This is a genomic window from Streptomyces sp. NPDC002057 (genome assembly GCF_040296665.1).
Taxonomy (GTDB): Bacteria; Actinomycetota; Actinomycetes; order Streptomycetales; family Streptomycetaceae; genus Streptomyces.
Map to the genome: position 1 here is coordinate 1 of NZ_JBEOXR010000031.1, position 57671 is coordinate 57671.

43 protein-coding genes, 1 tRNA gene, 3 pseudogenes and 2 riboswitches (1 of these 49 running past the window's edge) are annotated in these 57671 nt (G+C 71.6%); of the genes and pseudogenes, 24 read left to right on the forward strand and 23 right to left on the reverse strand.

The features are described from left to right. Positions 1–161: 161 nt before the first annotated feature. Positions 162–302, forward strand: a riboswitch (cobalamin riboswitch). 138 nt (positions 303–440) lie between these two features. Further along, positions 441–929, forward strand: coding sequence for a DUF4430 domain-containing protein (locus ABT129_RS23055; protein ID WP_351904596.1), 489 nt, complete (start codon positions 441–443; stop codon positions 927–929). A 62-nt stretch (positions 930–991) separates the two neighbouring features. On the opposite strand, the gene ABT129_RS23060 is transcribed toward ABT129_RS23055, so the two are convergent. Further along, positions 992–2404, reverse strand: a complete 1413-nt coding sequence (locus ABT129_RS23060; protein ID WP_351904599.1) for a prenyltransferase/squalene oxidase repeat-containing protein — start codon at positions 2402–2404, stop codon at positions 992–994. Positions 2405–2564: 160 nt separating this feature from the next. Next, positions 2565–2640, reverse strand: a riboswitch (cobalamin riboswitch). A gap of 363 nt (positions 2641–3003) precedes the next feature. On the opposite strand from ABT129_RS23060, the gene ABT129_RS23065 reads away from it, so the two are divergent. From ABT129_RS23065 to ABT129_RS23085, 5 genes are read left to right on the forward strand one after another with little or no spacing between them, the layout of a single operon-like run. Further along, a complete protein-coding gene (locus tag ABT129_RS23065) occupies positions 3004–5805 on the forward strand; it encodes a prenyltransferase/squalene oxidase repeat-containing protein (protein WP_351904602.1) in 2802 nt (933 codons plus the stop codon). Further along, the gene (locus ABT129_RS23070) at positions 5802–6764 is read left to right on the forward strand and encodes a hypothetical protein (protein ID WP_351904605.1); all 963 of its coding nucleotides are present in this window, start codon (positions 5802–5804) and stop codon (positions 6762–6764) included. The genes ABT129_RS23065 and ABT129_RS23070 overlap by 4 nt, the downstream gene beginning before the upstream one ends. Before the next feature lie 4 nt (positions 6765–6768). Continuing rightward, complete coding sequence (locus tag ABT129_RS23075; RefSeq protein ID WP_351904608.1) at positions 6769–7953, forward strand: energy-coupling factor transporter transmembrane component T; 1185 nt, start codon at positions 6769–6771, stop codon at positions 7951–7953. Further along, positions 7950–9605: an ABC transporter ATP-binding protein gene (locus tag ABT129_RS23080; protein ID WP_351904611.1), complete on the forward strand. Its 1656-nt coding sequence runs from the start codon at positions 7950–7952 to the stop codon at positions 9603–9605. The genes ABT129_RS23075 and ABT129_RS23080 overlap by 4 nt, the downstream gene beginning before the upstream one ends. Further along, a complete protein-coding gene (locus ABT129_RS23085) occupies positions 9602–10450 on the forward strand; it encodes an ECF transporter S component (RefSeq protein ID WP_351904614.1) in 849 nt (282 codons plus the stop codon). Before ABT129_RS23080 ends, ABT129_RS23085 begins: the two co-directional genes overlap by 4 nt. 4 nt (positions 10451–10454) lie before the next feature. Here the strand turns inward: ABT129_RS23085 and ABT129_RS23090 are convergent, their stop codons facing one another. Beyond that, positions 10455–12272 carry an ABC transporter ATP-binding protein gene (locus tag ABT129_RS23090; RefSeq protein ID WP_351904617.1) on the reverse strand — a complete coding sequence of 606 codons (1818 nt, stop codon included), beginning with the start codon at positions 12270–12272 and terminating at the stop codon, positions 10455–10457. A 502-nt stretch (positions 12273–12774) separates the two neighbouring features. Here ABT129_RS23090 and ABT129_RS23095 point away from each other — a divergent pair. The 8 genes from ABT129_RS23095 to ABT129_RS23130 all read left to right on the forward strand — a co-directional run bounded on the left by ABT129_RS23095 (position 12775) and on the right by ABT129_RS23130 (position 21901). Then, positions 12775–16134 carry a S8 family peptidase gene (locus tag ABT129_RS23095; protein WP_502981870.1) on the forward strand — a complete coding sequence of 1120 codons (3360 nt, stop codon included), beginning with the start codon at positions 12775–12777 and terminating at the stop codon, positions 16132–16134. A gap of 95 nt (positions 16135–16229) precedes the next feature. Beyond that, positions 16230–16805 carry a HutD/Ves family protein gene (locus tag ABT129_RS23100; RefSeq protein WP_351904620.1) on the forward strand — a complete coding sequence of 192 codons (576 nt, stop codon included), beginning with the start codon at positions 16230–16232 and terminating at the stop codon, positions 16803–16805. A 280-nt stretch (positions 16806–17085) separates the two neighbouring features. Next, positions 17086–17286: a hypothetical protein gene (locus ABT129_RS23105; protein WP_240449782.1), complete on the forward strand. Its 201-nt coding sequence runs from the start codon at positions 17086–17088 to the stop codon at positions 17284–17286. 154 nt (positions 17287–17440) lie between these two features. After that, positions 17441–17968 (forward strand): MauE/DoxX family redox-associated membrane protein, encoded by a 528-nt coding sequence (locus ABT129_RS23110; RefSeq protein WP_351904623.1) that lies wholly within the window; start codon positions 17441–17443, stop codon positions 17966–17968. A gap of 80 nt (positions 17969–18048) precedes the next feature. Next, positions 18049–18639, forward strand: coding sequence for a TlpA family protein disulfide reductase (locus ABT129_RS23115; protein ID WP_351904626.1), 591 nt, complete (start codon positions 18049–18051; stop codon positions 18637–18639). A gap of 8 nt (positions 18640–18647) precedes the next feature. Further along, entirely contained in the window at positions 18648–20543 is a 1896-nt protein-coding gene (locus tag ABT129_RS23120; protein ID WP_351904629.1) for an ABC transporter ATP-binding protein, read from the forward strand. Between the two features lie 27 nt (positions 20544–20570). Next, positions 20571–21032, forward strand: a complete 462-nt coding sequence (locus ABT129_RS23125; protein ID WP_351904632.1) for a S26 family signal peptidase — start codon at positions 20571–20573, stop codon at positions 21030–21032. Between the two features lie 236 nt (positions 21033–21268). Continuing rightward, positions 21269–21901 carry a class I SAM-dependent methyltransferase gene (locus ABT129_RS23130; protein WP_351904635.1) on the forward strand — a complete coding sequence of 211 codons (633 nt, stop codon included), beginning with the start codon at positions 21269–21271 and terminating at the stop codon, positions 21899–21901. A gap of 27 nt (positions 21902–21928) precedes the next feature. On the opposite strand, the gene ABT129_RS23135 is transcribed toward ABT129_RS23130, so the two are convergent. The 5 genes from ABT129_RS23135 to ABT129_RS23155 form a co-directional block, all read right to left on the reverse strand. After that, on the reverse strand, positions 21929–22672 hold the full coding sequence (locus ABT129_RS23135) for an amino acid ABC transporter ATP-binding protein (protein WP_351904638.1): 744 nt from the start codon (positions 22670–22672) through the stop codon (positions 21929–21931). Continuing rightward, complete coding sequence (locus tag ABT129_RS23140; protein ID WP_351904641.1) at positions 22669–23568, reverse strand: amino acid ABC transporter permease; 900 nt, start codon at positions 23566–23568, stop codon at positions 22669–22671. Before ABT129_RS23140 ends, ABT129_RS23135 begins: the two co-directional genes overlap by 4 nt. A 10-nt stretch (positions 23569–23578) precedes the next feature. Continuing rightward, complete coding sequence (locus ABT129_RS23145; protein ID WP_351904644.1) at positions 23579–24445, reverse strand: ABC transporter substrate-binding protein; 867 nt, start codon at positions 24443–24445, stop codon at positions 23579–23581. Between the two features lie 212 nt (positions 24446–24657). After that, complete coding sequence (locus tag ABT129_RS23150; protein WP_351904647.1) at positions 24658–25494, reverse strand: SAM hydroxide adenosyltransferase; 837 nt, start codon at positions 25492–25494, stop codon at positions 24658–24660. Between the two features lie 414 nt (positions 25495–25908). After that, positions 25909–27417 (reverse strand): DUF4246 domain-containing protein, encoded by a 1509-nt coding sequence (locus ABT129_RS23155; protein ID WP_351904650.1) that lies wholly within the window; start codon positions 27415–27417, stop codon positions 25909–25911. A gap of 280 nt (positions 27418–27697) precedes the next feature. Between ABT129_RS23155 and ABT129_RS23160 the strand changes: the two genes are divergently transcribed. Beyond that, positions 27698–28072: a DUF6193 family natural product biosynthesis protein gene (locus tag ABT129_RS23160; RefSeq protein WP_351904653.1), complete on the forward strand. Its 375-nt coding sequence runs from the start codon at positions 27698–27700 to the stop codon at positions 28070–28072. A 188-nt stretch (positions 28073–28260) separates the two neighbouring features. On the opposite strand, the gene ABT129_RS23165 is transcribed toward ABT129_RS23160, so the two are convergent. Both ABT129_RS23165 and ABT129_RS23170 read right to left on the reverse strand, forming a co-directional pair. Further along, a complete protein-coding gene (locus ABT129_RS23165; protein ID WP_351904655.1) occupies positions 28261–29268 on the reverse strand; it encodes a hypothetical protein in 1008 nt (335 codons plus the stop codon). A 30-nt stretch (positions 29269–29298) separates the two neighbouring features. Then, the gene (locus tag ABT129_RS23170; RefSeq protein ID WP_351904658.1) at positions 29299–34083 is read right to left on the reverse strand and encodes a DUF6531 domain-containing protein; all 4785 of its coding nucleotides are present in this window, start codon (positions 34081–34083) and stop codon (positions 29299–29301) included. A gap of 505 nt (positions 34084–34588) precedes the next feature. Between ABT129_RS23170 and ABT129_RS23175 the strand changes: the two genes are divergently transcribed. After that, positions 34589–35458 carry a hypothetical protein gene (locus tag ABT129_RS23175; RefSeq protein ID WP_351904661.1) on the forward strand — a complete coding sequence of 290 codons (870 nt, stop codon included), beginning with the start codon at positions 34589–34591 and terminating at the stop codon, positions 35456–35458. Between the two features lie 165 nt (positions 35459–35623). Here the strand turns inward: ABT129_RS23175 and ABT129_RS23180 are convergent, their stop codons facing one another. The 6 genes from ABT129_RS23180 to ABT129_RS23205 all read right to left on the reverse strand — a co-directional run bounded on the left by ABT129_RS23180 (position 35624) and on the right by ABT129_RS23205 (position 42607). Continuing rightward, complete coding sequence (locus ABT129_RS23180) at positions 35624–35827, reverse strand: hypothetical protein (protein WP_351904664.1); 204 nt, start codon at positions 35825–35827, stop codon at positions 35624–35626. Then, entirely contained in the window at positions 35824–36597 is a 774-nt protein-coding gene (locus ABT129_RS23185; RefSeq protein WP_351904667.1) for a hypothetical protein, read from the reverse strand. The genes ABT129_RS23180 and ABT129_RS23185 overlap by 4 nt, the downstream gene beginning before the upstream one ends. Next, positions 36594–38750: a hypothetical protein gene (locus ABT129_RS23190; RefSeq protein WP_351904670.1), complete on the reverse strand. Its 2157-nt coding sequence runs from the start codon at positions 38748–38750 to the stop codon at positions 36594–36596. Before ABT129_RS23190 ends, ABT129_RS23185 begins: the two co-directional genes overlap by 4 nt. A 7-nt stretch (positions 38751–38757) precedes the next feature. Beyond that, complete coding sequence (locus tag ABT129_RS23195; protein WP_351904673.1) at positions 38758–39186, reverse strand: hypothetical protein; 429 nt, start codon at positions 39184–39186, stop codon at positions 38758–38760. 1343 nt (positions 39187–40529) lie between these two features. Continuing rightward, complete coding sequence (locus tag ABT129_RS23200; protein ID WP_351904676.1) at positions 40530–40898, reverse strand: low affinity iron permease family protein; 369 nt, start codon at positions 40896–40898, stop codon at positions 40530–40532. 200 nt (positions 40899–41098) lie between these two features. Next, positions 41099–42607 (reverse strand): MFS transporter, encoded by a 1509-nt coding sequence (locus tag ABT129_RS23205; RefSeq protein ID WP_502981871.1) that lies wholly within the window; start codon positions 42605–42607, stop codon positions 41099–41101. Positions 42608–42737: 130 nt separating this feature from the next. Between ABT129_RS23205 and ABT129_RS23210 the strand changes: the two genes are divergently transcribed. Continuing rightward, entirely contained in the window at positions 42738–43349 is a 612-nt protein-coding gene (locus ABT129_RS23210) for a TetR/AcrR family transcriptional regulator (protein WP_351904682.1), read from the forward strand. 486 nt (positions 43350–43835) lie between these two features. Here ABT129_RS23210 and ABT129_RS23215 read toward each other — a convergent pair whose 3' ends face one another. From ABT129_RS23215 to ABT129_RS23225, 3 genes and pseudogenes are all read right to left on the reverse strand, one after another. Next, entirely contained in the window at positions 43836–45917 is a 2082-nt protein-coding gene (locus tag ABT129_RS23215; RefSeq protein WP_351904685.1) for an MMPL family transporter, read from the reverse strand. A 391-nt stretch (positions 45918–46308) separates the two neighbouring features. Then, positions 46309–46875: pseudogene (locus ABT129_RS23220) on the reverse strand (DedA family protein); the annotation flags it as partial. Then, a complete protein-coding gene (locus tag ABT129_RS23225) occupies positions 46776–47504 on the reverse strand; it encodes a class I SAM-dependent methyltransferase (protein WP_351904688.1) in 729 nt (242 codons plus the stop codon). The gene ABT129_RS23225 and the pseudogene ABT129_RS23220, both read right to left, overlap by 100 nt. A 132-nt stretch (positions 47505–47636) precedes the next feature. Between ABT129_RS23225 and ABT129_RS23230 the strand changes: the two genes are divergently transcribed. Then, entirely contained in the window at positions 47637–48785 is a 1149-nt protein-coding gene (locus ABT129_RS23230; protein WP_351904691.1) for a sensor histidine kinase, read from the forward strand. Further along, positions 48782–49432, forward strand: a complete 651-nt coding sequence (locus tag ABT129_RS23235; protein WP_351904694.1) for a response regulator — start codon at positions 48782–48784, stop codon at positions 49430–49432. The genes ABT129_RS23230 and ABT129_RS23235 overlap by 4 nt, the downstream gene beginning before the upstream one ends. A gap of 90 nt (positions 49433–49522) precedes the next feature. On the opposite strand, the pseudogene ABT129_RS23240 reads toward ABT129_RS23235, so the two are convergent. Then, positions 49523–49919: pseudogene (locus ABT129_RS23240) on the reverse strand (hypothetical protein); the annotation flags it as partial. Between ABT129_RS23240 and ABT129_RS23245 the strand changes: the two are divergent. Beyond that, a pseudogene (locus ABT129_RS23245) lies at positions 49906–50040 on the forward strand (site-specific integrase); the annotation flags it as partial. The pseudogenes ABT129_RS23240 and ABT129_RS23245 sit on opposite strands and share 14 nt — an antisense overlap. Positions 50041–50139: 99 nt before the next feature. On the opposite strand, the gene ABT129_RS23250 reads toward ABT129_RS23245, so the two are convergent. Next, positions 50140–50213, reverse strand: a tRNA-Pro gene (locus tag ABT129_RS23250). 53 nt (positions 50214–50266) lie between these two features. Further along, complete coding sequence (locus tag ABT129_RS23255; protein WP_351904697.1) at positions 50267–52972, reverse strand: ATP-binding protein; 2706 nt, start codon at positions 52970–52972, stop codon at positions 50267–50269. Positions 52973–53163: 191 nt separating this feature from the next. Here ABT129_RS23255 and ABT129_RS23260 point away from each other — a divergent pair, with 191 nt between their 5' ends. Next, positions 53164–53721, forward strand: a complete 558-nt coding sequence (locus tag ABT129_RS23260; protein WP_351904700.1) for a DUF309 domain-containing protein — start codon at positions 53164–53166, stop codon at positions 53719–53721. 18 nt (positions 53722–53739) lie between these two features. Here ABT129_RS23260 and ABT129_RS23265 read toward each other — a convergent pair whose 3' ends face one another. Further along, complete coding sequence (locus tag ABT129_RS23265) at positions 53740–54108, reverse strand: DUF488 domain-containing protein (protein WP_351904703.1); 369 nt, start codon at positions 54106–54108, stop codon at positions 53740–53742. Between the two features lie 29 nt (positions 54109–54137). Continuing rightward, complete coding sequence (locus tag ABT129_RS23270) at positions 54138–54740, reverse strand: TetR/AcrR family transcriptional regulator (RefSeq protein ID WP_351904706.1); 603 nt, start codon at positions 54738–54740, stop codon at positions 54138–54140. Between the two features lie 201 nt (positions 54741–54941). Between ABT129_RS23270 and ABT129_RS23275 the strand changes: the two genes are divergently transcribed. The 3 genes in view from ABT129_RS23275 to ABT129_RS23285 are tightly spaced (at most 52 nt apart) and all read left to right on the forward strand, a layout consistent with a single transcriptional unit that may run on beyond the window. Next, positions 54942–55757, forward strand: a complete 816-nt coding sequence (locus ABT129_RS23275; RefSeq protein ID WP_351904709.1) for a phosphatase PAP2 family protein — start codon at positions 54942–54944, stop codon at positions 55755–55757. Next, positions 55754–56851: a DMT family transporter gene (locus ABT129_RS23280; protein ID WP_351904712.1), complete on the forward strand. Its 1098-nt coding sequence runs from the start codon at positions 55754–55756 to the stop codon at positions 56849–56851. The genes ABT129_RS23275 and ABT129_RS23280 overlap by 4 nt, the downstream gene beginning before the upstream one ends. A 52-nt stretch (positions 56852–56903) precedes the next feature. Then, positions 56904–57671 carry the 5' portion of an SPFH domain-containing protein gene (locus tag ABT129_RS23285; protein WP_351904715.1) on the forward strand. 240 nt of this gene lie beyond the right edge of the window, so only the first 768 of its 1008 coding nucleotides appear in the window; the start codon lies at positions 56904–56906; its stop codon lies off the right edge, out of view.

Genomic DNA, 57671 nt, shown 5'->3' on the forward strand with positions numbered 1-57671 from the left:
ACTGCGCTCCTGCGGCGGCCGCGGGCCCCCGCCCCCTCCCCGCCGGGGGGGTCGGGGCGGGGGGGGGGGCGACGCCGCCCCGACCGGCCCCGACCCGTGGCAGGAGCGAACCGGGCCGAAAGCAGCCCCTGTTCACCACGGTGATACGACCGTACGATGCGTCTGCCCGGTCCGACCGGGCGCACAACCGAATGGCCGTGTGCCGTGGGGGAAGCCGGTGGGAATCCGGCGCTGACCTGCAACCGTGTGGGGCGCGTTCGCGCCCCGAGTCGGAGTACCCAGCACAGGGTCGGACCGCTTCCCACTGTCATGGTCTGCAGCGTGGAGCCTCAAGCCGTCGGCCCTCCGACAGCCGTGCCCCGACCGGGACGCGCCTGCGGGTGAGGGGTCCCGGGGCGGACGGGTCGCGCTGTGGACGTGCTCCGCCCGAAAGGCATCGCATGCGCCCGCACCTCGTACGTCACACCCTGGTCGCCACGGCCGCCCTGGGCCTCGCGCTCACCACCGCGCCGGCCGTCGCCCACGCCAAGCCCGCCCCGGGCACGAACGCCCCGGTCAAGGTGAGCCTCACCGTGCAGGGTCCGGACGGGCTGCTGTTCAAGGGCCGGATCAAGACCAAGGGCCACGACGTGACCACGGCCACCGGCGGCACCCACAAGTGCGACGGCACCAACGGCGCGGCCTACCCGAGCGCCGTCCCGACCCCGACCGCCGCCCTGGACGACGCCGCGAGAAAGCGGCACTTCACCTGGGACGGCACCTGGTACGCCTCGTTCGACGACTTCTCCGTCGACACGATCAAGAACGTCAGCGGGGGCGGCGCCGCCTACTGGAGCATCGCCGTCAACGGCACGCCCACGCCCGTGGGCGGCTGCCAGTTCAAGCTGAACGCGGGCGACCGGGTGTCCTTCGTCTGGACCTCGTTCTGACCGGACCCCTGCCCGGACGGGCACCGGGTGGGGGTCCACGACGGGCCCCCACCCGGGAGGGATCAGGCGCCCCAGCGCAGGGCGATCGTGTCGCCCACGTTGATCACCTTCTCGCGGAGGGCGCCGGCGAAGGAGGAGCCGTCGACGCTGACCTTCCAGGTGTTCGCACCGCTGTTGGCCTTGCCGTTGACCGCGGTGATCGTGCCGGTGCCCGAGGCGGGCGTCACGCTCGTGACGCAGCCCGCCGGGGTGGCGCCGCCCGTCGCGGCGGCCAGGACGTCGCCGAGGGTCGTGGTCGTACCCGTCGGCGTGAAGGCGACCGAGCACACCTTGAGGTTGCCGGCGCCGTCGTCGACGGTCAGCGCCAGCTTGGTGGCGGTGCCCGCGGTGAAGGTGGGCTGGGCCACCCACTGGGTGGCGCCCGGGGTGACCGGGACGGGCGGGGCCGAGGTGAAGCCGCCGCCGACGACCGCGCGCAGGGCGTCGATCGAGGAGTAGGCGGAGGGCACGGTGTCGGCGGGCTTGTACTTGAAGCCGCCCGCCGGGTTGTACTGGTTGGCGATGAGGAAGTCGATCGGCGTCTTGCTGTTGATGGTGGTGAACTCCGCGGACTGCGGGTTGATGCCGCAGGCGTTCAGGCCCGCGACGCCCCAGCCGTTGGAGCTGGTGTTGACCCCGTACAGGGAGTTGAAGGCGCCGGAGGAGGCGGCCAGCTTGCCCTTGAGGAAGTTCTTGGCCTGGACGACGTCCGCGTCCGTGTTGGGGACGCCGGAGACGCACAGGGCCGCCATCGCGGCGCCGGTCATGTCGACGTCGCTCGCGCTGTTGATGGCGGTGGGGTTGCCCTCCACCTTCTGGTAGGTCCAGCCGCCGTCGTTGTGCTGGTTGGCCCGCAGACGGGTGACGATCGAGTCGGTGAGGGCCTGCGGGATGCGGGCGGCACCGGCCTGGGTTCTGGCGCCGCGCAGCGCGAGCGCGGCGAAGACCGTGCCGTTGAAGTTGGCGGACGGGCCGAAGTAGCCGGCCTCGGCCGTCTGCCAGTACCCGTAGACGTCCGCGACGAGGTTGCGGGAGGCGGAGACACGCGCCGGGTCGATGCCCGCGGCGTACGCGTTCAGCGTCCCGCGCTCGTAGTCGGTGACGACCGGGGTCGCGGACGGCCAGCCGGCCGTGGAGATCAGGTTCCGGTAGACGGTCCGGGCGTTCTTGGTGGTGTCGCCGCCCGGTGCGACGTCGACCACGGCCGTACCGGCGGCCGCGAAGGCGCTGAACGCCCACTCGTTGGACAGACCGGAACCGGCGTACGAACCGTCCGCCGCCTGGAGCGACTTGAGGTAGGCGACACCGTTGGTCTTCGACGTGGCGATCTGCGCGGGCGTGGAGGTCGCGAAGGCGGGCAGCGCGGTGAGGGCGAGGGCGCCGAGCGCCGCGGGCACCGTGAGCGCGAGGCGGCGGGAGGGACGGGGACGGGACATGGCCTGCTCCTGGAATCGGCGAACGCCGGCCACGCCGGGGCACGCCGGGGAGAACCGCGCGTCGGCGCGGGACATGACCGTGCGTCGGCACGGCCGGGCATGGCCGGAGGAGCCGCCGTCCGGAACGCGTGGTACGGCTTCCTGTACTGCGTCGCCGTATGGGCATTCGGGCTCGGAGACGGCCCCCGCCGTCCCATACCGCTGCGCGTCAGCTCCGGCTTCGCACCGGATTCCCCCATGTGGCAGCCCAGGACGCTACCCCAGTGGTCAAGGGTCCGCCAGCCGCCCCGGGCGCGGTGCGGTCAGGGAGGTCCGGGGCCCGCTCCGGTGAGGCACACACCACCTTGACGGCCCGGCCGGATCCGTGTTGCACTCCGGCTGATAAGCACTCAGCACCAGGGGAAGCCGGTCGAATTCCGGCGCTGACCCGCAACCGTGGACCCGGCTCGACCCGGGTGAGCCGGAATGCCTGGAGCAGGGACTCAGCACGAAGAACGCCGTCGCGGACTACGGCGTGGTCGTCCCCGCCCTCCACGGCGCAGCAGCCGCGTGGGGCGCATCACCACGCACGCAGCCGCCCGGCAGAGACGAGGGCCGCGGTGGGGACCGAACAGCAGGCGAGACGGCGGGAGAGAGCGGGGCGGCGGTTGCTGTCGCTCGTCACCGCCGCGCTTCTGGCGATCGGCGCGGGAGTGGCGTTCCTCACGGTGGCCCCGCCGGCCCAGGCCGATCCGATCGACAAGTGCACCCGCACCAAGGGCGCCATCGTCGCGGTGGACTTCGGCCGCTGGGGCGGACCGGTCGTGCGCGGCTGCGACACCACCCCGACGACGGGCTACGAACTGCTGCAGTCCGGCGGCTTCGGCACGGTGGGAACGGGCCACGACGGTCCCGCGTTCATCTGCCGGATCGGCAACAAGGCCTTCAACGCGGGCAAGAAGTACCCCACTCCGGCCGAGGAGGACTGCGTCCGCACCCCGCAGGCCACCGCCTACTGGTCGTACTGGATCGCCTCCCCCGGCCAGCGGAAGTGGACCTACAGCCCGCTGGGCGCCATGTCGCGCACGCTGAAGCCCGGCGACGTGGACGCCTGGGTCTTCGGCGGCACGGACATCGGCGGCACCAAGGGCCGGCCCACGTTCACGCCCGACGACGTCCGCGCGGAGGGCGGCGACCCGCCGGCCCCGGGCGACCCGGCCGCGCCGAACGTGCCCCCGGGCTCGGTCGACCTGCCCGCCGCCGGCCGCTGGCTCACCGAGCGGCTGACGAACGGGCAGCGCGTCGTCCCCGCGGGCGGGACGGCGCCGAACTACCTCGCCACCACCGAGGTCGCCTACGCGCTCGCCGCGCTCGACCGTGAGCACCCCACCGCGCGCAGGATCGCCGACTACCTCGGCAGGCCCGAGCACACCGACGGCTACGCCTACCAGGCCGGGAAGGACGAGGCGCCGGACGCCGGCGCCGCCGCGCGCCTCGCGCTCGTCGCCGAGGCCACGGGCAGGAACCCCCGGGACTTCGGCGGCCACGACCTGCTCGGCGACCTCCTCGCGAACGTCTGCCTCAGCGGCTCCGACGCGCCGCAGCCCGTCCCGGGCTGCGCGACCAAGGGCGACTTCCGTACGACCGGAAACACCGAGGGCCAGACGCTGGCCGTCATCGCCCTGCTCAGCGGCGGCGTGAAGCCGCCGGCCGACTCCGTCGCACGCCTGGCCCAACTCCAGTGCGACGACGGCGGTTTCCCCAGCTTCCTGATCCTGGACGGCCAGGCGTGCGAGAGCGAGGCCGGGATCACCGCCCTCGTCGCGCTCGCCCTGCAGCAGGCCGGCGGCCACACCCCCGTGGTGACCAAGGCCCGGTCCTCGCTGAAGAAGGCCCAGTTCCGCACGGGCGCCTGGCCCGCCGCCTCGTACAGCGTGCCGGGCAGCGCGCACGCCACCGGCTGGGCGGCGCAGACGCTGCGGGCCCTGGGCGACCGGGCGCACGCGAACGCGGCCGTCTCCTGGCTCTCCCGGCAGCAGCTCCCCGGAGGCGGGTTCGCCTTCGAGGAGGGCACCGAGGACCCGCTGCTCTACGCCACCACCGCGGCCGTCATCGCGGGCGCGAAGAGCGACCTGGTGGCGCTGACGGAGAAGGAGCCCGTCCCGCCGACCACTCCCCCGACCGCTCCGCCCACCGGCCCTCCCACGACCGGGCCCACGGCTCCCCCGGCCGGTGAGGGACCGGACCTGAAGAAGGGTTCGGCGTTCCTCGCCGACCACAAGCGGCTGATCCAGGGCCGGTACTACGAGGGCAGCCCCCGCTTCGCCGACTACGGCATGACCATCGACGGCGCCTACGCCCTCGCCGCCACCGGCCACGACAACGCCACCCTGCGCAACATCGTCGACTTCCTCGACAAGGGCGGCAAGGACGCCTCCGGCCGTGGCGTCCACGACTGGACCGGCGTCGGCACCAAGCACGCGGGCGGCGGCTTCATCGGCAAGGCGGCGCTGCTCGCCGAGGCCGTGGGCCGCGACCCCCGTGACTTCGGCGGGCGGAACCTGATCGCCGCGCTCGCCAAGGGCGTCTGCCCGGCCGCGACCCCGGCCGAGCCCCGGAAGTGCGCGGCCGAGGGCAACTACACCTATGCCAACTCCGTCTTCTCCCAGTCCCTCGGCGTCATCGCCCAGCTCCGGGCGGGCGAGAAGGCAGCCGCGGCCGGACCGATCACCTATCTGAAGAGCCTCCAGGACCCGTCGACGGGCGCCTGGCCGAGCCTGATCGGTGAGAAGAGCAAGATCGAGGTCGACTCGACCGCGATGGCCGCGATGGCCCTGGACCTGCTGCCCGACGCGGACACGCAGGCGGCCGTGGACAGGTCCCTGGTCTGGCTGGCCGCCCAGCAGCTGCCGGACGGCGGTTTCACGGGTGCCTCCGGCAACTCGGTGAACTCGGCGGCGCTCGCCGTGCAGGGCCTGTCGCTGGACGCCGGGACGTACGCGGTCCAGATCGCGAAGGCCCGGAAGTTCCTGGCCTCGCAGCAGAACAAGGACGGCGGCTTCAATGTGGCCAAGGACGTCCAGCCCGGATCCGACGTCCGCGCCTCGGCGCAGGCCGTCGGCGGAGCCACCGGCATCTCCTTCGGCATGCTGACCCGCGACATGAGCGGCACCACCCCCGAGCCGATCCCGAGCATCTCCGGGCAGCCCACCGGGTCCCCCTCGACTCCCGTGATCATCACCCCGGGCGAGAGCTCCGGGGGCCAGGCCGCGGGCGGCGGGACGGGCGGCGGGGGCAGCCTCGCCGCCACCGGATCCCAGGTCACCGGACTCGCCGTCACGGCCGTCCTCCTGGTGCTCGCGGGCTGGGGCGCGACCCACGCGGCCCGTCGGCAGCGCTCGGCCACCGGCGGCCGGACATGACCGGCGGCCGGGTCCTGCGCGCCCTCGCCCGTACGGCCGCCGCGCTGGGGCTCACGGTGGCGGCGTTCGCCGCCGCCGCGGCCCCGGCCGGGGCCGCCCCGCAGCCGATGGGGCGGTGCACCACCTCGTCCGGGGCGGTGCTCGCGGTCGACTTCAGCCACTGGGGCGGGCCCGTCTACCGCTCCTGCGGAACGACGCCCACCACCGGCTACGAACTCCTCAACCAGGGCGGCTGGGCGACCACCGGCACGGGCCACGACGGTCCCGCGTTCATCTGCCGGATCGGCTACAGCGGCCACCAGGGCGGCAGGCAGTACCCGACGCCCCAGCAGGACGACTGCGTCCTGACCCCGCCCGCCTCCGCCTACTGGTCGTACTGGCACGCCGACCCGGGACAGAACACCTGGCAGTACAGCCAGCTCGGCGCCATGCTCTACAAGCCGAGGCCGGGCAGCGTCGACCTGTGGATCTTCGGCGGCACCAACATCGAGGGCACGCAGGGGCGGCCGACGCTCACCCCCGACCAGCTGCGCGCCCACAACTCGGCGCCGACCGGGGGCGGTCGACCCGTCCCCGAGGACACCCGGACCGCGGCCCCGCTGCCGCCGGGCGTCGACACGGGACCGGCTCCGGAGAACCCGCCGCCGGCCGATCCGGCACCCCCGCCGACGAGGACGCCCCCGACGAAGGCGCCCAGCCCCTCCGCCCCGTCGAAGAGTCCCTCGCCGACGCCGTCGAAGAGCGTCACCCCGACGCCCTCCGCGACGCCCTCGCCCTCGGCGACCACCAGCGCTCCGGCGGTGGCCGCTCCCGGCCCGAAGGTCGTCGACGCCGCGCCCGCCGCGGACGCCGCACACGACGTGGGCTCGTACCTGCCCGCCGTCGCCACCGGGGCCCTGGTCCTGCTGATCGGCGCCGCCGCCGTGTTCGCGGCCAAGCGCCGCCGTCGTACGGAGTAGCCACGTGGCACGCACCACCGCGGCAGCGGCCCGGCCGCCCGCGTCCGGCCTCTCGCCGGACGCGGGCGGCCGCCGTCTGCCCCGCACCCTGCACCCCGTCGCCTGGTGGATCTGGGCCCTGGCCCTCGCCACCGCGGTCAGCCGCACCAACAACCCGCTGCTGCTGTTCCTGGTCCTCGCGGTCCTCGGATACGTGATCACCGTGCGCCGCACCGAGGCCCCCTGGGCACGCGGCTTCAAGTACTACCTGTACCTCGCGCTCACCGTCGTGGCGATCCGGGTGGTCTTCCGCGCGATCTTCGCCACCGGGATCACCCCCCGCGACCACTTCCTCTTCTCCCTGCCGCACATCCCCACCCCCGACTGGTACGCGGGCATCCAGCTCGGCGGCCCCGTCTCCCTGGAGGCGCTGCTCTCCGCCGCGACCGACGGGCTCCGGCTGGCCTGCATGCTCTGCTGCATCGGCGCCGCCAACACCCTCGCCAACCCGAAGCGGGCGCTGCGGATCCTGCCGGGCGCGCTGTACGAACTCGGCGTCGCCGTCACCGTCTCCCTGAGCGTGGCGCCCCAACTCGTGCAGAGCGTCCAGCGCGTCCACCGGGCACGGCGGCTGCGGGCCGGACGCTCCAAGGGGCTGCGCGCCCTGCGCGGCATCATCGTCCCCGTCCTCGAGGACGCCCTGGAGCGCTCCCTGCGGCTGGCCGCCGCCATGGACTCCCGCGGCTACGGACGCGCCGGGACGGCCACCCGCCGCTCCCGCCGTGCGACCGGCGCCCTCATGCTGCTCGGCATGTGCGGCCTGTGCGCCGGCGCGTACGGGCTCCTCGACGCCACCGCCCCCACCCTGCTCGGCTTCCCCGCGCTCGCGGCCGGCGGGCTGCTGTGCGTGGCCGGGCTGCGGCTCGGCGGGCGCCGGGTCACCCGCACCACCTACCGGCCCGACCCCTGGCGGGCCGCCGAGTGGGCCGTCGCCGGCTGCGGCGTCCTCTCCGCCGTCCTCCTGTTCAGCAACGCGGGCTTCAACGCGGCCGAGCTCAACCCGTCGATCTATCCACTCAGTTGGCCCACCCTGCCGCTGGTTCCGGCCGTCGCGATCCTCCTCGCGGGGACCGCCGGCTTCCTGTCCCCGCCCCCGAGCCCGCCGGTCCTTCCGGCCGTCCCCGCGCAGCGCACCGAGGAACTCACGTGATCACCTTCGACCAGGTCACCGTCCAGTACGAGGACACGGCCGAGCCCGTCCTGCGGGATGTGGACCTCACGGTCGAGGAGGGCGAACTCTGCCTCGTCGTCGGTCACACCGGCGTCGGCAAGTCGACCCTCCTCGGCGCCGTCAACGGCCTCGTGCCGCACTTCACGGGCGGCACCCTGTACGGGCGCGTCACCGTCGACGGCCGGGACACGGCCGACCATCCCCCGCGGGAACTCGCCGATGTCGTCGGCGTCGTCGGACAGGACCCCCTCGACGGCTTCGTCACCGACACCGTCGAGGAGGAACTCGCGTACGCGATGGAGCAGTTGGCGGTCCCGCCGGCGACCATGCGCAAGCGCGTCGAGGAGACCCTCGACCTCCTCGGCCTGGCCGACCTGCGCCACCGCGCCCTGCACGAGCTCTCCGGCGGGCAGCAGCAGCGCGTCGCCATCGGCTCCGTCCTCACCGCCCATCCGCGCGTCCTGGTCCTGGACGAGCCCACCTCGGCCCTCGACCCGACCGCCGCGGAGGAGGTCCTCGCCGCCGTCACGCGCCTCGTCCACGACCTGGGCGTCACCGTCCTGCTCGCCGAACACCGGCTGGAACGGGTCGTCCAGTACGCCGACCGCGTGATCCACCTCCCCGGCGACGGCCGCGTCGTGTCCGGACCGCCCGTCGAGATCTTCCGTACGGCGTCGATCGCACCGCCCATCGTCGAACTGGGGCGCGCCGCCGGCTGGTCGCCGCTCCCGCTCTCCGTCCGTGACGCGCGCCGGGCGGCGGCCCCGCTGCGCAGGGACCTCGCCGAGGTGGTGCCCCCGCCGGTGCGGCCCGCCCCCGGGGCGGACCGCGCGCGGATCCTGACCGCGCGCGGCGTGACCGTGACGTACCAGGGGGTGCCCGCCGTCCGCGAGGTCGACCTCGATCTGCGCGGCGGGGAGATCACCGCCCTGATGGGCCGCAACGGCTCCGGCAAGTCCTCGCTGCTCTGGGCCCTCCAGGGCTCCGGTCCCCGCAAGGCGGGCTCGGTCGCGGTCGGGGAGCCCGGCGGCGCGAAGGGCCAGGACCCGCGGAAGGTCCCGGCGGCCCGGGCGCGCCAACTGGTCGGCCTGGTGCCGCAGACCCCCACCGACCTGCTCTACCTGGAGAGCGTCAAGCAGGAACTCGACCAGGCCGACTCCGAGTCCGGGGTCGTGGCCGACGGGGTCCCGGCCCGCACCCTCCTGGACCGGCTCGCTCCCGGCATCCCCGACACCACGCATCCGCGCGACCTGTCCGAGGGGCAGAAGCTGGCTCTCGTCCTGGCGATCCAGCTCGCCGCCGCCCCGCGGGTGGTGCTGCTCGACGAGCCCACGCGCGGTCTCGACTACCGGGCCAAGGGCGAGCTGATCGGCATCGTGGACGGCCTCGCCGCCGAGGGCAGGTCCGTGGTGATCTCCACCCACGACGTGGAGTTCGTGGCCCGCGCCGCCGACCGGGTGGTGGTGATGGCCGAGGGGGACGTCGTCGCGGACGGTCCCACCACCGAGGTCATCGTCGCCTCGCCGGTCTTCGCGCCGCAGACCGCGAAGATCCTGTCCCCGCTGCCCTTCCTCACGGTGGACCAGCTGGCCGCCGTGCTCGGCGCCGACGGAACGGACCCGGACTCGTGAGCACGTACACCGCCGCCATCCGCATCCGCGCCCGGGCCGGGGTCGTCATCGCGATGGCGGCCTTCCTCGGCGTCGTCGCCTTCTTCTGGCCGTTCCTCGTCGCCCCCGGAAAGTTCGGCTCGAACTACGCCCCGCCGCTGATCTTCGGCGTCCTGCTCGTGATCGTGCTCTGCGTGGTGATCTCCGAGATCGCCGAGGGCGGCATCAACTCGAAGGCGCTGGCGATGCTGGGCGTCCTGTCCGCCGTCAACGCCGCGATCCGTCCTCTCGGCGCGGGCACCGCCGGCATCGAGACGGTGTTCTTCATCCTCGTCCTGGCCGGCCGGGTCTACGGGCCCGGCTTCGGCTTCACCCTGGGGTGCACCTCGCTCTTCGCCTCCGCCCTCATCACCGGCGGGGTCGGGCCCTGGATGCCGTACCAGATGTTCGGCTGCGCCTTCGTCGGGATGCTCGCGGGCTTCCTCCCGAAGGCCACGGGCCGGCGGGAGGTGGCCCTGCTCGCGGTGTACGGCTCGCTCTCCGGCTATCTCTTCGGCTTCCTCCTGAACCTCTCCTTCTGGCCCTTCTCCCTGGACCCGAACAGCTCCATCGCGTACCTCCCGGGTCTTCCGTTCACCGAGCAGTTCCAGCGGTACCTCGCCTTCGACCTGGCCACCTCGCTCGGCTGGGACACGGGCCGCGCCGTCACCAACTTCGTCTGCGTCACGCTCGCCGGCCCCGCGGTCCTGACGGTCTTCCGCCGGGCGGCCCGCAAGGCCCGGTTCCAGGCCCCCGTGCGGTTCGCGGCCCGACCGCTCGCCGCCGGGAGGACCGGGGACGCGCCGCCGGAGCCGGGGGCCCGCTGATCGGCTACACGAGATCGACCCGGGCGGGGGCCTCGTCGTCGAGGAAGCCGCCCGACTGGTGCTGCCACAGCTTCGCGTACGGTCCCTCCGCGGCGAGCAGTTCGTGGTGGGTGCCCTGCTCGACGACGCGTCCGCGGTCGAGGACGACGAGCCGGTCCATCGTGGCGACCGTGCTCAGCCGGTGGGCGACCACGAGCGCGGTCCGCCCGTCCATGAGGCGCCAGAGCGCGTCCTGGACGAGGAGCTCGCTCTCGGAGTCCAGGGCACTGGTCGCCTCGTCGAGCAGCAGGATCGGCGCGTCGCGCAGGATGGCCCGGGCGAGGGCGACGCGCTGGCGCTGACCGCCGGACAGCTTCACCCCGCGCTCCCCCACCATCGTGTCGAAGCCCCCGGGAAGGCCGTCGACGAACTCCGTGACGTGCGCGGCCTCGGCCGCGCGGCGGATCTCGGCTTCGGTGGCGTCGGGCCGGGCGAACGCGATGTTCTCCCGGAGGGTGCGGTGGAACATCGCCGGGTCCTGCGGTACGTAGGCGATCAGGCTGCGCAGGTCGGCCTGGCGCAGCCGGCTGATGTCCTGTCCGCCGATCGTGATGCGGCCGCCGTCGATGTCCGTCATCCGCAGCAGCAACCGGGTGAGGGTGGTCTTGCCGCCGCCGGACCGGCCGACGAAGCCGATCTTCGCCCCGCTGGGCACGGCCAGGTCGAGCCCCTCGAAGAGGGGCTTCGCGCCCGCGTGGGCGAAGGTGACCTTCTCGAAGCGCACATCGGCGCTCTCGGTGAGGAGCCGCTCCGGGACCTCCGGGTCCCGTACGGTCGGCGGGGTCAGCAGCAGTTCGGTGAACTGGGCGGCCTCGGTCATCGAGCTCTCCAGCCGGCGGTAGATCTGGTTGAACTCGAACATGATCCGGGTGGCGTTGGAGTAGTAGGTGAAGGCGACGACGACCGCCTCGACGCCGTGTTCGCCCGCGCCGAGCGAGAGGGCGAGCAGCAGCCCGAGGACGTTGGTCAGTACGGAGAGCGGTGCGACCACGGTGTCGATGCGCAGGTTGCCGTAGTCCCACGAGCGCAGGGTGAGCCGGCGTGACTCCGCGACGCGGGAGCGGTGTTCGGCCGCCTCGCGTTCCTCTGCGGCGAAGGAGCGGACGGTGTCCATGTTCATCAGGCTGTCGGCGACGTGGCCCGACACCCGGGCGATGGCCTCCTCGCGCTGGTCGACGAGCGCCTGACGTCGACGGATCAGGGGCCGTACGAGCAGGGCCGTCACGGCGATCATCACCAGGAGGCCGACGACGAGCAGGGGTTCGTACGTCCACAGCACCACCGAGGCGAACACCAGGGGCACGAAACTGCCCATGACCGAGAAGGTGAGGGTGTCGACGAACTCCTCGAAGCGGGAGGCGAAACTGAGGACCCGCTTGGTCAGCGAGCCGGCGAAGTTGTCGTGGAAGAAGGCGGCGTCCTTGGCGAACAGTTCGTCCATGCCGATGACGTACAGGTGCTCGATGCCGAGGGCGTCGAGGCGGTTCAGGCAGTGCAGTCCGACGCGCCACAGCACCTCTGCGAGCAGAAGCACGCCGGCGAAGCCGAGGACGTAGGGCAGCATCGGGCCGATGCCGGATCCGGCGCCCCCCGCGATGTGGCCGACGAGCTTCGCGACGACCAGCGGCACGATGTAGAAGATGCCGATGTTGCCCAATGCCGGGAGCAGCATCGCGGGCACCGTCAGCCGTTTGAGCCGGGCGAGCTCCCTTCCGTAGTGACGTAGTGCGAGGAGCACGGGGCCCCTGCCTGGCGAACCCTTGCGCGATTCAGGCTTTCCCATCCCAACCCTGCCTTGTCGGAGCGAACTGGACAGGCGGCAGTGTTCCGTGCGGACGCGAGCGCCGTCCAAGGGTTTTCCACCGTCGAGGGCTCACCCGGCCTGTCTCCGCGCCCGGTTGGCGGGTCGGGCCCGCCGGGTGCGCGCCGGGTGTGAATACAGCCAATCGGAGGTGCGCGCTCCGACCTCGGACGCCGGGGTCCCGGAAAAGCGCCTCGGACCTGCCCCGGACCACGATCCGGAGGGGCCGACGAGGGCCGGTGTCGCGGAAGCATCGCACCGCCGTCACGCGCTCGTCACCGTGCTGTCGTGGTCCCATCGAACTCGCCGACCCCGGCGTGGCCTGAAAGTACGCGGTGCAACCCCCTGGGCCCGTACCGCCGTTGATCACTCCTCCCCCACCTCACATACTGCGCTGACCGCCGGGCGGGCGCCGTCGCGCCCCCTGGCCGGAATCCACCACTCGACCTCGTCCCACACTCCTGGGGGAGTTTTGCGCGCACATGTGAAGAGAGCACGCGCCTTCACCATCACAGCGGCCACCTCGGTGGCCCTCGTCGCGGGAATGACCGGCCCCGCGACCGCGATCGCCGCGAACACGGCGACCGCACCCGGCCCCGCACGCCTCCAGGGCGACCAGCGGATCCAGCTCGTCACCGGCGACCACGTGGTGGTCGGCGCCGAGGGGCAGGTACGGGGCTTCGAGGCCGCCAAGGGCCGCGAGCACATACCCGTCCAGGTGCAGCGCATCGCGGACCGCACCCTGGTGGTGCCCGGCGACGCGCGGCGCCTGATCGCCGAAGGCCGCCTCGACCAGCGGCTCTTCGACGTCACCGAGCTCTCCGACCCGCGGTTGCGCCGGAGCCACCGCGACGGGCTCAAGCTGATCGTGCGGTACGACGGGGGCGCGGCCGCCGCCCGGGCCGAGGTGCGCACGGCCGGTGACACCCAGCTGCGGCGCACCTTCCCCACCCTCAACGCCGACGCCGTCCGTGCCTCGGCGGACGACGTCGCCAAGGTGTGGGAGGCGCTGACCGACCGGCCGAAGGCGGGCGCGCGCGCCGCCGCCTCCGGTATCGCCACGGTGTGGCTGGACGGGGTGCGCAAGGCGAACCTCGACAGCGGCGTCCGGCAGATCGGCGCCGACAAGGCGTGGGAGGCCGGCTACGACGGCACGGGCGTCAAGATCGCCGTCCTCGACACCGGGGTCGACAGGACCCACGAGGACCTCAGGACCCAGGTCGTCGGCGAGAAGAACTTCTCCTCCTCCCCCGACGCCGTGGACCGGGTCGGACACGGCACCCACGTCGCGTCGATCGCCGTCGGCACCGGCGCCAGGTCCGGTGGCGTGTACAAGGGAGTCGCCCCCGGCGCCAAGGTGATCAGCGGGAAGGTCCTCGACGACGAGGGCTTCGGCGACGACTCCGCCGTCCTCGCGGGCATGGAGTGGGCCGCCGCCGAGGGCGCGGACGTGGTCAACCTCAGCCTCGGCAGCGGTGACAGCCCCGGCGTCGACCCCCTGGAGGCGGCGGTGAACACACTGACCGCCGAGAAGGGCATCCTGTTCGCCGTCGCGGCGGGCAACGACGGCGAGTTCGGCGACTCGACCCTGGGCTCTCCGGGCACCGCGGACGCCGCGCTGACCGTCGGCGCGGTCGACAAGGACGACAAGCTGGCGGGCTTCTCCAGCATCGGCCCGCGCCTCGGCGACGGTGCGATCAAGCCGGACGTGACCGCGCCCGGCGTGGCCGTCACCGCGGCCGCCGCCCCCGGCAGCGCCATCGACACGCGCCCCGGGACCCCGCACCCGGCCCCCGGCTACCTGCAGATCGACGGCACCTCCATGGCCACCCCGCACGTGGCGGGCGCGGCCGCGATCCTGAAGCAGCTGCACCCGGAGTGGAAGTCGACCGAGCTCAAGGGCGCGCTCGTCGCGTCCACCAAGGGCGGCGCCCACACCGCCTTCCAGCAGGGCTCGGGCCGCGTCCAGGTCGACAGGGCGCTCGCCCAGAGCGTGATCGCCGATCCGGTCTCGCTGAGCTTCGGCGAGGCGCGGTGGCCCCACGCCGACGACCCGCTCGTCACCAGGAAGGTCGGTTACCGCAACCTCGGGACCAGCGACGTCACCCTGGACCTGTCGGTGTCCACGCTGGACCCGACGGGCAAGCAGGCCCCGGCCGGGTTCTTCACGCTCGGCGCGACCCGGGTGACCGTGCCCGCCGGCGGCAGGGCCGAGGTCGACCTGATCGCCGACACCAGGATCGGCGACGCCGACGGCACCTACTCGGGCTACGTCACCGCCACCGGCACGGGCCAGTCCGTCCGTACGGCCGCGGTCGCCGTCCGCGAGGCGGAGTCGTACGACATCACGCTCCGGACCCTCGGTCGCGACGGCGCGGACGCCGCGGACTTCTCCAGCACCCTGACCGGTGTCGGCGGCCCCGCCAAGGGGTTCTCGACCCGTGTCGACAACGAGCCGGGCACGCACCGGATCCGTGTGCCGAAGGGCTCGTACACCTTCAACACGGCCGTCTACCAGGACCCGTCGGACTACACCAAGGGCACCGACTGGATCGCCCAGCCGAAGCTGGAGATCACCGGTGACACCGCGCTCGTCGCCGACGCGCGCACCACGAAGCCGGTGAACCTGACCGTTCCCGGCATCGAGACGGCGGACTACGCGGGCACCTACTACGAGGTCGCCACCGACATCGGCCGGGTCGGCAACGGCTGGGTCCTCAACGGCTTCGCCGGCTTCCGCACCGCCCATCTGGGCCCCGCCGTCACCGACGGTTCGCTCCTCCAGACCTGGGACGCGCACTTCGTCAAGGACGCCACCACCCAGTACGCGGTGGCCTTCGGCGGCAGGACCAACAGGATCGCTACCGGCTACACCAAGCACGTGAAGGCGAACGAGCTGGCCACGCTCAAGGTCGGTCTCGGCTCGTCCGCACCCGGGAAGCGCGTGCTCGCCTCCCCCTACGCCCATCTGCCGGGAGCGCCGGAGGGCAACGGGTTCTCCGCGTTCCAGGCGGCGCCGGGCACGCGCACCTTCCTCGTCTCCACCGCCGACGGCGTCTCCTGGCTGACCAGGTTCAACCAGTTCGGCGAGCCCGACGAGTGGGGCTACCCGGCCTTCGAGGGCGCGTACGAGATGGGCCGGCCGAAGACCTACGCGGCCGGCAGGACCTACCGGGAGACGTTCGGCACGGGCGTCCTCGGCCCGCTCCTCGGCCAGGACATGGGTGTCTTCCGCACCGCGCCCGACCCGGCCACCGGTGAGCAGCAGATCGTCGGCGCCCTGCCGCTGTTCGCCGACGGCGAGGGCCACGCGGGACGTACGAAGCACACCTCGGCCACGACGACGCTGTACCGCGACGGCGTCAAGGTCGCCGAGAACGACGACCCGCTGACCGGCGAGAAGCCGTTCACGGTCGACGCCTCGGACGCCGAGTACCGGCTGACGACCTCCGTGGAGCGTTCGGCGCGGGTCGCCGCCGTCTCCACCCGTGTCGACGCCGCCTTCACGTTCCGCTCGCGGCAGGTCGCGGCCACCACGGCGCTCCCGGTGTCCACGGTCCGCTTCGCGGCCCCCGTCGACCTCGCCTCGCGCGCCCCGGCGGGCACGCCGGTCCTGGTCCCGGTGACCGTGCGGGGCTCGGCGGCCGGGAGGAACCTCAAGTCGCTCGCGGTGTCCGTGAGCTACGACGACGGGAGGACCTGGCAGCCCGTGAAGGTCGTGAACGGCAGGATCTCCGTGAAGAGCCCGGCGAAGGACAAGGGTGTCTCGTTCCTCGCCGAGGTCGCGGACCAGCAGGGCAACACCTCGACCCTGACGATCCACAACGCGTTCCTGGGGAAGTGAGGCCGCCCCGGTGACGGGGTTCGGGTGACGACGATGTGCTGGAATGCGTCCGAGGACGCGTTCCAGCACATTCGTACGTTCCGGGGAGACCGCGCATGCACCACCACTTCGATGTCGAGTCGCTGACGGCGGGACGGTGGCGCAACGGCGGCGGCGCGACCAGGGAGATCGCCTCACGGCCGGCGGGCGCCGAGGAGTTCGGGTGGCGGGCGAGCGTCGCCGACATCGACAGGGACGGGCCGTTCTCGGCGTTCCCGGGCGTCGACCGGACGTTCACGCCCGTGGCGGGCGAGGGGGTACGGCTCTCCTCCCCCGGGGTGTTCGACCGGTTGCCGGTGCGCGTGGGCGAGCCCGTCGGCTTCTCCGGCGACCTCGCGCTGACCGCCGAACTGGCGGGCGGTCCTTGCCGGGTGCTCAACATCATGGTGCGGCGCGGCCGCTGGGCGGCCCGGGTGGACCGGATCGCCCGCCCGGTCTCACCGCCCGCCGGTCACGCCGGGGTGCTCCACGTCCTGCGCGGCGGCTGGCGGGTGGGGGACGACGGGCGCGTCCTGGAACCCGGCCAGGGCGTGTGGTGGGACGCGGAGGACGTGACGTCGATCGGGACGGCGGCCCTGCCGCTCTCCGCGGACGCTGCCGCATTGTGGGCAGACCTCACCCCGCTGGCGTGAAGTAGCCATTCTTTTCCGGCAGTTACCGGCCATCCGGGAGTACGGGCCTTCCCGCGCGTCCCACCATATGGACTAGACCAATATTGATCACCGCGCCCCATGACCTGCGGGGGCGCCGATCCGACCTGCGGGGACCCGGACGAACCGGCGGACGGCGGCCGCCCCGCTCCACGCGGTTGGTCTAGACGTTTCCCGAAACCCGTCATTACGTTGTCCCACGAACGATCAAGGGAGCTCCCGGTCCCACTGTCGTCCTCACTCCATCATCCGGAGGAATCTCATGGTCAAGGCTCTGTCCAACCTGGCGGGTCGCGCCCTCTCCCGTGTCCTGCCGCAGGAGACCGCCGCAGCGGCGTGCGCCTGCCCGGCGGGCAGCTCCAGCTGGTGCTCCGGCGAGAACCTGTACCACCGGTTCTGCTGCTCCTGGAACTGTGCGGCCGCGCCGACCTGCACCGTCACCGTCATCTACGGCGGCTGCTGACCCGGTCGCCGACCGGTAGCCCCCCGCACGGGTCCCCGTCGACGGCTCCGGCCGTCGGCGGGGGCCCCGGGCCGCCGACGGCCCAGCGGCATCCGCACCACAGCACCCTCCGCGACACCGGACGGGTGACCCGGCACGAGGGACGACGAGGGACATGGAATACCTGCTCTTCGGCGCCCGATGCGCGCTGGCCGTGACCCTGGCGGCCTCCGCGATCGGCAAGCTCCGCGCACCCGGCGACTTCCGCCGGGCCGTCCAGGACATGGACGTCGTGCCCGACCGGCTGGCCGGCCCGGTCGCCGGCGCGGTCCTCGCCGCCGAGACGGCCCTGATCCTCCTCGTCTGGCTGCCCGGACCGCTCGGTGCGGTCGCGTTCGCCGCCGCCGCGGTGCTCCTCGCCGCCTTCACGGCCGTCCTGGTCGCCCTGATCCGTCGCGGCTCCGACGTCTCCTGCGCCTGCTTCGGGCAGTCGCGCACCCCGGTCGGCGCCGCCCATCTCGTCCGCAACGGGGCGCTGCTGGCGATCGCCCTCCTCGGAGCCGTCGCGGCCGCCGGGGGCGCCGGCGCCGCCCTGCCCCCGGAGCTGCCGGCCGCGCTCGCCGCCGCGTTCGCCGCCGCCGTCGTCAGCGCCCTGCTGATCTCCACCGACACCCTGGTCGACCTGTTCTCACGCCCTTCCTGAGCAGCCGTCACGACCGCGCCCGCCCCCGGCAGGCCCGACGGCCCGCCCGTCACCACGCAGCGCACCGAAGTGAGGCCCCCTTGTCCACCACAGCCACCGTCGTCATCTGTATCAACGCCGTCATCGGCGTACTCAACCTCTTCCTGCTCCTCGCCCTCGCCCGCCGCATCACCGGTGGCGAGCACGCCGGGCACTCGCACGGCGGCGAGGCCGCGGTGACCGTCCCGGAGAACCGCCTGGCCGACGGCTCCCCCGTCCCCGCCTTCCGGGTGACGACCCGCGAGGACGGCGCACTCGCCACCACGGACCTGACCGGCGCCACCGCCATCGGCTTCTTCTCCACCACCTGCCGCCCCTGCCGCGAGCAGGCGCCCGGCTTCGCCCGCGTCGCCGCCTCCCTCCCCGGCGGACGCGACGGCGCCGTGGCCGTCGTCACCGGCTCCGGCCCGGTGGCCGAGGACCTGGTGAAGCTGCTCTCCCCCGTGGCCCGGGTCGTCGTCGAGTCCGACCCCGAGAACGACCCGACGCTGCTGCCCGAGATCAGCCTGACCTCCGAGGCCTTCGGGATCGTCCGCTGGCCCAGCTACATCGAGGTCGGCGCCGACGGACGCGTCACCAACCGGGACTCGTCCACCGAGCTGTTCGCGGACTCCGCGCCGCAGACCGTCTGAGGAACCCGGTGATCTCCGCCCCGCGTACGAGAGAGCCGGGCCAGTACCGCGAGGCACTGCGCTCGGCGGTCGCCGCCTGCGCGCTGGCCTGGCGGTCGAGCCCGAGCGCCGTCACGGCGTACATGGCCGTCAGCATCGCCGGCGGACTGCTGCCCACCGCGTCCGCCCTGCTGGTGAGCGGCCTGCTCGACGGCCTCACCCGACCCGGCTCCGGCTCGCTGCTCCCCACGGCCCTGCTGCTCGTCGCGGCCACGCTCGGCATCTCGCTGACCGCGCCGCTCGGCGAGTACCTCCGGGGCCAGAGCACCAGGGCGCTGCGCGTCCGCGTCCAGGACGAGCTGTTCGACGGCGTCAACCGGCTCCCCGGCATGCGGCACTTCGAGGATCCCGCCTTCCAGGACCGGCTCCGGCTCGCCCAGCAGGCCGCCGGCAGCGCCCCCGACCTGCTGGTCGGCTCGCTGGTCAGCAGCGTGCAGGCGGCCGTGATGCTGGCCGGCTTCCTCGTCACCGTGACCGTCATCAACCCCGTCCTCGGCGCCGCCACCCTGCTCCTCGCCCTGCCCGCCCTGCGGACCCAGCTGGCCGCCGGCCGGCGGCGGGCGGAGGTGCTGCGCGACACCATGCACAACAGCCGCCGCGAGATGTTCTACGGCAGCCTGCTCACCGACACGGACACCGTGAAGGAGATCCGCCTCTACGGTCTGCAGCGCTTCTTCACGGACCGCGCCGCCGCCGAACTGCGCACCGTCGTCGGCGCCGAACGCGCCACGGACGTGCGCAACCTCCGGCAGCGCACCCCCGACCTGCTGCTCGGCGTCGCGATCTTCGGCATAGGCCTCCTGTGGGCCGTACGCGCCGCACGCCACGGCCAGCTCACCATCGGTGACGTGTCGGTGTTCATCGCCGCCACCGCCGGCATCCAGCGCGGTGTCAGCCAGCTCGCCAGCACCGCCGCCACGGCCTTCCAGGCGTCCCTCACCTTCACCTACTTCCGCACCCTGCGGGACGTCCCCGTGGACCTCGCCCTGCCGGACGCGCCGCGCGCCGTGCCCGGCCTCAGCGGCCGGATCGAACTGCGCGACGTGTGGTTCCGCTACACCCCCCGCTCCCCGTGGATCCTCCGGGGCGTCGACCTCACCCTCACCGCGGGTGAGGTCACCGCGCTCGTCGGAGTCAACGGAACCGGCAAGAGCACCCTGGTCAAACTGCTCTGCCGGCTGTACGACCCGACACGCGGCCAGATCCTGTGGAACGGGGTCGACATCCGGGAGTTCGACCCCGAGGCGCTGCGGAACCGGGTGACGGCGGTGTTCCAGGACTACGGGCGGTACGACCTCACGGCCGGGGAGAACATCGGACTCGGCCGCGTCGGCAGCCTCGACCGGACGGACCTGGTCGCCCGCGCGGCGGCCGACGCGGGCGTCCACGACCGGCTCTCCCGGCTCGGTCAGGGGTACGACACCCTGCTCAGCCGCATCTTCGCCGCCACCGGGACGGCGGGGGCCGCCGAGGGCGAACTCCTCTCCGGCGGCGAGTGGCAACGCGTCGCCGTGGCCCGCGCCTTCATGCGGCGGGAGGCCGACATGATGATCCTGGACGAGCCCAGCTCGGGCCTGGACGCCGCCGCCGAGCAGGAGATCCACGACAGCCTGCGCAAGCTGCGCGCGGACGCGACGGTCCTCGTCATCTCCCACCGGCTCAGCACCGTGCGCGACGCGGACCGCATCGTCGTCCTCGGCGACGGCCGGATCACCGAGAGCGGCACCCACGGCGAACTCCTCGCCGGGGAAGGCCAGTACGCCCGCCTCTTCCGGCTCCAGGCGGCGGGCTACCAGCAGCCGGCCGACGCGGAGGACCCGACGAACCCGGCCCCAGCACCGTCACCCGCCGCCCGCCTCCCGTAACGGCGCCGCAGGAAGGAACCCCGACCGATGTCCGACAGCGCCACCACCGCCGCGCTCCTGGTCCTCGCGGCGCTCGGTCTCGCCGCCGTCCTGCTCGTGGCGGCCCGGCGCGCCCTCCTCGTGGTCACCGTGCGCGGGGCCAGCATGACCCCGGCGCTCGCCCCCGGCGACCGCATCCTCGTCCTGCGGCGCCCGGCCCGGGGGCTCCGCGACCGCCACATCGTCGTCCTGCGCTCCGACCGCATCCCCGCCGCGGGCCGCGACGACCTCCTGGTCAAGCGGATCGCCGCCGCTCCGGGGGCGCGGGTGCCGCCCGGGGCGGGCGGCCGGGGAACCGTCCCCGACGACCACTTCGTGGTGCTCGGCGACAACCCCGGCCTGAGCACCGACTCCCGCGTGTGGGGCCCGGTACCGGCGGACAGCGTCGTCGGCGTCATGATCGGCCGCATCGCCCGCGGTGGGCACAGCGGTGGACACAGGGGTCCGTGAGTCTGGCGCCGACCGGCCCGCGCTCCTGCCCGGTGCGGGCCGATCGACTGTCCACGGACCCGCCGGAAGGGGGGTCGGCGGGTCCGTGGACGTCCGGAGCGGTCCCACGCGCTCAACGCCCTCCTGCCCCGCGAACCACGTCCCACACCCACCAGGAAGGTCATGCCGGAGTGAGGCACATCACGGGGTCCGCGGGCACGGGCGGACCCGATCGGGACCGTGCTAGCTTCCCTCCCGTGGTGGATCACCAGGAACGGACCAGAGCGGCCTACGACGGGGTCGTCGAACTGTACGCGTCGCTGTTCGCCGACCGGCTGGAGACACAACCGTTCGCGCGGGCCATGGTCACCACCTTCGCCGAGCTGGTGCGGGGGACGGGGAATCCGCGGGTGGCCGACGTCGGGTGCGGGCCCGGGCACCTGACGGCCATGCTGCGGGAGCTGGGGCTGGACGCCTTCGGGCTCGACCTCTCCCCGGCCATGGTCGAGCACGCCCGGCGGGCCCATCCGGCCCTGCGGTTCACCGAGGCGCGCATGGAGGCCCTGCCGGTCGAGGACCGCGCGCTCGGCGGCGTACTGGCCCACTACTCGATGATCCACACCCCGCCGGGCGAACTGCCCGCGCTCCTTGCCGAGCAGGCACGCGTCCTGGCCACCGGGGGCCTGCTCCTCGTCTCGTTCTTCGCGACCGACGCACCGGAGCCGGTCCGCTTCGACCACAGGGTGACGCCCGCCCACAGCTGGCCGGTGGACCGGTTCGCCGAGGTGCTGGCCAGGGCCGGGCTCGTCCCGTTCGCACGGCTGGTCCACGACCCGGCCTCCGAGCGGGGCTTCCTCGACGCCCACCTGCTGGCCCGCCGCGAGCGGTGAGGCGGCCGTGATCCGGCGGGCCGCCGCCTAGGAACGGTCGAGCGCCCGCGCGAGGAAGCGCTGGGTCGCCCGCTCCCGAGGAGCGGTGAGCACCTGCTCGGCGGTGCCCTGCTCCACGATGACGCCGTCCTCCAGGAAGCAGACCTGGTCCGCGACCTGCCGGGCGAAGTCCATCTCGTGGGTGGCCATCAGGATGGTCAGGCCGCGCCGCTTGAGGTCCGCGACGACGTCCAGGACCTCCCCCACGAGCTCGGGGTCGAGGGCCGAGGTGATCTCGTCGAAGAGCAGCAGCTCCGGGCCGGTGGCCAGCGCCCGGGCGATCGCGGCGCGCTGCTGCTGTCCGCCGGACAGCCGGTCGGGGTGCTCGTGCGCCTTGTCCGCGAGTCCGAGCCGGGCGAGCAGCTCGCGCGCCGACTCCTCGGCCCGCTTGCGCGGGACGCCGTGGACCTGGCGCGGTGCGAGCGTGATGTTGTCGAGCACGCTCAGGTGCGGGAAGAGGTTGTAGGCCTGGAAGACGATGCCGATCCGCCGGCGGGCGAGGTCGGGGTCGGCCCGGGGGTCGGTCAGCTCGCTCTCGCCCAGGTGGACGGTGCCGTCGTCGACGACGTCGAGCAGGTCGACGCAGCGGAGCAGGGTGGACTTGCCCGACCCGGAGCCGCCGATGAGGCAGACGACCTGGTGCTCGGCGACGTCCAGGTCGATCGACCGCAGGACCAGGCGCGACCCGTACCGCTTGCGAACGCCGCGGATGCGCAGCAGGGGCTGGGTCATCGGCCCGTCTCCGCCCAGGTGCGCTGCGCCGCTCGCCGCTGGAGCCGGTCGGCGAAGCGGGTCAACGGGATGGTCACCGCGATGAACAAGAGTGCCGCTCCCAGGTACGGGGTGTAGTTGAAGTCGTAGTCCGCCTTGATCTGCGCGGCCCGCAGCGCCTCCAGCGGGCCGAGGACGGCGACGAGGGCGGTGTCCTTCTGCAGCGCGATGAAGTCGTTGAGCAGGGGCGGCAGGACGTTGCGCACGGCCTGGGGCAGCACCACGTGCCGCAGCGTCTGCCGTTCGTTGAGCCCCAGCGCCTTCGCGGCGTTCCGCTGCGCGGGGTGCACCGAGTTCAGTCCCGCGCGGAACACCTCGCCGACGTAGGCGGAGTACGAGAGGACCAGGGCGATCACCCCGAGCACCCAGGGCTCGGAGGGCGTGCCCTGCAGCTCCAGGGCCGGCAGCCCGAACCCGACGAGGAAGACGAGCAGCAGGGTCGGTACGCCCCGGAAGACGTCCACGTAGACGGTCGCGGCGAGCCGCAGCGGCTGCAGGCCCGGTGCGCGGGTCACGCGGACCAGGGCGATGAGCAGGCCGAGGACGAGGATCAGCACCTCGGCGATCAGGAACATCTGGATGTTGAGCCAGAAACCCCGGAGGAGTTCGGGGAACGCGGCCCGGAACTCGCCGCCGTCGAGGAACAGTTCGGCGACCCGGTCCCATCCCGGGGAGGAGACCGCCGCCGCCCCCAGCGCCACCAGGCCGAGGAGGGTGCACAGGGAGGCGGTCCAGGTGTGGCGACGTCGGCGGGAGCGGCGGAACCGCTGCCGTTCGAGCTCGTGGTCGCTGGCTCGGTAGGTGTCGTCCGGCGGCGTGGCCGACGCGGGCGGCACGGTCGTCTTCGTGAGGTCCACGGTCGGCCCGTTACGGCTTCAGCTCGGGCACGTTCGCCGAGGCGGACAGCCACTGCGAGGTGATCCTGGCGAGTCTGCCGTCGGCCTTGAGGGTGCTCAGGGCCTTGTCGACGCAGCTGGTGTATCCGCTGTTCTTCGGCAGGAGCAGACCGAACTCCTCGGGGGTGCCGCCCGCGTAGCCGAACTGGCCGACGATCTTCCCGTTGTCCAGCTCCGCTCCGGCCAGGTAGAAGACGGTCGGCGTGTCGGTGACGATCGCGTCGATCTGACCGTTCTTGAGCGCGTTGACCTCGTCCTTGGTGGTGTTGAAGACACTCAGCCGGCGCGAGGGCTTGATCTGGTCGAGCACGGCCTGGTAGCTGGTCGTGGCGACCTGGACGCCGAGCTTGGCGTCCTTGAACGCGCCCAGGGACGAGGCCTTGGCGAACTTCGAGTCGCCCAGCGTCAGGATGGCCTGGTTGGCCGTGTAGTAACTCTGGGAGAAATCCACGGCTTTCGCGCGCTGCGGTGTGATGGAGATCTGGTTGATGTCGAAGTCGAAGGACTTCGCCCCCGGGGCGTAGGAATGGGCGAAGGGTTCGACGACCCATTTCACCTGGTCGCGACCGAAGCCGAGTTCACCGGCCACCGCGTAGGCCACGGCGCTTTCGAAGCCCTTTCCGTTGGACGGGGTGTTGTCCTCGAACCACGGGGCATAGGCCGGGGAATCGGTGGCGACGGTCAGCTGGCCGCGCTTGTGGAGGCTGGGGCTCTCGGTCGTGCAGTCGGCGCCGGAGGCCTTCGCTCCGGCGGTGCTCTTCGGCTGCGGCGCGCAGGCGGCCGCGGCCAGCACGACGACGACAGCGGAGGTGGCGAGGGCTGTTCGGGTACGGGACATCAGGGGTCCTTCTGAGGAGGGTCCGGAAAAGGGGTACGGGCGGGAGGCCGGTGCGGTGCGCTCAGCGACACAGATCGGCGGCGCAGCGCACGTTGTCCACGTGGCGGCGGCGTACCAGCGGAAGAGTTCCGGACATGCGTTTCAGCATTCCGGTCCGTGGAGACCGTCGTCAATCTCGCAGGTCACCGCCGGGGTAACGCGTTGATAACATGTCAGCTGGTGAGATGGAATACCTGATCGCCCTGGTTCAGGCCGAATACCTCGGCCGCTGAACCGCCCCGGACGACGAGTTCGGCGAAGCCGACCCCGGAACTCCCGACGGTGATTCCGGGCTCGCCGAGCGGGACGTCCGGAAGCCGGTCGTAACAGGGAACGACGACGCTGCGGCCTTCCCGTCGGTTGTGGACGGGAAGCCCCTCCGCCCGGTCGTAGCCGGGCAGTTCGGCGGCCGGCCGGTCCAGCTTGCAGTTGCCGAAGTTGTCCACGACGGCGACCCGCACCTCTCCGACGGAGAGCCGGCGCACCGCCCTCGGGCTCGCCGGCACCGGGCGGCCGTCGGCCAGCCAGCGGGCCAGCAGCGGCACGTACCAGAGGCTGCGGAACTGGGTCCGCACCATCTCCTCGACCTCGGCCGGCGCGAGCTCGGCCCATCCGGCGGCCGCGGCTTCCAGCACCTCGCGGACGTCGGTGACGTGGACCTCCTGCACGCCCAGGTAGGTCGCGAGCGGGGCGAGGACCCGGTCGCTGAGGGTGCTGATGACCAGGTGGTCCCCGTGGCGGAAGTAGCAGAACGGCACGCCGTTGGGCCAGTGCCCGTCCCGGGGGGCGATGTTGACCAGCACCACCACGGGCTGCGTCGGCCCGCCGGTCAGATCCGTGGAGCGGAGCAGGTCGAGCAGGGTGAGCGCGGCGGCGCCCTCGGGGTCCGGACCCCCCAGTGGCAGGACGGTCGGCGTGGCGCCGAAGAGGGCGGCGATCCGGGTGGACTGCCGGGCGAGCGCGTTGGGGTCGGCACAGTCGGTGAGGGAGACGACCGGTGGACGGGTCATGGTGGGTTCTTCGCCTTCTGTCGAGTGACGGCGGGGGGCGGGGGTGACCGAGAGGTCCGACGGGGGCGAGCGGGTCCCGTGGCGGCGGGGTCCGGGCAACAAAAAAGGACCCCCCGTCTCCGGAGGGTCCGTCGCATCCTGTGCGCACACGGCTTCGCTAGCGAAGCGCCTCCGAGGTTCGGGGCATCATTCGCATCATGGCGAGACCGGTGGTGTGCTGCATGGGCGGAACGCTAGCACCCGGCGGCGGCGACACGAACCGCCTGTCCACGGAGTGAACAGGCGGTCCGTCGCACACGGGGCTCATGGAGGTACGGGGCGTCCGGGCCCGGGGTCACGACGGGCCCGGGTCCTGGCGGGCCGGAGGTCCCGACGTCCGCCGGGCCCCGGACCACCCACCCAACCCGACCGGGGTCAGTGCTCGCAGAGGGAGAATTCCCGCTCGTAGAGCTGCTCGTTGTGTTCGTCGACGAAGAACTTGCGTTCCCGCATGAGCTCCTCGCGGTAGCCCCTGGCCTCTTCGAGCGTCATGGTCGAGGTGTCCGACCAGGGCTGCTGCGGGGGCACGTCGGAGGTCGAGACGATCCGTTCCGACGGGTCGACCAGGAAGAAGGCGAGGATCTTGCGGTGCCCCGGGCGGGTGGGATCCGCGAGGCGGAACGGGCTGACACGGTGCTGCAGGACGTTGGGGAAGGCCAGAGAGCGGCCCGCCGGCGTCGATGCCGATCCCAGCATCTGGTTGAGCGCGTCTTCGTCCTCCAGGCCGTAGACCTCCCGCAGACCGTTGTCGTCGTTCTGTGCGTACTCCGGGTCGTCGAGCGCCGCCCGGAAGCCGAGCCGGCTCTCGGTGATGTTGTCGCTGTCCCAGTAGTGGATGCCGGTCGAGACGATCCGCTCGTTCAGCATCCCCTCCACGTGCCAGGAGCCACCCGCGTACTCGGGCTTCTCCGGGGTGAGGTGAACGGTGGCGAGCTTGACGATGACCTGGAGGCGCCGGCCGCGCAGGTCGACCCGGTCAGCGGCGTCGAGCGGCTCGGGCGGGGTGAAGTCGGGGGCGTCCGGGACGACCGGGCGACGGTTCTCCCACCAGTCGTCCTGGGCCTTCTCCCACGCGCTCCGGGCCTCCGCGTAGGCCGCGGCATCCGCGTAGGAGGACCTGTCCGGATACACGGGTTCCGAGTCGTACCACCCGTAGGGGTCGGCCTTGATCCTCGGGGGCCGCGGATGGCGCAGCTGGGTCAGCACGTTCTCCAGCAGCGGGAGCATGCGCGCGAAGAGGTCCGGCAGGACGCCCAGCAGCTCGTGATGGGTCTCGGGGTGGACGTTGTTGACGTACGAGCGGAAGGCGACGTCGCCGTCGTCGCTGACGTCGACGTCCGTGGGCAACCACTGGAACCTCTCCGAGAACTCGTACTTCGAGTAGCGGTCCGTCGGGTTCTGCCACGCCCGCTCGGGCGCGCCGCTGGCCTCCCTCACCAGGCAGAACAGTGAGGGGTGGACCAGATCCAGTACCTGTCCGTCGGATCCGGGATGCCAGTCGCGTTCCGCCTCGGGTACCTGTTCCAGGACCCGGACCGCCTCGCGCAGCCGGGCTCCGAGCTTGTCGTCGATCAGTGTGTCGGACTGCCACACCCCGTCGACGGCGGACACCTCTATGCCGGTCCGGGCGTCACGCAGCGCGGCGTAGTGCACGAGCTCGGCGAGGACATAGCGGACCTGCGCCTCGGTGAGGCCCTGGTCGACCGCTTCTCGGGTCCACCTGGCGACGATGTCGGCGTCGTTCATCTTGTCGAACCACCCAGGCTTCGCCCGAATGTGCGCGCTGCACTGCATCATCCGGAGTTCCCCCAGCGTTCGGGGCGTCACGGATCCAAGGGAACGGGAGGCGTGGAAGGGCAGCGGAAAAGCAGACAGGCCGGTCAATTCTCGTGGTCCCAACAGTCGGTGTGCGGTGGCGGGCAGGATAGCCCGGCGGACTGACACCGCAGCTGTGGTCCCTGTCCGGCAGGACGGTTCCGCCACAGTTGGTACCGGGACGGCGACGCGGCCTGGGGGGAGCCGGACGAGAAGCGTCTCGGCCGTCCCTGGGAGGAGATCGACTGGCACTCGAACAGAGGGAGGATCGAGGTTCCCAAGCCGGACATCCCGGAAATCAAGCCCGACCTTTCGAAGATTCCGAAGCACATGAGGTGAGAGCGGAGAGATGACGGACGACGCCGACACGCGGAGTGCCGAGGAGATCGTGGCCGGGGAGTGGCGCTTTCTCCTCGATGGAGGTCACGACCTGATCGACACGGAGACCGTCCGCGCGGCACATGCGCGGCCGCGACTGCGGCAGCTCTTCCCTCTGGTCAGCCATGGAGTCCTGTACTTCAGCGGCTGCACCGGAATGCCGGCGGCCCATACCGGCGGGCAGGTCCACCCGCGGGGTGCCGACGGACGGTACCGGGTGGCCGGCCCCAAGGGCGTGGGGACCCTCGGCAGGACGGAGACCCTGTACGAGGCGTTCGCCCTGGTCGCCGGCAACCTCCCGGAGGAGTGCGGGCCGGCCGTGCTCGGAGGCGCGGGCCACGTCTGACCGCGGGAGCAGGGTGACACGGCACCACCGGGCAGGCTGTGCACCGTGACCGAGCCGAGGTGCCCTTCAGACCGGTCGACCAAGTGCGCTGCTTCCAAAAACGATCAAGGCGGTTGCTGCAGGTGGAGGGCTGCATCGAGCATGCGGGCATGGCACCTGACGCCGCTGCGGGAGGCTTCTCCCCGCTACTACTGGAAGCTCAGTCGATGTGGGTGGAACGCGTCTGTCGGGCAGGTGTGGACACGCAGGTAGCCGCGCCCCAGATACACGCCCGTGGGCGTGATGACGTGCCGGTACAGATCGGGGCGGCGATCTTCGAGGGGAGCCCAGCTCTCCGAGGCGGGATCCCATTCGACATGGTGGGCGGTGAGGAGCGGGGGCATGGAAGTGCCGCACACGGTGCAGTCGACGGTGCGCGGGTCGGTGAGGTGCCAGGTGGCGAAGCCGCCGACCTTCCAGCCCGGGGCGAGGGACAGATCGCTGGAGTACTCGGTGGGGAACTCCGCTTCCGCCTCCTGCTCGTCCTCTTCGAGGAGCTCCTCCTCCCAGGTCACGATGGCTTCCTGCAGATCCTCGGGGAGCAGGCCGAGATACTCATGTTCGACGATTTGCTCGGGGTGGAGGTCGCAGGGCTGGGGAACGCACTCGGGTGAGCCGACGACAAGCGGCTCGGGCTGTTCGCCGAGTACGGCACCGATGTCCTGGCTGCGGCGCCACTTCAATACGACGTCTACGCTCGCGTCGGGGCCGTGCGCCTCGAACGGGCACCAGAAGACCTGAAGGAGGTCGTACCCCGGGGGCCCGGTGAGGTCGGGGATGTCCCGTGCCCACAGCTGCGCGGCGGCCAGCATCGGGATGGGGTCCGCGTCGCCGATGCCGGGGTCGTGCAGCCCGTCCCGGAGGGTGGCGAGGAGTGCGATCTCCTCTTCGGTCTTCTTCCGCCCCTCCGAAGCCGCATGGATACGGCGTGCGAGTCGGACGTCGGCCAGCAGGTGCCCGGTTCCCTTGGGGTGGACGGCGGTGCACATCGGCCAGGGTTCGTCGGCCGGCCACAGCAAGGGGCCTGCGACGGAGCTGTCCTGTGCCTTCGGGTCGCCGGGGCGCGGGTGGAGTCGCGTCGCTGTTCGCCGGAACTCGGCGAGGCCGGGAAAGAGCTCCTCGACATCGGCTGGACGCGAGGGCGTGGTGCGGGGCATGCGTTTCTCCGGAACGGTTCGTCGTGAGCGCTAGACGCCGGTTCTGACGTACGCGGCGGGGTTCTCAAGAATGTAGGTGAAGGTGAAACCCTTGCTGCCGTACGCCGTGAAGTGGATTTCGTGGGGGATCGGGTTGCTGCCCGCGTACTTGGGGACCACGTTGTACTGGACGACCTCGTCATTGTTCTTGACCTGGTCATAGATCACCGCCTCTACCGACAGCCGCTGTTCGGGCGTGTTGGTGGGGGTCTGCGTCTCGGTCACCAAATTCTGATGGGCGAACCTTCCCGTTCCGTGGCCGCCGAGGCGGTTGGCGTAGAGGTGGCCACGGGCCTCGTTGAAGTCGTTGCCGTTGCCGCGCCAGCCGGGGGTCCGCAAGGTGCCGGCCTCGGTTCCCTTGTTGAGCATCTCGGGCCGTATGGAGGCGTAGACACCTGTGGGGCGGCCCAGGTGGTCGAGGCGCCCGTAGCGGACGCTGCCGCCGAACCCGCTCGTCGAGTCGCCCCAGTCGTAGGCGTCGAAGCTACAGCGCTTGGGGGCGAGGCCCAGTGGGTCGGTGGATGCCCAGGGGTTGGCGACGTAGGTGGCCGGGTTGGGCGCGGGCGCGAGGCCGAGGGGGTCGAGGGTGGTGTAGCGGGCGGTGTCGGGGTCGTAGTGGCGGTGGAAGTTGTAGTGGAGGCCCGTTTCAGGGTCGGCGTACTGTCCGGGGAAGCGGAGCGGGATGTAGGCGGTGGCGTCGCGGTTCCACCCTGTGGTCCCCCAGGTGGTCGATCGGCTGCGCCAGGTCGTCTCGCCGGTGGTGGAGACGAGTTCGGTGGGGGTGCCGGCGAGGTCGGTGACGATGGCGAAGAAACGCGCGTCGGTCTCGGCGTCGTCGAGGAGTCTGCGTTCGTACTGGACGAGCGGGCGGTGTCCATCGTATTCCCAGGTCAAAACGGTTGCGGTGGCCTCGTCGATCTGTTCGGCGAGGACGGTTCCGTCCCAGGTGTAGCGGATGGTCTCCGCCGTGGTTTGCCCGTCGTCTGCCATGCGGTGCTTGGCCGTGCGGCGACCGAGGGGGTCGTAGGTGTAGGTCCACAGGGTGCCGTCGGGTGTGGTGCAGGAGGTGAGACGGTCCCGTGCGTCGTAGGTGTAGCGCCAGAGGTCGGGCTTGCGCGAGGGTCGGGTGCGGCGGCGTTCGACGACCCGGCCCGCTGCGTCGTGTGTGTAGTGGAGGGCTCCCGCGGTGAGGAGACGGGTGCCGGCGTAGGTTCTCGGGCCGCGGGCCTCGCCACGCCCGGCTCGGGTGGGCCACCGCGCCGCGTCCTGATTGCCTGCTCGGTCGTAGGCGTACTGCTCTGTCCAGCCGTCGTCGGCGACGGTGAGGGGCCGGCCCATCGGGTCGAGGGTGATCTGCTTGACGCGTCGGTCCGTGTTTGCGGTCTTTTCGCCGATGGCGACGGGGAATCCGTCGGCGCGGTAGGAATAGTCGCGCGTGACAAGGGCCGAGGGGACAGTTCCGGTGCCGAGGCTCTGGGTTGTCGGCCTGCCGGCGTCGTCCCAGGTGGTTGTCAGACTCACCGGGGTGGATGGATCGCCCCAGACCCGGGAGACCTCGCGGCCGAGGAGGTCGTGCCCGAAGGTGAGGGCGTTCCCGTCCACAGCCATCGAGGAGCACCGGCCTGCGGGGTCGTAGGCGAGGCTGGTGACGGCGCCGGTGGGTGTGGTGCGCGCGATGCGGCGGCCGACCGGATCGTACGCGTACCGGAGAGTCCGCCCGTCGATGCTTTCGCTGAGCGGTCGGCCCATGACATCGCGCACGATACTGAGCGTGGAGATCGCGGTGCGGGCTTCGACGAGCGCCCCGGCAGTGTCGTACACGTAGTTGGTGAGGGCGCCGTCTGCGTCGTCCGAGGTCAGTCGGCCCATGGCGTCCCAGGTGTAGGTGACGCTCTGTCCGGCGGGGTTGACGCGTCGCGTGATCCGGTTGGCCGCGTCGTAGTCGTAGTGGCTGGTGCGTCCCTCGAAGTCGGTCTCGGCGGCCATGTTGCCGGCGGCGTCGTAGGTGTAGCTCCAGCTCTGCCCGAGCGGGTTGGTGACTTCGACGAGGCGTAGTTCGGTGTCGTAGCGCAGTTGGTGGCGGGCTCCGTCCGGGTCGATTCGGGCCAGAGGCTTGTCGAAGGGGCCGTACGCAGTGCCCCAGACGCCACCGGCGGCGTCGGTGTACGCCGTGCAGTTGCCCTCGTCGTCCCAGGCCCAGCTCTCACGGGCTCCGTCCGTGGCGGTTCGGGCGAGGAGGCGGTCGTCGTTGTCCCACACGAACTCCTGCGCCCGGCCGACCGGATCGACTATGCGGAGGGGGCGTCCGCGATGATCCCGCCGCACGCGCGTCACGCCGTGCTCGTCGTCGCTGACCTCCAGGGTGAGACCGGCGGAGTCGGAGGTGAAGCGGACTGTGCCGCCCAGGGCGTCGGTCATGGTCGCGATGGCACCCGTGCGGTCGTGGGTGAAACGCTTCACCGTCCCGTCGGGAGCCTGGACGCCGGTGCAGTTGCCCAGGCCGTCGAAGGTCTGCCGCCACACGGTCCCGTCCGCCCCCGTGATCTCCACGGGCATGTTCCGCTCGTCGTAGCGGGCCGTGGCCATGGTGCCGTCGGGCAGCCGTACCCCGACCAGGTTGCCTTCCTCACTCCAGGTGAGTTCGGTGGTGTGGCCCAGGGCGTCGGTGCGCGTGAGCGGGCGGTCGTACGCGTCCCAGGTCAGGTAGGTGGTGTGGCCGAGCGGGTCGGTCTCGGCGACGACCTGCAGGCGGTCGTTGAGGTGCAGAACGCTGGTGGCGCCGGTGGAGTCGGTGTATCGGGTTGTACGGTGCCCGGTCTCAGGGTGGATGTCGTAGGTGAACGTCGACGTGAGAGTGCCTTCGGGGCCGACCGTGCCGGCGACCCTGCCCTCGGCGTCGTACACGTACCGGAAGGTGAAGGCATTGCGGTCGGTCCACGAGGTGACGCGGCCATCACCGTCGTACGTGAAGGACATGACGGGGCCGTCGGTGCCATCCGGGCCGGTCAGAGCGGTGAGGCGACCAGCCTGGTCGTAGCCGTAGCCGACGACCGTGGTCGGGCCTCCAGGGCCACGGACAGCCAGGTCCGTCACCCGGGTCTCGGTCGCGGTGATCTGGACGACGTATCCACCCGAGTGGGTCACGGCGGTCGGGGCACCGTCGGCGCGGCGCGCGAAGTCGACGCGGTTGCCATTTCGGTCCTCGACCGCAGACAGCCAGTAGGCGGTCGAGGACCGGTAGGGGTTGCCGGTGAAGCTCCGGACCGGACCCCCGTGAGGGTCGCGCACCTCGTACGTGGTCGCGTCACCGTCGACCCCGCCATGGGCCAGGGGAAGCCGGTCGCCCTCCAGAGGGAAGACCTCCTCGCCGTCGGGGCGAGGCAGGTGCGGATAGATGAGCAGAGAGCCGTCCTCACGAGCCCAGATGGCTCCGCCGCCGAACACGTCGACCTCGATGCGTTCGTCGAGGGTGGACGCCCAACTGGGCCCGAACCACTGACCGTAGCGGTAGGTCGATACATGGGTTCGGCGCAGCGTGAGCGGAAGCGCCCCGGGCAGGACGAGGTCCGTCTGCGGGAGCAACATCTTGCCCGTGGCGACGTCGACCGGATCGTTTTTGCAGACGGTCTTGTCCAGGGACACACTGTTGGCGCGGGGATCACCCTTGGCATCGCTGACCGAATTGGGCCTTGTGTGGGTGTCGGGGCCGGGTGCTCTGCGCTGCTGAGAGCCGCCGTTGGTGTCGTCATGGTCGCCCTTGCGCTGCCGCGCGAGGCGGTCGCGGATGGCGTCGTCGTTGTTCTTGTGGTCGACGGATATCTGCTTCACGGCCTTCGGCAGCGTCTTGCCGACATGGTCGCCCATGGCCTTGGCGGACTTCACCAGGGCGCCCATGGCCTTCTCGATGACCGGGTCGAGGGCGTCGGCGATGTCGTCCCGGCCCTTGTTGCGCCCCTGAGCCGTCTTCGCCTTCGTCAGTCTGCCGGTCGTCCTGCCGTGGATCCCGGTGCTCACGCCGTTCAGCTTCGTACCGGCGTGGTCGTGCTCGTCGTGCTCGATGTGAAAACCCTTGCCCCCGGGCCGAGCGCCGCTCCCTCCGGCCGAGGCGAGGTTCAGGCCGTCTTTCGCGCCCTGCACACCCTCCTCGAAGCCGTCCTTGCCGGCCTGCTTCGTCTGGTCGAGGTTGACACCGTTCTGGACACCCAGGGCGTCCATGCCGATCTGGACCACGAGGTCCGCCGCCATGTTCTCCAGCGCGGAGACGGCCGGCTCGGTCATCACCCCGACGATGTGTCCGACCGCCTCCTCCATCGCACCGGTGATGAGCTTCAGCAACTGCTTCTTCGTGAAGGCGATCGCTCCGGCGCCGAGCAGGGCGGAGAGGCCACCGGTCACCGGGATCAGCGCCATGGCGAGACCGGTCTGGCCGGCCAGGACCCCGAGCTCGGCGACCGCCTTCCACTTCATGCCCTCGATCGCACCGGCCGCCATGTCGAGTGCGCCCGCGATCGTCCGGGCCGCGGACACCATGTCCTTCAGGTGTTTGCCCTTGACCTTGCCCCAGTGCTCGTTCAGCGCGTCCATGGCCTCGCCGTGACCCGACGACAGCAGGCGCTCCATGTGGTTGTTGGCGAGCTGGCCGTCATCGGCGAGATCATCCGCGAACTCCCGCAGCGCGTCCGCCATCTCCCGGTAGGCGTCCTCGTCCACGTTGGGCCAGTTCACCCCCACCAGATCCAGCAACGTGTCCGCCCAGTCCGGCACCGTGACAGCCATGATCGAGAATCCCCCATGCGATGATCAGTCAGCCGTACAGTCCTACCACGGCGTCTTGGTGAGGTGTAATGCGCTGCAGCAACCTGTCTGGATCCCCGGCGCAAAGCTTCGACGGTCTCGTGAACGCCACAGGTCACGCGCTCGTGCATCCAAGGAGACATACGTAGCGAACAGCTGATGTCGTCGCATGTGCGACTGAGTTTCAGGAGGCGGAGGACGGGGCCCGCAGAGCTCGAACGAGGAAACCGATCTCGACGGCCTCCCCGGCGAACTGCGCGAGCCCCTGACGAAGGCGCTCGCGAAGAACCCCGCCGAGCGAATCAGCGCCGACGCGGCGGCAGAGGAATGCGCGCGGCTCCTGGCCCGTCAGACTACCCAGGTTCTCGGCGCCACCGGACCGGAGCCGACACGGATCAGAGACCGCCTCACCGCCGCGTGGAACCTGCCCAGCCTGGACGACCCCGCCTGGAGCCTTCCCGCGCCCTCGAGGCGCAAGCGCGCGCTTATGGCCGCAGCCGTCACCACAATCGCCGTCGCGTCCGTCTCAGGCGGAATCGTCACCTTCTACACCAGTGGCGACCGTGCGGATGTGACGCTCACGTCCGACCGCACAACCCCCTCGACACCCTCCACCGAGATATCCGCTCCGATCAGTGCTTCTGGAACCACGGCTTCTGGCACGCCTGCCAAAACCACGGTCGCGCCTGCGGCCGATCCGCGGACCATCAGGATCCCCAAGGATCCACTCGTCGGGGTGGCCAATCCCGCATACAGGCGAGCCGGCGACGAAACACAACCACACCCGGACGAGTGGAGAGCGAGCACCACCGCCGGCAGCCCCGAAGAGCGGGACACCGAGACGGCAATCCGGGACCAGATGACGTCCATGCTGACCACCAAGGACATGAACTTCATGAAGCCCGCCATTACATTCAACCAGCGGGCACAGACCGTAATGGTGACCGGCGGACCCGTCCCGCAGGTGCCCGAGAACCACCAAGAGGTGTTTCGCAGGGCCGGTGAGATGGCGGCCTGTTCCGCCCTCGCGCATCGTCTCAAGAATGATCCGACCACCTGGAACGCCAACACCGCCGAGACGAACGAGGACGGCCTCTCACTCACCGACGGCATCAGCCTCGGCTTCGACCCAGTCGAACACGCAGCCTACGTCTGGACCGACAACCCCAACAGCCGCTTCACCAGCCACGCCTCCCAGTCCAACCTCAGAGGCACGGTCGAGGAGGCTGTCTGCCGCAAGCTCACGCTCGAGTTCCACAACAACAAGAGCTGGGAATACACACGCTGGTCTGTCGCCGTCTACGATGCATACACCGGCACGCGCCAGCTCATCGGGGCAGGAACCTGCCCTTCGTGAGTGCCGCCAGCTACCTGGGCGGAGACGCACTGACCAAGTACGAGGGCACGCGCTCCGAGGACGGCTTGTCTGCGGATGGGCCGTTGTTGTCGCAGTGACTGTGTGCGCTGTCCGGTTCGGCGTGCAGCAAGCGTCAAGCCCCGCCCAGGAACGTATCGACCGGGTTCAGACACGGTCTCCGTGGCCGTGCAGGAGGTATTGGGAGTCGCCCGGGCGGCGCTGGACCCGGGCCTGCCGCCAGGCGGCATCGAACGACAGCTGCTGGGGAGGCGAGGCATGTGCGCGGGCGCGGCGCATCAGGAGCAGCGCCCGCCAGCTGGTTCGCGGGGACAGCAGGAGACGCCACAACGTCGTGTGCCGAGCGCTCACGATGTGTCCGTGGCCGTGGGACTGGTCTCACTGGTTGCCGGCGACGGTTTCAGCAGGGCTTCGACCTGGTCCGCATGACCGGGCTTCCGGGCGGCGCGCATCCCGTTGGCCAGGAGTATCACCAGCAGTCTCTTCTGCTCCTCCTTGGGGAACTCGGCGAGGAAATCTCTTAGGATGGTGAGGAGTTGCCGCTCCACGGGTTCGTCGCGGTCCTTCGGGAAACTGCGGAGCCGTCGTGCGAGCGCTTCCAGCTCCGCGTCACTGGGCGGCTGAGTGATCTGCGCATCGGGCTGTTGAAGCCATCGAGCCAGGAGGGCTGCCGGGTGGGCGAGTTCCCGGGCGAAGGCTTCCGTGCGCTGCCTGGTGAGGGTATCTGCCGCCCCCTGGGCGCGTATGGCAGTGAGCAGTTCCTTCACCGCGGCGTGGTCCTCGTCGGCGAGTTCGAGATGGACGGAGGCGGTGACGGTGGCACCGTCCGGAAGGCCGAGTTCCTGAGGTTGGCGCAATTGCTGTGCGCAGGCGTCCTGTGCGGCGGGGAGGTTGATCGGGTCCTGGTCGCGTACTGCAGCTGCCGCCGTGGTACGCAGGGCGGTGCGCACACGGTCGGCGATCTCGTCCGGGTCGTAGGGGTCTGTGGGTTCCGGGGTCAGGGTGGCGTGGATGGTGGCGGTGTAGTGGATGCCCGGCCGACTGCTGCGCAGCACTGCGGAGAAGGCGCCTATCTCCCAGCGGAGTTGCTTGCGGCGGGCCCGTTTGGAGCCGCGCCTCATGTCGCGTCCTGCGTCACGGTGCGAAGGGCGGGATCGTCTTCGGGGGCAGTTGCGGCGCCCAGCGGCGTCTGGGTCTGGCCGCCGGGCGGTACCGGCCGGGGGGCGTTCCATCGCAGTATGAGCCGCTCGCGCAGGTCGACGACCGACTGTGAGGTGTATCCCGTGCCGGCCCGTCCGGCGATGAAGGTGGACAGCGGACCGGTCATCCAGTGCTCGCGGATGACGCGGTTGAGTACCTCGACCACTGCGTCGGCGTCGAGTACGCCGTGGGCCACGGCTTCGGCCCAGGCGGTGAGGACTTCCTCGCACCATGCTTCCAGCGTCGGCACGGACAGGGCCGCGGACCATCCCTGCACCAGCTCGTCGACTGTGTCCGGATGCTCCAGGGCGTTGGCAAGCAGCAGGATCGCGGCAGGTTGCTCGGCGGAGGGACGGAGCAGAGACAGGACGGCGCGGCGTGCCGCGAGATGGTTGCGATCGTCCGGCTGCTTGTATTCGGTCAGCCATTTGTTGACCGTGTCCCACACGCGCGGCAGTAGCCGGAGGTCCGAGCCCATGGCGCGCACGACCTCTTCGGCCACGGATACGGCACTGTCGTGTTCACCACGGCCCAGGACCCAGCGCAAGCAGGTGAGCGCCTGGCGGGGGTATTCCTTGGAGAAGGGCCCCTGACACACCACCGCGGCCACGGTGGCGTTGGCCCGAGATTCCTGGCTGGCCCAGGATCGCAGTTTCGTACGGGCTTCCGGGCCGAGGGCGGGGTCCCTGGCGACGCGCGCGAGTAGGCGGGAGGCACCGTCCTGCCCGGCGTCACTGGCGGTGGCCCATGACTGGGCGACGTCTAGGGGACCCAGATCGCTTTCATCGACGGCGAGTTGGGCGAGCAGATCCGCGATCTGCGGGATCCGTCCGGCGCCGAGTCCCTTGGGGGCGGTGAGCTGCTTGACCCACTGGATCAGGCTGGGCTGGATGTCGCTGAGCTGGCGCCAGAAGTGCCGCAGTACCGCGGCCGGGTATCCGGGCAGATGACTGAAGGAGACGCGCTGCCCATCACTCTTCGCCTGGACCGCCTCCAAGCGGGTGACCAGGTCACGGCCCGTGAGGATGTCCCGGATGCCACGCGTCTTCTCGTCCCTGAGCAGCAGACGCGCCCCGGCCAGGATCTCAGCGGGGCTGAGTCCTTCCAGCATGATGGCCGCCAGCAGCAACGCCCGGTCGTCCGCGCTGTCCTGTGTCTCGCGAAAGACAGTGCTGACTCGTTCACGCCAGCGCAGTACGAGGTCGCGGGCGTCCTTGACCGTGCCGGCCGATTCACTGATGCGGCTGAGTTCACGGGCGAGTGCCGCGGCGTCGCCCGGATGCATGTCGGCGCGAAGAAGATCATCGAGCGGGGCTCGGCGGCCCTCACCGTCGCTCTCCTCGCCCCGTCTGTCGACGTCCCGGACAGTCTCCTGCAACCATCCCTGGTGTGCCACCCGCGGGTAGAGCTGCTCAATGTGGCGCCGCGCGATCCGGTCCCCCGGGGGTCCGTGGACGGCGCGTACGACGGTGCGCCCCAGGACCGGGTCGTTCTCGGGCCAGCCGTGCTCACCCGCGACCACGACGAGGTAGGAGCCTCTTTTCCGCAGGGTCTCGGCGTGCCCGAGGAACTTCCTGGCCGTGACGTCCGGCTTCTCCCAGCGCGCGCTCTCGCCCGAAACGTCAAGCAGGTACCCCCGGCCGTGTCCGGCGGGGAGCAGGAACCTGTCCTTCTCGACCGATTCCCAGTCCGGCAGCACGTGCTCAAGGCGCAGCCGTAGCCTGGGTCCGCTGTTGCCGGGCAGGACGGGCCGCAGCTCGGACAGGGCGCGCAGTCCCGCTGCGGTCTTGCCCGTCCCGGGCGGGCCGGCGATCACGACTACGCGCTCGTCCAGGCCGAGCATCGCCAGCACTTCCGGGGCGGTCGCGATCTCCTTGCCCTCGCCGTTCTCGGCGACCCAGGCACGACGGACCGCGTCGATCTCCGCCGGAGGCACGGGCTCGGTGGGCAGAGGCTCCTGCTGGTGCAGATTGATGTCCCGCCCGGCCTGCAGCAGAGTCGAGTAGGTGTTGTTGGCGGCGTAAATCCCCCCACGGGACACACGATTGTCGGGCGGCACAGTGGAAGAGGTCACAGCCCGTTCACGCCCTCGGGTTGCGTGGCGGCACCCCGTAGTTGATGCCCCCGCTGCCCACGTCCAGGTTGCCCGACGCCTGCACGATCTGGCTGTTGGTGTTGTTCTGCGCGGTCAGCACCGGGGCGCCCTCCGACAGCGCGTGGTCCTGCGGGGCGGGCAGGAGCGCCGCCAGTTCCTCGCCCATGTCGGGATAGCGGTCCAGATAGGCAGCGAGCTGCAGGACGAGCCGCCGCTCCAGCCGGCTGCGCAGATCGTCGCAGTCTTCCTCTGCCGCCTCGGCGAGGGTCTGCTCCGCCGCATCCAGCAGCTCCAGCTGCCGCTCCACGGACGACTCCCCGTCCCGCCTGAAGAACCGGGCCAGGGCTCCGCGCAACGACAACCAGCCGCCCCTGGCCATCTCCGCCACCACGGCACTCGCCGCTGGCACAGCCACGGCCATCACGTCCAGTTCCGATGCCACCACTCCCCCTCGTCCCATACGTCGTCGTTCCACAGCCGGAGAACAGTCTGCGACCATCCATGCACACAGAGCAGCGGGATGAGGAAACGTGACGGAAACGGATAGGGCCGGGCACATCGCAGCTCATCGCGCACATTGCCCGGAACAAGTCACTCCATGGTGCACCAAACCTCCTGCCGTGCTTGTGAACAGTGCGGCCGGTCAGGAGTTCGACACGTATCCAGCCAGCTCGGTATGTGCTGTGCGAAGCTGGGGTCGGTACGCAGCAATCGGCAAGATGGCCGAATTCGGGCTCTCGTTACCCTGCGGTAGTCGATGGTTAGCGTTGGCACTCCCAGGACGAACCTCGGCCAGGGTGACCACGGCAGGATCGTCGGCAGAGCCACCCGCATCGGAGGACGCCCCCTGGGCAATGCGGGGACCGGGCGCTGCTCGAGCGGACGTGACCGCCCGCACTACTGAGTTTGAACTCGTGGTGTCGTCGGAATCCGAATGGTCCCGCCACCAGTCCGGGACGCACTTCCTCCGTCAGTTCCGTGAAGGCATGCGACGTGGCAGGGTGAGCGCGGCGCCGTCTACCAGCGGTGCCAGATCGCCGTGGGCGCGGCGCCGCGAGGGGGAGGAGAAGGGGTCCTCTCCAGCGATGAAGGGCCCAGGACACGGCGTGGCCGCCTGCGCCGCACGCAGTGATCGTTTGCCGCCCCGGCCCGCACGCCGGTCCACGCCCGTCGGCGTTTCGCATCCGCGCCGTCACGGACACCCGCCCGCCCTGCCGCTCGGCGCGCTGCGGCCCTGCGCCTCGCCGACTTGCATCGGTTCCGTGCTGTGCCGATTTGGTGGGGCGCAGCCGGTTCGCTAGATCGGATCTGGGGGCCTCGATGTTCAGGCGACCGCTCAAGCACCTCTCCGGGGAGCCGGTCACTGGGCGGTGGGGGCGCCGCGGCGTCTGGAGGAGATCGTTCTTGTCCCCCGCCCGCTGGCGAAAACGAAGCCTGCCATCAGGACAGCCGCGACGGTGACTTCCTGAGTCCACGCCACGCCGGCGACCCACATGGTTCCGGTGTCCTGATGTCGAAGGGCTTGGTCACGGTGTGGAAGAGGGCGATGCGGCGGAGCAGGGGCTCGCTGTCCACGCTCTGATGGAGAGCACCGGGCTGGGGTCAGGTCCCAGCCTGGAGCCGGGTGAGTCGGGTGAGGGTGGCGGGTCGGCTGGTCGTACGCGGTCGGCGACCTGTTGGTCGTTTCGGATGATGCTTTTCATGCTGGTGCTTCCGGACCAGGGGCCCGGAAGCTTCCTTGCTTCCGCCCGGCGGATTTCAGGTCCGCTCTTCGACGCCGATCACGGTGCGCAGTGCGTCCTGGGCTGGCCCGGACTTACTCTGATGTGCTTCCAGCAGTGCGGCAGCGATGGCGTTCAGTTTCTGTTGGACCGCGTGCTCGGCGCGGCGCTCACTGTTCTTCAGCAGCGCCAGCAGCAGGAGCGTGACGGCCGTCATCGCTTCGCCGGCGAGCAGCATCCATGTCAGCGGCACCTTGGCGATGTGGACGCCGATGACCACTCCGACCATCAGTATGCACAGCGCGAAGAACGCCGGGCTGCTGGTGAAGTTCGAGGCTCGTTCTGCGAATCGTGCGAAGAAGCCAGGCTGGTTCCCGCCGCGCTTGGCCGGGTGTTCGAGGGTCATGTTCCGTACTTTCCCATGTCCGATCGTCGGAACAGCGTGGTGTGCCGGGATGCGGCCCGAGGGAGATCGGTAGCCGTGCAGGTGATGGACGGCCAGGATCATGGTCGTGGAAGTCTCCCAGACCAAGGCGCCCACCCGGCTGTTCATCGCGATGATCGAGCGGCGCTACAGCCTCGGCATGATCGTCGCGACCCTGGCCGTCAGGACACCTGCGCTTTGCCTTCCTGCAGTCGGGTACCGACGGGGCGTCCGGGGAGCACGGCCGCTCCCAGTACGCCGAGGAGGCAGATGCAGGCTGCCACGCCGCAGGCGATGTGGAAGCCCAGCATGAAGCTGTCCTGCACTGCGTCGAGCAACTGCTGCCGTCCGGTTGGCGGGGCGCTCTGGGCGATGGAGAGCGCCCCGACGACGGATTCCTTGGCGTTGTGCAGAGCGGGGCTGGGGAGCAGGGCGAACGTGGTGGTCGGCAGGTGGCTGGCGTACAGCGAGGTGAAGATGCTGCCGAGGACTGCCACACCCAGCGTTCCGCCGGTCTCGCGTGTGGCGTCGTTGACCGCCGATCCGATTCCGGCCTTTGCCGGGGGCAGGACGCTGAGGATGGATTCGGTGGCGGGGGTGGTGGTCAGTCCGAGCCCGAGGCCCATGAGGATCATCTGGCCGACGATGACCGAGTAGGGCATGAACGTCGGTGAGACGGCGATCCATCCGAAGGACGCGGCCAGGAATGTCAGGCCCGTCATGACGGTCGTGCGTGTCCCGACGCGTACTGCCAGTGCGGCGCCGCCGAGCGAGCCGATGGCTATCGTGATGGCGACCGGCAGGATCCGTACGCCGGTCGCCAGCGTTCCGTAGCCACGGATCAGCTGGAAGTACTGGGTCACCAGGAAGATGAACCCGAACAGCGAGAAGAACGCCACCGTGACCGAGCCGCTGGCCGCAGAGAACGCCGGGTTGCGGAAGAGAGCGACGTCGATCATGGGTGTCTCCCGCCGCTTCTCCACCGCGATGAACGCGACGATGAGCACGCCCGATGCAAGGAACCCGGCGATGCGGGCAGGGCTGGCCCACCCGCTCTCGGGCCCCTCGATGATCGTGTAGACGAGCAGGCCTATGGCGGCGGTCGACAGCAGCAGTCCGGGTATGTCGATGCGAGCCTCGCCGGGACTGCTGGACTCGGGCACGAGGATCCACGCTGCGATGAACGCGAGGGCGGCTACCGGGACGAGCGCGAAGAAGACGGACGGCCAGGAGAAGTGGGCGAGCAGGACACCACCGACGACAGGCCCTATGGCGACCCCGAGGCCTGTCACGGCCCCCCAGATTCCGATGGCCACCGCTCGCTCCCGGCGCTCGGGGAAGGTGTTGGTGATGATCGACAACGTGGTCGGGAAGATCACCGCGGCGCTCGCGCCCATGAGGAAGCGGATGAGGATGAGCGCGTTCGCGGAGTCGACAAGGCCCCCGGCGAGACTGGTCAGAGCAAAGCCTGCCAGACCTGCGAGCAGGGCGGGTCTCCGGCCGAATCGGTCTCCGATGGATCCGGCTGTCAGTACCAGCGAGGCGAAGGAGAGATTGTAGGCGTCGACGATCCACTGGAGGTCGCGTGTCGAGGCGCTCAGCTGGCGGCTGAGCTCAGGCAGCGCGACGTTGACGATCGTGGTGTCCAGGGTGATCGCAAGAGCAGCGAGGCAGACCGTCGCGAGGACCATTCTCTGCCGTGGAACGGAGAGGGGAACCATCTCGGCCTCCAGCCCAGCCATAATGTTGACAGCATCAACACGGACATAAGGTAAGGATCGCACTGTATGGTGACATCGTCAACATGTGAGGAGGAGGGGTATGGAGAAGCGGGCATATCACCACGGGAACCTGCGTCAGGCGCTCGTGGAGGCGGGACTGTCCCTGGCCCGCGGCGGAGGACCCCGTTCCGTCGTGCTTCGTGAGGCAAGCAGAGAAGCGGGCGTCTCCCACAACGCTGCCTACCGCCACTTCGCCGACCGCGAGGCCCTGCTGGCAGAAGTGTCGCGGCGCTGCATGGACAAGCTCGGGATGCTGATGAACCTCAGACTGTCCTCAGTACAGGAGACGACCGAACCTTCCCGCTCCTGGGCACGCCTCGACATGCTCGGCCGGGCCTACGTCGAGTTCGCCCGCACCGAGCCGGGCTGGTTCCAGACAGCTTTCTCGGCGACCGGGGCACACACCACACCCCTGCCGGCACCGTCTGAGACCGCCCCTCACCCCTTCCTGCTGTTGACACGGTGCCTCGACGACCTTGCACGAGCCTCAGCCATACCTGCCGACAGACGGCGCGGCTCCGAGTACGCGGCCTGGTCAGCCGTACACGGGCTGAGCCATCTGCTCATCGATGGGCCACTGCGGGAACTGCCCGAGAGTGAAGTCAGACTCGCCTTGGAGACAACCCTCTCCGTGATCAGCCGCGGACTCTGACCAACGACAACAGCCCAGTTCGCGCTCAGACGAGCCGTGAGGAAGTCTTTCAGATGGCCAGCGCGCGGTGTTGGCGCCGTTGTTGCCGGTCGCGGTGTGAGGCAAGCCGTCGATGCTCCGGCGGCGGTTGTTCGATGGCATCTGCCGGCGGGTGCGGACCGGTGCCCCGCGGCGGGATCCGCCGACGGAAGACGGTCCGTGGCAGACGGTCGATGTGGTGTCTGAATGGCGGTGTTGACCGGGCTGCAAACCCAGGCGTACGCAGCCGGGCTGATCACCTGGGAGGGGAAGGTCGACTCCGCGATCTGCCAGGCTCATCAGCACGCGACCGGTGCCCGGCGCGACGGTCAGGCCCGGGCTTGCCAGGCTGACCGCAGGTGTCGGGCTCCGTGCGCTTCCCGCATCACCGCCTCAGACGCCGTTCTCGGCCCCGGTCGGCGGGTTGGGCACGCCCTCACGTGCGGCGGTTCGGTGCGACGGCTCCTTCTAGGGGCGTGGTCGGTGCGCGTCGCGCCGGGCGCCGGGGCGGCCGGGCAGCCACCAGTTCGCTTCGCCGAGCGCGGCGACCAGTGCGGGGGCCAGTACGCCGCGGACGATGGTGGCGTCGATGACGATGCCGAGGGCGAGCGCCGTGGCGAGGATCTTGACGTCGGTGGCCGGCACGCGGGAGAGGGAGATGAACGCGAGGAACAGGATGATGGCCGCGCAGGTGATGAGCCGGCCCGTCCGGGCCACGCCGTCGACGACGGCCTGATCGGTGGAGCCCGTTCGCAGGTACTCCTCGCGGATCCTGGAGAGCAGGAACACCTCGTAGTCCATCGACAGCCCGAAGAGGAATGAGAAGACGGCGATCGGTACCCAGGTCGTGATGGCGTCGGAGGCGGTCTGGCCGAAGAGCAGCTGGGTGCCGTGCCCCTCCTGCCAGATCAGCACGGTCACGCCGTACGCCGCCGCCAGGGACAGGACGTTGAGCACGAGCGCCTTGAGCGGAAGCACGACGGACCGCAGTGCGCGGACCAGGAGCAGGAACGTGACCAGCACGATGATCCCGCAGATCCACCAGGCGTTGCCGTACACGGCTTCGACGAAATCGGCGTCCTGGGCGGGTAGCCCGCCGACCCGGTGGCCGGCCGCCTCCGCGGCCGAGCGGATCCGCGCCGCGGCCGCCGAACCCTCGGCGGTCGCCGGGTCCTGGGCGGTCCACACGTCGAACACCGTCCAGTCGTCACGCCGCCACTGGCCTGGAGCAGCGGTGCCGGCGACGCCGGGCAGATCCGCTACGACGGCACGGGCCGCCTCCGGATCGCGGGTGAGGACTTCCACCGGCTGGGTGAGGCCCTCACCCAGACCCGCGTCCTGGACCCGCTGCAGCGCTTCCGCGGCCGGGCCGCCCGCGCTGATCACCGAATCGTTGCTCGGCGCGCCGAGGCGCAGGTTGAGTACAGGCGCGGCGAGCGCGAGCAGGACGAGCAGACTGGCCGTCACCGAGATCCAGCGGTGCCGTACGACGGTCGTCGCGATCCACCGCCACAGCTTGCTGTCCGGCTCGGTGCGGCGGCGGTGCGGCCAGTCCAGCCGGCTGCCTGCGACGGCCAGCAGCGCCGGCAGCAGGGTCAGCGCGGTGAACACGCTGACCAGGGGAATGAGCAGTCCGGTGAATCCGACGCTCCGCAGAAACGGAACCGGCAGTGCGATCAGCGCGGCCAGACTGATCGCCACGGTCACCCCGGAGTAGAGCACCGCGCGACCGGCGGTGCCCATCGACCGAACGATCGCCTCCCGTGAAGTGGCGCCGTGGCCCCGTTCCTCGCGCCAGCGGGTGACGATCAGCAGCGAGTAGTCGATGGCGACGCCGAGGCCGATCAACGCCAGAAGATACTGCACGATGAACGAGACGTCGGTCAGTCCGGTCAGCCCCCACATGATGAGGAACGTCGTGAGGATCGAGGCCGCCGCGACGATCAGCGGCATGACCGCCAGGACCGAGCCGAAGACCAGCACCAGCACGATCAGCGCGCCCACGGCACCGAACAGGGTCTCGGCGAGAACGCCGGCATCACCGCCCCCGCCGCCCCCGGCAAGCGCCGCCTGCCCCGTCACCGCCACCTCCGTCGCCGTGACGCGGCTCGCTTCCTCGGCCGCCCGCTCCAGCGCCGGCAGAACGTGCCCGTAGGGTTCGGGCGCGCCAGTCATGGGCTGCGGGTAGACCAGGACCACCCCGGTGCGCTGGTCCGGTGCCAGCAGGCTCGGCGCCTGCTCCCACGTCACCAGCCGCCCGCCGGGCCGGGCCCTTTCCACGGCGGCGGCGACCTGGCGGGCCTGGGTGTCGTCGAGTACCCCCTGCTGCGCCGTGACAGCCATCAGCACCGGGGCGTTCTCACCGCCCGAGTCGAAAAGAGCCACGATCTCCTGGTTGGTCTCGTAACCCGGGCGTCCCGGCAGCCCGAATTCGTAGCTCAGAGCGTCTGACGCGCGGGGCGCGGCGTAGGCACCGGCCAATGCGAGCACAACCCAGGCGGCCAGAGTCCACCAGCGGTGCCGCACGACGAAACGGGCCAGGGTGGTCATCGGACTCCTCGCACACGTGCTGACGGCTGACCTGTCCCTCAGGGAACACCACGCGCCGAAGGGCGGGGCGTGGACACGCTGAGCGCGGCGAGCGACGTCCCGCCGCCTGGCCGCAACTGCCGTGAGGTGAGCGGGTGTGACGTGGTGCATAAGCGCGCGCAGCGCCTCCACGCTGGCGCGCGGGCGGCCGAGCGGATCCAGCAGTGTCCCGCTCAGAGCGTGCCGGGCCCCGTGCCAGTTCGCGGCGTGGAAGCGCGTGTGTTCGACTACGGCGCCGGATCTTGTTTCCGACCAGTGCGGTGGTGACGATCACTGCGGCGGTGGCCGCGAGGGCGGGTCCGCCGTAAGTGAAGACGTGGTGGAGAGATGTGGCCGCGACATATCCGGCTGTGGCTTCGGCGCCGGCCCACAGCGGTGCGGCGAGCAGGCTGTAGGGGGCGATGCGACGGTAGGGCAGTCGGGTCGCCCCCGCCAGATGCGGGATCAGGGTGCGTACGACGGGGATGAACCGGGACAGGAAGACGGCCTGCCCACCGCGGCGGGCCATGAGGACCTGTGCCCGTTGCCAGGCGCCTTCGGGGATGCGGCGGCCGAGGCGTCCGGTGCGCAGGCGTCCACCTAGCAGTTGTCCGGTGCGGTGACCGAGTGCGTCACCGGCCACGACCGCGCTCGCCGCGGTGGCGATGACCAGGACGAGGTTCAGATCGCCTGCGCGGGCCAGGGCGCCGGAGGCCAGGAGCAGGGTCAGGGTCGGAATGAACGCGCCGACCAGCAGCAGGGACTCGGCCAGCACCGCGATGGCCAGGATCGCGTAGGCGGCCGGTGCGGGAACGTGACAGATCAATTCGGTCAGGGTGTTCACCGAGCCATCCCGGCCGTGATGTCCGGCGCTGCCGGGGCGGGCACGCTGACGGGACGACGCAGCTGCCAGACATGGCACGGCGGCAGGTTCCCCCACACGCTCCAGCGGCCGATGGCATAGCGCTTCTGGTAGCCGCCGAGAATCTCCTCAACGGCGTGGTGGCGGCGGGTTTCGGCGCGCGAGGCGGTCAGAGCGCGTGCGTAGCGGGTGCCGCGGTAGGCGAAGTAGGTGAGCGTGCCGCCGGGCTGGAGCAGTTCCATGTACCGGTCCATGATCGTCTCGACCTGGGCGGGGGCGAAGTTGGTGAAGGGCAGCCCGGAGACGATCACGTCGTAGGGGCGGCTGGTGTCGAGGTGCTCGACGAGAGTGCGGTGGACTCGGACCCGATCGCTTCCCCCGGCCAGCCGCGGATGGGTGCGAACGAGGTGACAGAGCTGGGCGGCGAAGCGCGCGTTGGCCTCGACGATGTCCAGACGGCTGCCCGCGGAGAGGCGCGGGATGAGAGTGCGGGTGACCGATCCGGTGCCCGCGCCGGCTTCCAGGACGTTCAGGGGCCGTGCTCCGTGCTCCTGCACCGGGTCGGTGAGCAGGCGGGCGAGAGCCTTACTGCTGGGGGCGATGGCTCCGGTGGTGCGTAGGTCGCGGGCTGCTTCGATGAGGAACATCCAGCCCTCGGCGTTGCGCCGCGAGAGGGCACGGTCGTGTGAGTTGGTCCAGTCGTCCATGACTTCGACGCTATGGATGCCCGTGCCCCTGCGGATCCTTCCTTGTGCGGCCCACTTCCCCTACGAAAGTAGGGGGTCAAGATGGTAGATCGTCCGGTGTGAAACAGACGGCGTCTGCCTACGCTGCAAAGCGTGAAATGGGAACAGAGCCACACGTGGGTCGTTTGCGCACGCTACGGCTTGGTGGTGTTGCTGACGCTGGCCGCAATCCAGAACGGGGCATCGAGTGCAGGCGGCCGCTACGTTGCCGTCCACAGTGCGGTGGCGCTGGCGTGCGGGGTGGCCCTCCTGCTGCGGGGGGCCTGGTGGCTCGCTCCTGCTCTCACGACGATGGCCGCAGGCGTGTGGGGGTGGCCCATGCTTCCGCTGTTCCTGCTCGCCCTGTTCGACCTTGCCGCCCGTCGGCACACCTGGGCGGCTGTGTGCTGCTCGGCCGTGGCCCTCACCGGCAATGCCGTCCTGCACCCGCCGGTATCCCTGTGGAGTCCGCAGCCGTACGGCTCGGCGCTCTTCCTCCTGCTTGCCGTGGTCGCAGGGCTGTGGATGGGAAACCGGCGCCGCCTGGTTGAGGCGCTGAACGACCAGGTGGAGCATCTGCGCACCGAGCGGAAACTGCGCGAGCAGGCCGCACGCATGGCCGAACGGTCCGCGATCGCGGCGGAGATGCACGACGTGCTCGCCCACCGGCTCAGCCTGATCGCCCTGCACACCGGCGTACTGGCCACTAGGAAGGACACCCTGCCTGATGCCGTCGTGGAACGCCTCAGCCTGCTGCGCACCGCCTCCACCGACGCCCTGACCGACCTGCGCGACGTGCTCGGCGCCCTGCGCACCGATTCCTCTCCCGACACCGACCAGCCAGCACCGGCACCGGCACTGCGCGACGTCGAAGAGATGATCGGGCACGCGCGGGCGGCCGGGCAGGCCATCGACACGACCGTGGAGGGCAGCCCGGAGCAGGCTCCCGCGGCGCACCAGCTGGCCGTCTACCGCCTGGTTCAGGAAGCACTGACCAACGCCCGCAAGCACGCCCCCGATGCTCCCGTCCGCGTCCGCATCGACTACGGGCCGCCCACCACCCTGCTCGAGGTCACCAACCCACCCGGCACCAAGATCCACGGTGCCCAGGCGGTTCCTTCAGGATTCGGCCTGATCGGTCTTCGCGAGCGGGTCGAAGCACTGGGCGGGCACCTGAACGCCGGGCCCGGCGGCGCCGGGACCTGGAGGCTCGCCGCCCGCATCCCCCACCCCGCCAGCGAACAGAACGGTCCCCGCACATGATCCGCGCCATGGTCGTCGACGACGACGCCCTCGTCCGCCTCGGGCTGACCGACCTCCTCGACAGCGACGACTCCATCGAGGTCGTCGCCCAGGCCACCGACGGGCTCCACGCCATCGAGCAGGCCACCGCCCACCGCGTCGACGTCGCCCTGGTGGACGTCCGCATGCCCCGCATGGACGGCATCGCCGCCATCAGGCAGCTGCGCACCCTGCCCCACCCGCCGAAGGTCATCACCCTGACGACCTTCGACCTCGACGAGTACGTCTACGACGCGCTGGCCGCCGGCGCCGACGGCTTCCTTCTCAAGGACACCGACCCTGCCGAAATCCTTCGTGCGGTCCACCTCGTCGCCGCCGGCTCAGCCATGCTCCACCCCGCCGCCGCCCGCCGCCTCATCGACCGCTACCACCACACGGGCCGACCCCAGGCAGCCCAAGCCCGGACCCGCATCGGCCCCCTCACCCCGCGTGAAAAGGACGTACTCGCCCTGCTCGCCCAAGGCGACACCAACGCCGACATCGCGAAAGACCTCGGCATGCAGGAGAGCACCGTCAAATCCCACGTCAGCCGCATCCTCACCACCCTGAGCGTCACCAACCGCGTCCAGGCCGCACTCCTGGCCCGCGACGCCGGCCTCACGCCTTGATATCCACCCCAGCCCGGCCACCACCAAGGGCCTGCCAACCCGCCTGAGGCGGCGTATGTGCCCCCGGCCTCGGCGGTGCTCACGAGGAGGGCGGCGCTGGTTCCGCCTGCCCTGCGTCGGCCGCCCGGTCGCAGCGGCCAGAGTCTCGAGGCCGATGAGGCCGGTGCCGAAGAAGCGGTAGCGGGCCAGGCCGATGCTGCGCGAATGCTCGCGTACGGCGTGGAGGTCGTAGCGGGTGTAGTCGGTCGCCAGCAACGCAGATCAAGCGATGGTCTACGAGCCAGCTCGGGCATAGGAGTCCCTGGTTGATCGCACCCGGATCCTTTCCGCGCTTGTACTCGACCACAACGGGAACCCCGTTCGGGTAGAGCCCCAGCGAGTCGATGCGGCCGGCGTGGGCGCGTCCCGTGGCGTACCCGGACGCCAGGAACCGGACCCCGGGGCGGCCGTATCTCCACCGCGGTCCCGCGCGCTCGCTGACCACCACTCAGCGGTACCTGCACCCCGACGTGCACAAGATCACCGCCGTCGGCGCCGCACTCTCGGCACACCTCAGCGTGCTCCGCGCGCCCCGGTCCCTGCCCAGCCCGATCGTGGTCGCCCGCTGACGCGGTCAAGGCGAGTTGGTCCCCAACTGGTCCCCGAAAACGAGTCAGGGGCCGCTTCAGATTTCTCTGAAACGGCCCCTGATCTGCGACTCTTTCGAGTCGGGACGACAGGATTTGAACCTGCGACCCCTTGACCCCCAGTCAAGTGCGCTACCAAGCTGCGCCACGTCCCGATGCTCGTCTCCGCCGGGTTGCCCCCGCGGCTGCGTGCAGGGAAAACACTACCTCACTCCGGAGGGCGGGATGACGCACGGGCTGTCACCGCGTCCGAGGTGAGGGTGTCCGCGCCGCAGGCGGCGGCCAGGGAGGTCGCTTCGGCGAGGGCGGTGGCCGAGCCCGTCGCGTGGGCGAGGTCGAGCCTGGCGCGGGCCTCCTCGTAGCGGGAGGGGGACGCGGCCAGGTGTGCGACGGCCCGGGTGAGCAGGTCGCGGGCCTCGGCGGGCTCGGCGAAGAGGGCCAGGCAGCGGAGGGCTTCGCCCATCACCGTGGGGGTGCCGAGGCGTTCGGCGTGGACGTGGGCCTCGGCGGCGATCCGGGCCGCGCGGTCCGGGTCCGTGTCGGCGAGCGCCCGTGCCAGCTCGAAGGGCCAGGGGGCCCAGATGCCGTGGTGCCGGCCCCGGACGGTCAGCGCCTCGGCCGCCGCTTCGAGGGTGCGGACGGCCTCCTCGCGCCGGCCCTCGGCGAGCAGCAGCCGGCCGAGGACGCTCGGACCGTCGGGCAGCACGACCGCGCCGGGCCAGGGCGGGCCGAAGGCGTACCGGTCGGCGACGCCGCGGGCCTCGGCGGTACGGCCCCGGGCGAGCAGCGTGTCGACGAGGAGACAGGCCGTGTCCCAGTGGACGGGGAGGCCGGTCCCGACCCGGTCGGCGAGCCGGAGGCCCTCCTCCAGGTAGTGCTGTGCGCCCGGCAGGTTTCCGCGCCTCCGGTGGACGAGGCCGAGGAGGGTGTGGGCGAAGGCCAGGTGGGCGCCGCTCCAGCCGGAGATCTCGAAGGCCCGGACCGCCTCTCCGAACAGGGCCTCGGCCCGGTCGGGCCGGTCGGCGAACGCGTACGCGATGCCCGTGAGCGCGGGGATCTCGAAGCCCCAGATGAGGTCGGTCCAGCCGAGCCCGGCGGCCGGTACGCCGTCGACGAGGGCGAGGTCGCAGAGGCGAACGACCTCGGCGGCGGGCTCGCCCCGGAGCATCCCGTCGAAGGCGCGGACGGCGATGAGGGCCCGCTCGGAGTTGTCGGCGCCGGTGAACTCCGCGGTGAGTTCGTCGAGGCGGCGGGAGCGGCCGATGCCGTTCTCCTCGGCGGCCTGGAACCCCTCGAACATGAAGTGCGCGGCCTGGAGGCGTCGGCGACCGGTGCCGGGCGGGGTCCGGGTGGCCCCGGCGGCGGCCGTCCTCGCCGCCTCCTGGAGCTGGTTGTTGTGGGCGAGCGCCTGCGCGAGCCGGTGGGTGGCGTCGATCCGGAGGGCGTCGTCCAGGCCCGGCAGGTCGAGCGCGGAGCGCAGGTGCCGGACGGTGGCGGCGGGCGCGGTGAGCAGGGACGCGCAGCCGAGTTCGTACAGGACGGCGGCGTACGCGTCCGGGCGCGGCGGTTCGACGAGGGCGCGGTCCAGACAGCGGCGGGCCGCGTCGGGCGCTCCGACGGCGAGGTGCTCGACGGCGGCCGCCCGCAGCAGCCGGACGACGCTCTCGTCCTCGTCCGGGTGCACTTCGAGGAGGTGCCGCGAGGTGGCGGCGGGGCTGTGGCCCGCCTCGGTGAGCGCCCAGGCGGCGCGCCCGTGGAGGGCGGTCCTGACGGCCGGGGACACCGATCCGTACACGGCGGTGGCGATGAGCGGGTGCCCGAACTCCAGCGGGGCGTCGGGTGCGGCCGGGTGCAGCGGGGCCACGATCCTGGCCCGGCGGAGCCGTTCGGTGTGGTCGGCCACCTCCTTCGGGGTCGTGCCCGTGAGCGCCGCGAGGAGTTCCGGTGTGCTGTCGGCGCCGAGGACGGCTATCGCCCAGGCCAGGCGGGTGGGTCCGGCGCCGAGCTCCTCCAGGCGGGCGACGAGGCCGCCGCCGCGCGCACCCGCGCCGAGGCCGCGGAGCAGTCCGGCGGATCCGGCGACGGGTTCGAGCATCCGGTCGCGGGCCTTGGCCAGCAGTTCGACGGTCTCGTACGGGTTCCCGGAGGTCACCGTCCACAGTTCGCGGCAGAACGGCGCGTCCGCGTGCCCGCCGAGCGCGTCGCGGGCCAGTGCGGCGGTGGCGTCCTGCGTGAGGGCGTCCAGGCCGAGGGTGAGGACGGCGCGGTCGCCGAGCGCGGCGAGGGTGGCGGGGACGCCGGGGCCCTCCGGTTCCTTCGGCAGCGCGCGGTGGGCGAGGACGATCAGGACGGGCAGGCGGCCGTCCCGGCGGCTCCGGGTGTAGGCGTCGAGCCACGCGAGGGATTCGGCGTCGGCCCACTGGGCGTCGTCCACGAGCAGCACCGGCGGCCGGTCCCGCAGCCGGTCCGCGAGGCGGTCCAGGAGCCGGGCGAGTCCGTCCCGCACGCCCTGCGGGTCGGCGGGCGCGGCCGGGGTGGAGGAGGGCGCCGCGAGGCCGAGCGCGGGGGCGAGGAGGTCGAAGTGGCCACCGAAGAGGTGGTGGGCGTCCTCGGTGCCGAAGGGGTCGAGGGCGGGCTGGAGGAGCTGCCGGGTGAGGTGGAAGGGGACCGAGGTGAGGGTCTCGCCGCCCCGGGCGGTCAGGACGGTGCACCGGTCCTGGGCGGTGCGGCGTATCTCGGCGAGAAGCGCGGTCTTGCCGATGCCCGGCTCGCCCCGGTAGACGAGGATGCCGCCGCCGCGCGCGGGGCCGTCCTTGAGGGCTCCGGCGACGAGGCCGTCCACGGCGTGGGCGGCCGCGGCGAGCTCCGGGCCTCGTTCCAGGAGGCCTCCCCGTCCTGCGGCGGCGGGGTCCACCGCACGCCCTCGGCCGGCAGGCGTCTCCAACGGCCCGGCGGACGGCCGCTGTTCGGGTTCCGACGACACCGGTGACTCACTCCCCACACGAAGTACTGCCCTGACGTGACCCGCGCGGTCCCGGCGGAACCGGATTGCGCTGGACCGACGAGCCTAGCGTTCCTGATCGTCGTGGGGGCGACAATGGGTGGGTGAACCGGACAGCGAGTGACCGTGGCCGCGACCGCGACGAGGAGGGGCGGGCCCGCAGCGCCCGTCCCCGCGACGGGCTCGGGCGGCCGCTGCCGTACGGGGCGGAGGGCGTGCCCCGGCAGCCCGAGGGTGTCGTCCGGAGCCCCGAGGAGACCCTGCGCGAGGCACAGCGGCTGTTCGACGCGGGGATGCCCTTCCACGCGCACGAGGTCTTCGAGGACGCCTGGAAGAGCGGTCCGGAGTCCGAACGGGAGCTGTGGCAGGGCCTCGCGCAGCTCGCCGTGGGGCTGACCCACGCCGCGCGCGGCAACACGGCGGGTGGGGCGCGGCTGCTGCGCCGTGGCGCCGGCCGGCTGGCGGGCGGGCCGGGGGGTGCGACGGGCGCCGCCACGCCGCCGTACGGGATCGACGTCGCCGGACTCGTCTCGTGGGCACGGGAGTTGGCCGACGTGACCGAGGGCGGGTCACCGGGCGCCGATGCGACCGCCACCGGTCGCGGTCCCGTCGTGGTCGACGCCGTCGCCGAGGCGCCTCGGTTGCGGCGGGGTCCGTCCTGACGGCCGGCCGCCCGGGGGCTACGTCCCGTCGAGCGCGCGGCGGAGGACCGACGTGTGACTCACGGACGGGTCCTTGGCGGCCGTCAGGAGGGTGACGGTCCGCTCCGCCGCGAGGTGCCGCAGCCGGTCCAGGGCGGCCGCCGCGTCGGGGGCGGTGAGCTCGGCCTCGTACCGCCGGCAGAACTCCTCGTACGCGCCGTCCGGTCCGTGGTACCAGTGGCGGAGTTCGGTGGACGGGGTGAGCGCCTTGGGCCACTCGTCGATGTGGGCGTCGGTCCTGGCGAGTCCGCGCGGCCAGAGCCGGTCGACGAGGACCCGTACGCCGTCGTCGGGCGAGGGGGTCTCGTAGATGCGGCGGACGCGGACGTCGTGGCTGCGTGCGGGCATGGCTCCAGGGTGCCGGACGCGCCGGGACCTCACCCGTCGACGCGCAGCGCCGGAAGGAGGACGGCGTCGACGAAGCTCCGCATGGTCGAGGTGTCGGTGAAGCGGTCCTCGAAGAGCCGCTCGATGCGGAGCATGCCCATGAAGCAGGGGGCGACGAACCGGATGGCGGGGTTGGCGCCGTCGATCTCGCCCCGCTCGACCGCGCGGGCCACGACCGCCTCGATGGCCGCGACCTCGGGGGCGATGACGGTCTCGCGGAGCGCGGCGCGCAGGTCGGGGTGCTGGATGAAGGCCTGGGCGACGGCCTCCATGAGTTCGGCGTCGCGTTCGCGGTGGGAGGCGGCGATGCGGGCCGCCTCGCGCAGGTCGCCGGCGAGGGTGCCGGTGTCGATGCCGGCGAAGACGACGCAGCGCCGCCGGGCGAGCGCGGCGGTGACGAGCTGCGGCTTGGTGCCCCACTGCCGGTAGAGGGTGGCCTTGCCGCACTTGGTGCGGGCCGCGACGCCCTCCATGGTCACCGAGTCGTAGCCGCCCTCGCGCAGGAGGCGGAGCACGGCGTCGTACAGCTCCGTCTCGCGCTCCGGCGTGATCTTGCTGCGGCGGGCTGCGGTGGTCGCGGCCTCTGTGGACATCGATCCCTCCCGGACACCTCTGTCTCTGCACATACGAGAGTAGGGGGTGCACAATCGAGACGCAAACGTATCGAGACGCTTGCGTCTCGATGAAATCGGATCTAGGCTCACTCCGTTTGTTGGCGATTTGACGGATTAGAGGGCCGCGCGATGGCTTCCGGGATACGCGGGATACGCGGGACACGTCCTGCCGGACCGGGGATGACGCCCACCCCCGGCCCCACCGGAGCGGACGACGGCGGAGGTGGAGAAGGGGACGGCGGCGGGGCCGCCAGACCGCCCCTCCTGCGCGAGCTCGCGCTCGTCACCGCGCTCTTCCTCGTCTACAAGCTCGGCCGGCTCTTCGCCAACGGCCACGAGACCCGCGCCTTCCGGAACGCCGACCGCGTCTGGGACGCCGAGCGCGCGCTCCACCTGCCGGGCGAGGAGACGGTCCAGCAGCTGCTCCTGCACGGCGAACCGCTGATCCGGGCGGCGAACACGTACTACGCGGCCGTGCACTTCCCGGCCACGCTCGCCTTCCTCGTCTGGCTGTACCTGCGCCGCCCCGCCCACTACGTGTGGTCGCGCCGCGTGCTCGCGCTCGTCACCGGCGCCGCGCTCGCCCTGCACCTCCTGATGCCGCTCGCGCCGCCGAGGATGCTGGCCGCCGGCGGACTCGTCGACACCGCCCGGGTCTACGGACCCTCGGTGTACGGGGCCACCCCGGAGACCGACTCGATGGCCAACCAGTTCGCGGCCATGCCCTCGCTGCACTTCGGCTGGGCCCTGATGGTCGCCATCGGCCTGATCGCCGCCACCCGGTCCCGCTGGCGGGTCCTGTGGCTGCTGCACCCGCTGGTGACCCTGCTCGTCATCGTCGGCACCGCCAACCACTACTGGTTCGACGCGCTCGCCGCCGCCGCGATCCTCGGTCTCGCCCTGCTCGCCGTCCGCGCCCCCGGCCGCCGGACGGCGCCCCCACCCGTACCCGCTCCGCTCGGTACGGCCCACCTCCCGGTCGGAGCCCTCCGATGAACCCCGCCACCGGCACCGTCGTCGCGGTGCTCCTCTCGCTCGTCTCCGCCGCCGGATACGCGCTCGCCGCCGTCGCCCAGTCCCGGCTCGCCGCCGCCTCCCCCGCCCAGGACGGTCGGGGGGCGCTGCGCGCGCTGCTCACCCGCAGCCAGTGGTGGTCGGCGGTCGGCCTCAACGCCGCCGGAGCCCTCGCCCACGTGGCCGCCCTGCACTACGGGCCGCTCACGCTGGTCCAGCCGCTCGGCGCGCTGACGCTGGTGGCGGCGCTGCCGCTGGGCGCCTACGCCGCACGGCGGCGGGTGACCCGCACCGAGTGGCGCGGGGCGCTGTGGACCCTGGCCGGTCTCGTCGGCCTGGTCGCCGTGACCGGACCGACCGCACCGGGCGAGGCGCTCAGCCTGCGCGAGGCCCTGGTCGTCGCGGCGGCCACGGCGCTCCTCATCGCCGCGCTCGCCTCGGGGCGGCTGCACGGACGCGAGCACGGCGGTGCGCGCGGGACGGGGCCGGACGGGGCCGGCGGCCGGGCCTCCCGCGGGCTCGGCCACGCCACGGCCTCGGGGATCGCCTCGGGCGTCGCCTCCGCGCTCACCCAGACCCTGACGGCCGCGCTCGCGCTCGAACTGCCGGGCCGCGAACCGGTCTGGTGGCAGACCGCGCTGCTCGCGGTCCTCATCTCGGGCTTCGCGACGGGCGGACTGCTCCTCTCGCAGGCCGCCTACCGGGGCGGTCTCGCGGCCCCGCTCGCCGTCGTCAACCTCTCCAACCCGGCGGCCGCCGCGATCATCGGGGTGGCGCTGCTCGGCGAGACCTTCCGCGCGGGCGCGTGGGGCTGGCTGGTCGCGGCCGGCGCCTCGCTGGTCGCGGCACGGGGCGTGGTCCTGCTGACGAAGGGCGCGCCCGCCGAGCCCGCGCGGACCCCCGCGAGGGAGCCGGAGCCGGCCCCGTCCGCGACGGCCGCGGCGCCGGAGCCGCTCGGCCGGGGCTCCCTGCGCGCGCGTGTCCACTGGGGGGTGCGGACGGTACCGGCGCCCCGGGTCGCGGAACTCGGACCGAGGGGCCGCGAAGCCGAGATGACCTTGAATTCGTCATCTTGACGACAACCGGAGAAGCCCCCTATCGTCAACCTGACGACAAGGGGGTTTCTTCATGGCCGACATCACCCGGCGGGCCGGCTGGCGCCATCTGCGCTCCGCGCCCACCGCGCACATCCGCCACCAGAGCCGCGGCCGGCTCGTGCACGACGGCGAGGGGCTGAGCTTCTGGTTCCGGCCGCTCACCGCCGCCCTCTCCGAGGTCCCGGTCAACGACCGCGAACTGGCGATGGCCTTCCACGCCCGCACCGCCGACTTCCAGGACGTCAGCGTCCAGTCCACCGTCACCTACCGGATCGGCGACCCGGCCGCCGCGGCCACCCGGCTCGACTTCTCCATCGACCCCGACACGGGCGCCTGGCGCGGCGCCCCGCTGGAGCAGATCGCCACCCTGCTCACCGAGACCGCGCAGCAGCACGCCCTCCACGTCCTCGCCCGCACCGCGCTGGCCGAGGCGCTCGTCGACGGCGTGGCGGCGGTACGGGACCGCGTCACGGACGGACTCGCGGCCGAGCCCAGGCTGCCCGCCACCGGCATCGAGGTCGTCGCCGTCCGCGTGGTGGCCATCCGCCCCGAACCCGAGGTCGAACGCGCGCTGCGGACCCCCGCCCGCGAGCAGATCCAGCAGGAGGCCGACCGGGCCACGTACGAGCGCCGCGCGGTCGCCGTCGAACGCGAACGCGCCATCGCGGAGAACGAGCTCGCCAGCAAGATCGAGCTGGCCCGGCAGGAGGAGCGGCTCGTCGAACAGCGCGGCACCAACGCGCGCCGCGAGGCCGAGGAGAACGCCGCCGCCGACGCGGTACGCGCCGAGGCCGAGGCC

Bases quoted from the DNA above. Each gene is read 5' to 3' on its own strand.
- ABT129_RS23055 (WP_351904596.1), top strand. From the start codon at position 441: ATGCGCCCGCACCTCGTACGTCACACCCTGGTCGCCACGGCCGCCCTG.
- ABT129_RS23060 (WP_351904599.1), bottom strand. From the start codon at position 2,404: ATGTCCCGTCCCCGTCCCTCCCGCCGCCTCGCGCTCACGGTGCCCGCG.
- ABT129_RS23070 (WP_351904605.1), top strand. From the start codon at position 5,802: ATGACCGGCGGCCGGGTCCTGCGCGCCCTCGCCCGTACGGCCGCCGCG.
- ABT129_RS23090 (WP_351904617.1), bottom strand. From the start codon at position 12,272: ATGGGAAAGCCTGAATCGCGCAAGGGTTCGCCAGGCAGGGGCCCCGTG.
- ABT129_RS23100 (WP_351904620.1), top strand. From the start codon at position 16,230: ATGCACCACCACTTCGATGTCGAGTCGCTGACGGCGGGACGGTGGCGC.
- ABT129_RS23105 (WP_240449782.1), top strand. From the start codon at position 17,086: ATGGTCAAGGCTCTGTCCAACCTGGCGGGTCGCGCCCTCTCCCGTGTC.
- ABT129_RS23110 (WP_351904623.1), top strand. From the start codon at position 17,441: ATGGAATACCTGCTCTTCGGCGCCCGATGCGCGCTGGCCGTGACCCTG.
- ABT129_RS23125 (WP_351904632.1), top strand. From the start codon at position 20,571: ATGTCCGACAGCGCCACCACCGCCGCGCTCCTGGTCCTCGCGGCGCTC.
- ABT129_RS23135 (WP_351904638.1), bottom strand. From the start codon at position 22,672: ATGACCCAGCCCCTGCTGCGCATCCGCGGCGTTCGCAAGCGGTACGGG.
- ABT129_RS23145 (WP_351904644.1), bottom strand. From the start codon at position 24,445: ATGTCCCGTACCCGAACAGCCCTCGCCACCTCCGCTGTCGTCGTCGTG.
- ABT129_RS23150 (WP_351904647.1), bottom strand. From the start codon at position 25,494: ATGACCCGTCCACCGGTCGTCTCCCTCACCGACTGTGCCGACCCCAAC.
- ABT129_RS23160 (WP_351904653.1), top strand. From the start codon at position 27,698: ATGACGGACGACGCCGACACGCGGAGTGCCGAGGAGATCGTGGCCGGG.
- ABT129_RS23165 (WP_351904655.1), bottom strand. From the start codon at position 29,268: ATGCCCCGCACCACGCCCTCGCGTCCAGCCGATGTCGAGGAGCTCTTT.
- ABT129_RS23170 (WP_351904658.1), bottom strand. From the start codon at position 34,083: ATGGCTGTCACGGTGCCGGACTGGGCGGACACGTTGCTGGATCTGGTG.
- ABT129_RS23175 (WP_351904661.1), top strand. From the start codon at position 34,589: ATGGCCGCAGCCGTCACCACAATCGCCGTCGCGTCCGTCTCAGGCGGA.
- ABT129_RS23185 (WP_351904667.1), bottom strand. From the start codon at position 36,597: ATGAGGCGCGGCTCCAAACGGGCCCGCCGCAAGCAACTCCGCTGGGAG.
- ABT129_RS23200 (WP_351904676.1), bottom strand. From the start codon at position 40,898: ATGACCCTCGAACACCCGGCCAAGCGCGGCGGGAACCAGCCTGGCTTC.
- ABT129_RS23205 (WP_502981871.1), bottom strand. From the start codon at position 42,607: ATGGTCCTCGCGACGGTCTGCCTCGCTGCTCTTGCGATCACCCTGGAC.
- ABT129_RS23210 (WP_351904682.1), top strand. From the start codon at position 42,738: ATGGAGAAGCGGGCATATCACCACGGGAACCTGCGTCAGGCGCTCGTG.
- ABT129_RS23215 (WP_351904685.1), bottom strand. From the start codon at position 45,917: ATGACCACCCTGGCCCGTTTCGTCGTGCGGCACCGCTGGTGGACTCTG.
- ABT129_RS23225 (WP_351904688.1), bottom strand. From the start codon at position 47,504: ATGGACGACTGGACCAACTCACACGACCGTGCCCTCTCGCGGCGCAAC.
- ABT129_RS23235 (WP_351904694.1), top strand. From the start codon at position 48,782: ATGATCCGCGCCATGGTCGTCGACGACGACGCCCTCGTCCGCCTCGGG.
- ABT129_RS23265 (WP_351904703.1), bottom strand. From the start codon at position 54,108: ATGCCCGCACGCAGCCACGACGTCCGCGTCCGCCGCATCTACGAGACC.
- ABT129_RS23270 (WP_351904706.1), bottom strand. From the start codon at position 54,740: ATGTCCACAGAGGCCGCGACCACCGCAGCCCGCCGCAGCAAGATCACG.
- ABT129_RS23275 (WP_351904709.1), top strand. From the start codon at position 54,942: ATGACGCCCACCCCCGGCCCCACCGGAGCGGACGACGGCGGAGGTGGA.
- ABT129_RS23280 (WP_351904712.1), top strand. From the start codon at position 55,754: ATGAACCCCGCCACCGGCACCGTCGTCGCGGTGCTCCTCTCGCTCGTC.